Annotated in this window: 37 protein-coding genes and 1 pseudogene; 11 read left to right on the forward strand and 27 right to left on the reverse strand. The window is 44.5% G+C overall.

Annotated features, from left to right (window positions below; genetic code table 11):
• The first annotated feature begins 162 nt into the window (after positions 1-162).
• On the forward strand, positions 163-2,415 hold the full coding sequence (locus BJP37_RS31185) for a GumC family protein (protein ID WP_143727881.1): 2,253 nt from the start codon (positions 163-165) through the stop codon (positions 2,413-2,415).
• On the opposite strand, the gene BJP37_RS37875 is transcribed toward BJP37_RS31185, so the two are convergent.
• Entirely contained in the window at positions 2,315-2,563 is a 249-nt protein-coding gene (locus BJP37_RS37875) for a hypothetical protein (protein WP_143727882.1), read from the reverse strand. The two genes, BJP37_RS31185 and BJP37_RS37875, sit on opposite strands and share 101 nt — an antisense overlap.
• A 77-nt stretch (positions 2,564-2,640) precedes the next feature.
• Here BJP37_RS37875 and BJP37_RS40365 point away from each other — a divergent pair, with 77 nt between their 5' ends.
• The 6 genes from BJP37_RS40365 (at position 2,641) to BJP37_RS31205 (ending at position 6,735) form a co-directional block, all read left to right on the forward strand.
• Entirely contained in the window at positions 2,641-2,850 is a 210-nt protein-coding gene (locus tag BJP37_RS40365; RefSeq protein ID WP_158069840.1) for a hypothetical protein, read from the forward strand.
• Entirely contained in the window at positions 2,840-4,207 is a 1,368-nt protein-coding gene (locus tag BJP37_RS31190; protein WP_075904763.1) for a metallophosphoesterase family protein, read from the forward strand. Before BJP37_RS40365 ends, BJP37_RS31190 begins: the two co-directional genes overlap by 11 nt.
• Positions 4,208-4,502: 295 nt before the next feature.
• Positions 4,503-5,015, forward strand: a complete 513-nt coding sequence (locus BJP37_RS31195; protein ID WP_075904765.1) for a hypothetical protein — start codon at positions 4,503-4,505, stop codon at positions 5,013-5,015.
• Between the two features lie 81 nt (positions 5,016-5,096).
• Positions 5,097-5,261: a hypothetical protein gene (locus BJP37_RS40370; protein WP_158069841.1), complete on the forward strand. Its 165-nt coding sequence runs from the start codon at positions 5,097-5,099 to the stop codon at positions 5,259-5,261.
• Between the two features lie 42 nt (positions 5,262-5,303).
• Entirely contained in the window at positions 5,304-5,822 is a 519-nt protein-coding gene (locus BJP37_RS31200) for a DUF4365 domain-containing protein (RefSeq protein ID WP_075904767.1), read from the forward strand.
• Positions 5,823-6,180: 358 nt separating this feature from the next.
• A complete protein-coding gene (locus tag BJP37_RS31205) occupies positions 6,181-6,735 on the forward strand; it encodes a CAP domain-containing protein (protein WP_143727883.1) in 555 nt (184 codons plus the stop codon).
• Positions 6,736-6,990: 255 nt separating this feature from the next.
• Here the strand turns inward: BJP37_RS31205 and gcvP are convergent, their stop codons facing one another.
• From gcvP to BJP37_RS31230, 5 genes are all read right to left on the reverse strand, one after another.
• Positions 6,991-9,960: an aminomethyl-transferring glycine dehydrogenase gene (gcvP, locus tag BJP37_RS31210; RefSeq protein WP_075904769.1), complete on the reverse strand. Its 2,970-nt coding sequence runs from the start codon at positions 9,958-9,960 to the stop codon at positions 6,991-6,993.
• A 631-nt stretch (positions 9,961-10,591) separates the two neighbouring features.
• Positions 10,592-10,999: a glycine cleavage system protein GcvH gene (gene gcvH / locus BJP37_RS31215; RefSeq protein WP_070395886.1), complete on the reverse strand. Its 408-nt coding sequence runs from the start codon at positions 10,997-10,999 to the stop codon at positions 10,592-10,594.
• A 330-nt stretch (positions 11,000-11,329) separates the two neighbouring features.
• Positions 11,330-11,533, reverse strand: a complete 204-nt coding sequence (locus BJP37_RS31220) for a hypothetical protein (protein WP_075904771.1) — start codon at positions 11,531-11,533, stop codon at positions 11,330-11,332.
• 309 nt (positions 11,534-11,842) lie between these two features.
• The gene (infB, locus tag BJP37_RS31225; RefSeq protein ID WP_075904773.1) at positions 11,843-14,995 is read right to left on the reverse strand and encodes a translation initiation factor IF-2; all 3,153 of its coding nucleotides are present in this window, start codon (positions 14,993-14,995) and stop codon (positions 11,843-11,845) included.
• Positions 14,996-15,416: 421 nt separating this feature from the next.
• Complete coding sequence (locus tag BJP37_RS31230; RefSeq protein WP_075904775.1) at positions 15,417-15,692, reverse strand: YlxR family protein; 276 nt, start codon at positions 15,690-15,692, stop codon at positions 15,417-15,419.
• Positions 15,693-15,977: 285 nt separating this feature from the next.
• Here BJP37_RS31230 and BJP37_RS31235 point away from each other — a divergent pair, with 285 nt between their 5' ends.
• Positions 15,978-16,205, forward strand: a complete 228-nt coding sequence (locus BJP37_RS31235; RefSeq protein WP_075904777.1) for a hypothetical protein — start codon at positions 15,978-15,980, stop codon at positions 16,203-16,205.
• A 76-nt stretch (positions 16,206-16,281) separates the two neighbouring features.
• On the opposite strand, the gene nusA is transcribed toward BJP37_RS31235, so the two are convergent.
• From nusA to BJP37_RS31280, 8 genes are all read right to left on the reverse strand, one after another.
• Positions 16,282-17,568, reverse strand: a complete 1,287-nt coding sequence (gene nusA / locus BJP37_RS31240; RefSeq protein ID WP_075904779.1) for a transcription termination factor NusA — start codon at positions 17,566-17,568, stop codon at positions 16,282-16,284.
• Between the two features lie 171 nt (positions 17,569-17,739).
• The gene (gene rimP / locus BJP37_RS31245; RefSeq protein ID WP_075904781.1) at positions 17,740-18,201 is read right to left on the reverse strand and encodes a ribosome maturation factor RimP; all 462 of its coding nucleotides are present in this window, start codon (positions 18,199-18,201) and stop codon (positions 17,740-17,742) included.
• 728 nt (positions 18,202-18,929) lie between these two features.
• Complete coding sequence (locus BJP37_RS31255; RefSeq protein WP_075904785.1) at positions 18,930-20,432, reverse strand: hypothetical protein; 1,503 nt, start codon at positions 20,430-20,432, stop codon at positions 18,930-18,932.
• A gap of 300 nt (positions 20,433-20,732) precedes the next feature.
• Positions 20,733-22,079, reverse strand: coding sequence for a glutathione-disulfide reductase (gor, locus tag BJP37_RS31260; protein WP_075904787.1), 1,347 nt, complete (start codon positions 22,077-22,079; stop codon positions 20,733-20,735).
• Between the two features lie 230 nt (positions 22,080-22,309).
• Positions 22,310-22,843, reverse strand: coding sequence for a peroxiredoxin (locus BJP37_RS31265; protein ID WP_075904789.1), 534 nt, complete (start codon positions 22,841-22,843; stop codon positions 22,310-22,312).
• Positions 22,844-22,972: 129 nt separating this feature from the next.
• A complete protein-coding gene (locus tag BJP37_RS31270) occupies positions 22,973-23,302 on the reverse strand; it encodes a YbjQ family protein (protein WP_070395895.1) in 330 nt (109 codons plus the stop codon).
• A gap of 85 nt (positions 23,303-23,387) precedes the next feature.
• Positions 23,388-24,779: an NAD-dependent malic enzyme gene (locus tag BJP37_RS31275; RefSeq protein WP_075904791.1), complete on the reverse strand. Its 1,392-nt coding sequence runs from the start codon at positions 24,777-24,779 to the stop codon at positions 23,388-23,390.
• 144 nt (positions 24,780-24,923) lie between these two features.
• Positions 24,924-27,722: a tetratricopeptide repeat protein gene (locus tag BJP37_RS31280; protein ID WP_081431395.1), complete on the reverse strand. Its 2,799-nt coding sequence runs from the start codon at positions 27,720-27,722 to the stop codon at positions 24,924-24,926.
• A 277-nt stretch (positions 27,723-27,999) separates the two neighbouring features.
• On the opposite strand from BJP37_RS31280, the gene BJP37_RS44090 reads away from it, so the two are divergent.
• Positions 28,000-28,131 (forward strand): hypothetical protein, encoded by a 132-nt coding sequence (locus tag BJP37_RS44090; protein WP_269087095.1) that lies wholly within the window; start codon positions 28,000-28,002, stop codon positions 28,129-28,131.
• Between the two features lie 118 nt (positions 28,132-28,249).
• Here the strand turns inward: BJP37_RS44090 and BJP37_RS31285 are convergent, their stop codons facing one another.
• The 10 genes from BJP37_RS31285 to BJP37_RS41765 all read right to left on the reverse strand — a co-directional run bounded on the left by BJP37_RS31285 (position 28,250) and on the right by BJP37_RS41765 (position 39,050).
• Complete coding sequence (locus tag BJP37_RS31285) at positions 28,250-28,519, reverse strand: hypothetical protein (RefSeq protein WP_075904793.1); 270 nt, start codon at positions 28,517-28,519, stop codon at positions 28,250-28,252.
• 81 nt (positions 28,520-28,600) lie between these two features.
• Complete coding sequence (locus BJP37_RS31290; protein ID WP_075904795.1) at positions 28,601-28,858, reverse strand: hypothetical protein; 258 nt, start codon at positions 28,856-28,858, stop codon at positions 28,601-28,603.
• An 11-nt stretch (positions 28,859-28,869) separates the two neighbouring features.
• On the reverse strand, positions 28,870-29,067 hold the full coding sequence (locus tag BJP37_RS31295) for a hypothetical protein (RefSeq protein ID WP_075904797.1): 198 nt from the start codon (positions 29,065-29,067) through the stop codon (positions 28,870-28,872).
• A gap of 618 nt (positions 29,068-29,685) precedes the next feature.
• Positions 29,686-32,217, reverse strand: coding sequence for a phosphoenolpyruvate synthase (gene ppsA, locus BJP37_RS31305; RefSeq protein ID WP_075904801.1), 2,532 nt, complete (start codon positions 32,215-32,217; stop codon positions 29,686-29,688).
• 1,097 nt (positions 32,218-33,314) lie between these two features.
• Positions 33,315-33,524, reverse strand: a complete 210-nt coding sequence (locus BJP37_RS37880) for a hypothetical protein (RefSeq protein WP_143727884.1) — start codon at positions 33,522-33,524, stop codon at positions 33,315-33,317.
• Positions 33,525-33,887: 363 nt separating this feature from the next.
• The gene (locus BJP37_RS44765; RefSeq protein ID WP_229415505.1) at positions 33,888-34,010 is read right to left on the reverse strand and encodes an adenosine-specific kinase; all 123 of its coding nucleotides are present in this window, start codon (positions 34,008-34,010) and stop codon (positions 33,888-33,890) included.
• A 627-nt stretch (positions 34,011-34,637) separates the two neighbouring features.
• On the reverse strand, positions 34,638-35,177 hold the full coding sequence (locus tag BJP37_RS31315; RefSeq protein WP_075904803.1) for a universal stress protein: 540 nt from the start codon (positions 35,175-35,177) through the stop codon (positions 34,638-34,640).
• Between the two features lie 380 nt (positions 35,178-35,557).
• Complete coding sequence (locus BJP37_RS31320) at positions 35,558-38,302, reverse strand: beta strand repeat-containing protein (protein WP_075904805.1); 2,745 nt, start codon at positions 38,300-38,302, stop codon at positions 35,558-35,560.
• Positions 38,293-38,673: a two-partner secretion domain-containing protein gene (locus BJP37_RS41760; protein ID WP_075904807.1), complete on the reverse strand. Its 381-nt coding sequence runs from the start codon at positions 38,671-38,673 to the stop codon at positions 38,293-38,295. The genes BJP37_RS31320 and BJP37_RS41760 overlap by 10 nt, the downstream gene beginning before the upstream one ends.
• Positions 38,670-39,050, reverse strand: coding sequence for a hypothetical protein (locus BJP37_RS41765; protein WP_075904809.1), 381 nt, complete (start codon positions 39,048-39,050; stop codon positions 38,670-38,672). The genes BJP37_RS41760 and BJP37_RS41765 overlap by 4 nt, the downstream gene beginning before the upstream one ends.
• A 456-nt stretch (positions 39,051-39,506) precedes the next feature.
• Here BJP37_RS41765 and BJP37_RS31335 point away from each other — a divergent pair, with 456 nt between their 5' ends.
• On the forward strand, positions 39,507-39,815 hold the full coding sequence (locus BJP37_RS31335; protein WP_081431396.1) for a DUF3288 family protein: 309 nt from the start codon (positions 39,507-39,509) through the stop codon (positions 39,813-39,815).
• 219 nt (positions 39,816-40,034) lie between these two features.
• Here the strand turns inward: BJP37_RS31335 and BJP37_RS31340 are convergent, their stop codons facing one another.
• From BJP37_RS31340 to BJP37_RS31350, 3 genes are read right to left on the reverse strand one after another with little or no spacing between them, the layout of a single operon-like run.
• Positions 40,035-41,432, reverse strand: a complete 1,398-nt coding sequence (locus BJP37_RS31340; RefSeq protein WP_075904811.1) for an MlaD family protein — start codon at positions 41,430-41,432, stop codon at positions 40,035-40,037.
• Between the two features lie 45 nt (positions 41,433-41,477).
• A complete protein-coding gene (bioD, locus tag BJP37_RS31345; protein WP_075904813.1) occupies positions 41,478-42,149 on the reverse strand; it encodes a dethiobiotin synthase in 672 nt (223 codons plus the stop codon).
• Positions 42,150-42,162: 13 nt separating this feature from the next.
• A complete protein-coding gene (locus tag BJP37_RS31350; protein WP_075904815.1) occupies positions 42,163-44,052 on the reverse strand; it encodes a serine/threonine-protein kinase in 1,890 nt (629 codons plus the stop codon).
• 381 nt (positions 44,053-44,433) lie between these two features.
• Between BJP37_RS31350 and BJP37_RS31355 the strand changes: the two are divergent.
• Positions 44,434-45,342: pseudogene (locus tag BJP37_RS31355) on the forward strand (RNA-guided endonuclease InsQ/TnpB family protein); the annotation flags it as partial.
• Positions 45,343-45,394 lie beyond the last annotated feature (52 nt).

Raw genomic sequence — 45,394 nt, forward strand, 5'->3', positions numbered from 1 at the left:
CCCCCTACTCCCTACTCCCTACTCCCTACTCACTACTCCCTACTCCCTACTCCCTACTCCCTACTCCCTACTCCCTAAAATCTAATCTATAACCGGTACCAACTAACTCTTATCTAGTCAAATTTTATAGCATCTCCTTAATTAAATTTAAAACAAAACGCAATGATTAATAATTTTTCTCCCTCTCCTCTGCCAGTTGCCAGTAATAACGGTAACTTTCCCCCTTTACCCCAAGGATCACCATGGTTAGAACCAGACGATAGTGAATGGGATTTAGCCCGCTGGTTTGTAGTGGTGCAACGGCGAGGACTAGTCATTGTCGGGGTAACAGTTGCAGGGATGTCCTACGTCTACCCCACAACTTTGAATGAAGAGCCAATTTACCAAAGCAAATTTCGGATTTTAGTAGAGCCTGTTAATGCAGCAAATGACTTAGACAATTTAACGTCTGTTTTAGGACCACAAAACCTTAAATCTGGTTTAGACTACGAAACCCAAATTCAAGTCCTGCGTAGTCCTGAACTAATGAAACTAGTGGTCGCAGAACTCCAAAAAACCCATCCCGAAATAAGTTATAATTCCCTAATTAAGGATTTAAGCATAACTCGCTTAGGGAAAACTAAGATCTTGGAAATCAGCTACCAAGGCAAAGATCCGGATCTTATTCTGACTATTTTAAACCAATTAGCCAACGTATACCTAGAGTACTCCCTGGCGGAACGCCAGACTAATTTAAAGCTAGGGATTCAATTCATTGAAAACCAGTTACCATCTCGACAAGCCAGGGTAAATCAACTGCAAAACCAATTACAAGTCTTTAGAGAGCGATATCAGTTTACTGACCCCGAAAGCCAAGCTCAACTAATTGCTTCTCAAATGACCACCTTGAAACAGCAAAACTTAGCTCTTGAACAAGAATTAGTTCAAGCCCGTTCTTATCTTGGTTCTCTACAAGAAGAAACGGGAGCCCTGGCGGCTCTTGGTGAGGCTCCACTCTATCAGCAAATCATTGGTCAGTTAAGAAGTGTCGAAACCCAAATCGCTGGGGAATTAACTCGCTTCCAACCCCAAAGCACGGCCATTCAACTTCTCCAAACTCAACGGCAAAACCTCCTCCCGGTTCTAGAGCAAGAAGCAGAGCGAGTGTTAAACTCCAAATTCGCAGAAGGTGTAACTGAGGTACAAAGGCTTGAAACCCAACGTCAAACCTTATTTGTGGCTCAACAACAACTAAACCAACAGGCTCAACAAATACCTGCTTTAGCCAGACGATATACCGACTTACAGCTAGAAATACAAATTGCTACGGAGGGGTTAAACCGTTTTCGGTCTACCCAAGAAACCTTGCAAATCCAAGCTGCCCAAACCGAGATTCCTTGGGAAGTCATTGAAGACCCAGTTCGGCCAGTGCTTCCCATTTCTCCTAATATCCCACGTAGTCTAACCTTGGGAGCTGTAGCTAGTATTGCTGTAGGCATTGGTTTGGCATTGGTTTGGGAAAGATTAGATAACGTTAATCACACTCTCGACGAACTAAAACAACAAACCAAACTCCCTGTGTTAGGGACTATCCCCGTTAATAAAAAACTACCAGGAGCCCCAAGTACTAACTCCTTAGAAACAGCAGGACGTTTCTTATTTAAACCGTTTACCTGGGTAATACCAGGTTTGAAGAAAAAATCAACTGCTTACAGCTATGGTAACGACACGGAATTCTCACACTTTTTGGAATCCATACGAGTACTCAATACCAATATTAAATTACTCAGTTCAGACCGCCCAATGCATTCTGTGGCCATCAGTTCATCTACGCCTGGAGATGGTAAGTCAACCATTTCGCTTTTCCTGGCTCAAACCGCCGCAGCCATGGGAAAAAAGGTCTTATTAGTGGATGCGGATATGCGTAAACCCCAAGTTCATCGCAGATTGAACTTATCCAACCAGTCTGGATTAAGCAATTTAATTGCCCAAAGCCTATCCCCTGAAGAGGTTTTTAATAATGAGTTACCTATACCTCGCTTATCAGTCCTAACCGCAGGTAAAATTCCTCCAGATCCTACCAAACTCCTTTCTTCCGAGAAAATGAAACAATTAATTAAATATTTCGAGGAAATATTCGACCTGGTGATTTATGATACCCCCCCAGTTTTGGGATTAGCGGACGCTAGCTTGCTTGCTCCTAGCACCAATGGTTTGATTCTGGTAACTCGCATTGGCAAAACAGACCGCTCTGCTCTGACCCAAGCTCTTGATAATCTGAAACTGTCTCGAGTTAACGTTTTAGGCATTGTTGCTAATGGTGTTCAAGGTGACGCTAATAGCCCTTACGGTTACTACAAATCTGCGTACGGAAACAATCACAAAGAAGAGGCTTGGGAGGAGGAAGAGAACCTGACATCGACATTTTCCAAGTAAAAGGGAATCGGGAATCGGGAATCGGGAATCGGGAATCGGGAATCGGGAATCGGGAATCGGGAATCGGGAATCGGGAATCGGGAGCAGTAGGAAAAAACTTGGAGGAGTTTTTGGTGTTATGAAAAAGCGATGCAGCAATATTGTTCATCACCTATTTATAAATGCTATAGTTTGCGACTTATGAAATAAGTCTATAGTAATTAACTACACAAAATTATTTGGCTTTTGCCTTTTGCCTTTTCCCTTTTGGCTATTCCCTTTTGGCTATTCCCTTTTGGCTATTCCCTTTTGGCTATTCCCGACTCCCGACTCCCGACTCCCTGTTCCCTGTTCCCTGTTCCCTGTTCCCTGTTTCCAAATCCCTATTCCCTATTCCCTACTCCCTACTCCCTAAAAAAACAAATCTACCTCACCTATTTTAAACATGCTATATGACCCACCTATTGCTACTAAAATTGCCACCATCAACCATTGCTTATGCTGGGGTAATCCTAGAATTATCAACGAGGGAATTGACCAAACTCAGTTAGTCCTTGATGATGGTGACAATGAACGTCCAGACTTTTCCTTTCTAGTCCTTGGGGATACGGATTCAGATACGAAATATGGAGAGAAGCTGCAAGCACAAATTGCTCAACAATTAGGTGAGCACATCGATACTTGTCGCTTTACCTTACACACAGGGGATCTGGTTTATCCCTTTGGGTCGGGTGAGTTTTATCTGGAGAAATTTTTGAAATTCTACCGAGAGGTTTTCGGTATTAGGAGTCCTGTCAAGAAAACTGACGCTACTCGACTAGTTTTTAATCATCCGATTTTCCCTGTACCAGGAAATCATGATTACTATGACCTGACGTTTCTGCCCAGATTATTTGCTCAGTTAAGTTTACCTCTACGCCGTTGGTTAAAATCTCAGTTAGGGTTGACCCTAGGTTGGGATAGTTCTTACCAAGGCAAAGCCTATGCTCACGCTTTTCTTGATTGCTTGAGTCAGCCTCACAAGCGCCGTAATTTAGCTGAGTACCTCAACCAACACTATACCGCCAAGACCAAAACGGGAAGATGCCTGCGCTACCAACCTGGTCACTTTACCCGCCTACCCAATCGCTACTATACCTTTAGATATGGCGGCATTGACTTTTTTGCCCTTGATTCCAATACCTTTTGTAGTTCTGACTCTTCGTCTAAACCTAAGGCTGGTTCTGACCGAGAGCAACTAGACTGGTTAAAGCAACGGTTAATTGATTCTTGGCATGATCCTCAGGTAAGGGGACGAGTGATCTATCTTCATCACTCTCCTTATTCAACGGAAACAAGTCGATGGGAGCAGCCAGATGCGATCGCAGTTCGTGGCCATTTACGCCAAGTATTGGATCAGGTGGCTGCTGCTATTGGTTCCCTACCCGAAAAACGCCCACTGGTAGATTTAATCTTAAGTGGACACGCCCATTGCTTTGAGCATTTGCGTACCTTTGATACTAAACATGCTGACTCCCATTTAAATTGGCTGGTCTGTGGCGGAAGTGGTGCTAGTTTGCGGCATCAGCGCAAAGATGGGGTTGAAGTGATGGAAATTAGTGGGGGAGGTTATGTTCAAATGGTGGCGCGATCGCTTTTATTTATCGGGCGCAAAGGTAAAGGTAGAACAGCCCGCTCTCCTCATACGTTCCTACGGATTGATGTACATAACGGTGTGCCCCCTAAGTTTGTAATTCGGCCATTTATAGTTGAGAAACTCAAGAATAAGTGGAGTAGTAGTGCTATCAAACCGTTTGTGATCCAGAATCTATAGTAATTCTTAATTAGGTGAGGTAGAAAGTTTTGGTTTTTTTTAGGGAACAGCGGATCTGGGAACAGCGGATCTCGGATCTCGGAGCAGGGAGCAGGGAGCAGGGAGCAGGGATGCAGCGCGGTCAAAGGTAGTCAGTGCCGCCAAAGGTTCTTCCCATAAGGCTTACAAGGTGCTTCCGCAGGTGACCCACATAGCCCTTACCCATCTCCCCATCTCCCCATCTCCCCATCTCCCTATCTCTTTATCCTATAGTGTTACTATTTAAATCGTTGATAGTCATAGGCCATAACAACAAATGAGTAAACTGCGCAACATACTAATGGGTGCTGGTATAGCAGCAGTCGGTGCGGTCGGAACTAAAATGGCTGTGGATTATTTCCGCAACCGTGATCAAGAAGAAGAGAGGGACGAAAGTGAAGGTGACGCAGAAGCTACCTCTCCCCAAGAAGTTGCCTACGCTATCGTACAAGACAGTTCTGTGCAAAACTTCTTGGATGTTAGCTTTGGAGCTCCTGGTCGTTATGTCCCCACTCGTGCGCCTAAAGTATTCGACTATCAAGACCAACAATATATGGTCATTTGGGCTTACGACAATCAGAAAGAAAAAAACCAAATGTTGGCATTCATCTATACCGATGAGGGTCGTAAGATGGTGGCTAGCGTGGGATATACTGCTGACGCAACGGATTACAATATCAATTTAGACAGCACACCTTTCGCTGTTGAAGTGAATGGGGAACAAATTACCTCCGGTCAAGATCAAACTGACGGAGCTGATGAAGTGGATTTTGTCCTAGCTGGTGCTTAAATCGGATTTTTCATTGGATAATCTCTGAATAATAAAAGCGATCGCGTATCTCCATAGATAAGCGATCGCTTTTATTTAGCGATGCAGGTACACAGTACACAGGTAAACAGGATTTTTTACCACTCCCGACTCCCTCGGTGCGCTTTCCGTAGGCGAATTAAATTCGCCACGGGTCGCACCGCTCCCGACTGCCGACTCCCGACTCCCGACTCCCTAAAAGCCAGAGAAAACTGCTATATAGTTTAAACTTAAGCTATAGAGTAAACCATTTCTATTGCTTCCGGTCTAATGAAGAAAACTAAACGACCGAGAGAACAAATTATTGCTGATCTCAGTATCAATTATGTGGAAAGATATGTATTATTATGTGGTTACTCCGTAGAACGAGTTGAGCTTGGGTATACCTATGGTTTTGACTTGATTATCTTTACCTATGATGCCAATGGTGAACTTGAAAATGGTAAAATTTACGTCAAGCTAAAAGCAACCGATTTTCTGAGCATGCTAGCCGCTGACCAAGAAACCATAGGCTTTCCCCTAGGACGCTCAGACATAGAGCCATGGTTAAAAGAACCAATGCCATGTATCCTGATTGTATACGATGCTCAGCTCGATCTAGCCTATTGGCTGTACTTGCAAGCCTACTTTGAAAACTGGGAAAACTTTGATCCATGGCAAATGGAAGAAACGATTACTGTTAATCTTCCTAAAAAGAATATTGTCAATCAAGATGCCATTAAAAAATTCGCTCGATCTAAAAATGATGTGCTGCGGCAGTTACCGGGAGTAATTCGTCATCGTTCCTAGAAACGTTATTTTTACTAGAAACGTTATTTTTAAAGAGTTTAAGCATTAAGCTCTCAGCGGTCAGCGGTCAGCGGTCAGCAGTTAGCTTATGCGCTACGCGCACGCGTGCGCGTTCAGCGGTTAGGTCTCAAAGAAATGAAAATGCGATGCCCTTTCGGCCACGCTAAGCGAAGGCAAAAAAACCTCCCCTGGTAATTTCCCATAAAAGAATTAGGGAACCTTTTCAGGGGACGGTTAGTCAATATACATAGCAATCCCCTTCAAAAGTTGAATAGGATTGCTCTATCTATCTAGCGCCATTTTAATGGCTACCGGGTGCCATCAGATCTGTTGCAGATATTAACCCATGAGGTAATTTATGCATAGAATCCATTTTTTGGCAATTGCTCCGCTTACTTTGCTCGGATTATCTGAAATAGCGCTTCAGTCTAGCTCAGTTGTGGCTAACACTTATTCCAATAACACCCTCCAGAGAGGTTCTCAGGAGCAGATAACTGTGCTAACCAGTAGCTCATCCTTAGCTAAATTCAATACTGAGTTGCTTGGACTAACCAATGCTGAACGGCGAAAAGCTGGCTTACCACCATTACAGCTTTCTGCTGAGCTAAGTCAAGCCGCACAGCTACACGCTGAAGATATGGTGCGCAATGGTTTTTTCAGTCATACTGGTTCGGATGGTTCTAAAATAAGCGATCGCGCTAAAGCAGCAGGATATCTATATTCCTATGTTGGTGAAAACATTGCCGCAGGTTACTCGACTCCTGCTCAAACCATTAGGCAATGGATGGGAAGCACTGGTCATCGCCGTAATATACTCAAGCCTCAGTATCAAGAAATTGGCTTTGGCTATGTCAGCGATCCTTCTAGTCCCTATCGCCACTACTGGGTGCAGGTGTTTGGTTCACCACGTTAATACTCAGTAGGGAGTAGGGAGTCGGGAATCGGGAGTCGGGAGTCGGGAGTTGGGAGTCGGGAGTCGGGAGTCGGGAGTCGGAATCCCGGTAACCTCCCTTAATAAGTAACGGAGTTATATCATATCAGGATAATTACCCTGTCTTGATGCAGTCGCTCATGGGGGAAACCCCCAAGACCGCGCTGCATCGCTTAATAAAAATCTCCCCATCTCCCCATCTCCCCATCTCCCCAGACTCGACCATTGACTCTGGAGTTAGATGTACGCCTCCATCCCTTCACAAGAACAAACCAAATTCCTATCCCCAAAGGCATTATCAATGCGCCCTGCCACAGGCCAAAACTTGTGTTCCCTTAACCAAGGTGCAGGGTATGCTGCTTCCTCACGGGTATAGGGATGAGTCCATTCACTGACCATCAAGGCTTCTGCAGTATGGGGAGCATTCTTGAGCTGATTGTCCCTTTGGTCTACCTGACCCGATTCAATCGCTTTAATTTCCTGGCGGATGGCAATCATCGCATCACAGAAACGGTCGAGTTCCTCTTTCGACTCACTTTCAGTAGGTTCCACCATCATTGTCCCCGCTACAGGCCAGGATACCGTTGGAGCATGGAAACCATAATCCATCAGGCGTTTGGCAATATCATCCACTTCGATGCCCGCAGACTTTTTAAGCGATCGCAAATCCACAATACACTCATGAGCTACTAATCCATTGTTCCCCTTGTACAGAACAGGATAGTAAGGGTCTAACCGCTTAGCCATGTAATTAGCATTAAGAATAGCCACTTTAGTCGCCTCAGTTAACCCCGCACTACCCATCATGGCAATATACATCCAGGAAATCGGTAGAATGCTGGCACTTCCCCAGGGTGCCGCAGAAATTGCACCAATAGATAAAGTGGAAGGTTGAGGCTGTAAGGTTTTGGGCAGGAATGGTACTAAGTGAGGCATCACCCCAATTGGTCCCATACCAGGTCCACCCCCACCGTGGGGAATACAGAAGGTTTTGTGCAGGTTCAGGTGACACACATCTGCCCCAAAGTCCCCTGGACGGCACAGCCCCACTTGGGCATTCATATTTGCCCCATCCATATAAACCTGCCCCCCATGGTTGTGGACAATGGCACAGATATCTTTAATCTCTTGTTCAAACACACCATGGGTAGAGGGATAAGTCACCATCAGAGCAGCTAGGTTTTGGCTATGGTGCTCGGCCTTCTTCCTCAAATCATCTAAATCAATGTTGCCCATTTCATCACAAGCAACAGCCACCACTTTTAAACCAGCCATCACTGCACTGGCGGGATTGGTGCCATGAGCAGAAGTAGGAATTAAACAGATATTGCGATCGCTTTCTCCCCGGTTTTGATGGTACTTACAAATAGTGAGTAATCCTGCATATTCCCCTTGGGAACCAGCATTAGGTTGAAGAGAAATGCCAGCAAAGCCAGTAATTTCTGCTAACCATTCTTCCAGCTGCTGGAATAGAATTTGATATCCCTGAGTTTGGGAGAGGGGAGCAAACGGATGAATCTTGCCAAATTCCGGCCATGTCACTGGCATCATCTCAGCAGTGGCATTCAGCTTCATGGTACACGAGCCCAAAGGAATCATGGACGTGTTTAGAGCCAAATCCTTACTTTCCAGACGGTGCAAATAGCGCAGTAACTCAGTTTCTGAGTGATAGCGGTTGAATACTGGGTTGGTTAAGTAGGTACTACGGCGAGCAAACGGTTCATTAAAATCATCTGCCACCTTACGTGTTACCTCAGCCGCCAAATCTTCCACAGTAAAGAGTAGGGATGCACTGCTTGGTTCCCCTAAACTTGCAAAAATTTCCCACAAGTCTACTAAATCCCTAGCCGTCGTTGTCTCATCCAGGGAAATCCCGATAGTAGTTGAATCAATAATACGTAGATTAATTTGACCTGCTTCAGCTGCTTCTATAATTCCTGACACAGAGCGATCGCTTAATTCTACGCGCAAGGTATCAAAAAACGGTTCTGAGCTAATACTGTAACCTAAGCGTTTCAGTCCCTCCGCTAGGATAACCGTTAATTGATGAATTCTCTCGGCAATACCTTTGATTCCCTCTCGCCCATGATAAACTGCATACATTGAAGCTATCACCGCCAAGAGCACTTGGGCAGTACAAATATTGCTCGTGGCTTTGTCACGACGGATATGTTGCTCACGGGTTTGCAGTGCCAAGCGCAGTGCTGCTTTACCATTAGCATCTTTTGATACACCAACGATACGTCCTGGTACTTGCCGTTTATAAGCTGCCCGAGTAGCAAAATAAGCTGCATGAGGTCCCCCATATCCTAGGGGAACACCGAAGCGCTGGGTGCAGCCTATGGCAATATCAGCCCCAAATTCTCCAGGGGGTGTAAGCAGGGCAAGGCTTAGAATATCAGCTGCCACAGTTACTAAAGCTTTAGCACCATGAGCCTTATCAATAAATTCCCGATAATCGTATATGGTGCCATCCGTTGCTGGGTACTGAAGCAGAGCTCCAAAAATCTCTTGGTCAAATTCAAAGGTGCGGTGGTCACCAACAATCACCTCAATTCCCAAAGGTCTAGCCCTGGTTTGTACCACTGCGATAGTTTGGGGATGACAGGTTTGGGAAACAAAGAAGTGTTTGGCTTTCGTCTTACACAGACCATAGCTCATGCTCATAGCTTCCGCTGCTGCTGTTCCTTCATCCAGCAAGGAAGCATTAGCAATTTCCAGACCAGTCAAGTCTATGATCATAGTCTGGAAGTTGAGTAGTGCTTCGAGTCGTCCCTGAGCAATCTCTGCTTGGTAAGGGGTGTAAGCCGTGTACCAACCAGGATTTTCTAGAATATTCCGTTGAATTACAGGTGGGGTAATGCAGTCGTAATATCCCATGCCAATGAAAGACCGGAATACTTGATTCTTAGAGGCAATTTCTTTTAGCTGAGCCAGGGCAGCATACTCGCTTTGTGCCGCTGGTAACTGCAGAGGTTGATTAAGCCAAATAGCGGCGGGTACAGTTTGCTCAATCAGGCTATCTATAGTGGATATACCCAGGACGTTGAGCATTTGCTCTATTGCATCTGGATTTGGACCTATATGTCGATTGACAAAAGCATCGGTAGATGGTAATGTTTTTGATGCGGAAAGAATAGGGTCAGATTTCAGCAACGACTGAGTATTTGCTCTATTTTTTTGATCCTGGATATCCAAATTCTGCATAGTAAACCAATTTTTGAATTAAGCAGCGAAGGTGGGGGTCACTTTTGAGGGCTGTGACCCCCTAAGTTGGTAAATCTATAGATACACAAAGCCCGGATGTATAACTAAAGCGATTTAGAACTAAAGTAATTTAGTTCTAAATATACACTATGAAAACCTAGCATATGACAAGCTAGACGTATTGCTAGATTGGTTCTAGATACACAACTTTATACAGCTGGGTTCAGTTATGACAACCCTACTGATCAGATTTTTACCAAAAAATTTGGGTAATCGCGCCCCGTCCTTCCAGGACGGCTTTGTGCTAAGATAAAGACATAACAAAAAAATAGTATTCTAGATGAACATGATCTTAAATAAGTAGACAGTGTAAAAAACCTGTTTTGAGATAATCAGGTTGCACAATCAAGTCTAACGATTTGGAAGTCTATGAAAGTCTAAGATCCCTAAAAAAATGTTTATCTTAATTTGTTGATTAGTTTAGGTACGGTGGGGCACACCGAAACCTAGGTTATAAACCAAATACGCTTGTGGAGAGGCGACCTCTATTTTTCCTGGCTCCGGCCTGGTTAAACAAGTCACCCCATTGAAGCAAGAATCCCCGTCCTTCCAGGGCGGGGAGTGTCATAGTCTACTCTGCCTCGACTTGGGCACGGTACTCCTCAGCAGAAAGGACACCCTCCAGTGGGTTGTCAGGGTCATTCAGCCGCACTTTAATTAACCAGCCTTCACCATAGGGGTCTTCTGCAATCTGTTCAGGAGCCTCGATCATATCCTCATTTCGTTCTACCACCGTACCCGATACCGGGGAATATAGATCCGAAACGGCCTTGACCGATTCAATGGTACCAAAGCTTTGGTCATTTTCTTTGTTACCCTTCTCGATGGTGTCGTCAATGTCTGGGAGTTCGAGAAGAACTAAGTCACCCAGTTGGTCAATGGCAAAGGCGGTAATACCAATAGTGGCAATTTCTCCATCAAGCCGTACATATTCGTGGCTATCAAGGTATTTCAGGTCATCAGGATATTCAAAGGCCATGTCAAGTCCAAAATCAGCAGCAATGCTAATTATCCTTCCTCATTTGTCTTTCGTCCAGCCGCCTTTGACCATTGACCGCTGACTATTGACAGGAAACGTTCAGAGGTAGTAACTGAGTAATGGTTGACTTCTAGCTACCTATATCTTTAAAATGCCACCAGTGAAATAGCACTACTAATTTGCACTTTATGATAGTCTTGCTTAGTGAAGGAATAAAAGGAATAATTTTAAGCAAGCTTATCTAATGCTTTGCCCGTTTCTGCCACAAAGCACTCATAAATTAAAATCACAATACATCAGGCCAGATAGGAGCAACTCCTATCTGGGAGTTCAGTAGGCAAGCATTTCTAGAGTTTCACGTAAGTAACGACGCACTCGGCTATCAAGACTGTAATCCTGAAATTGTTCACCCAAGGGATGTTCCATTTGCCAGCGTTGAAATCCTGAACTAGCGGCTATGGCTTGTTTAAGACTGTTCCAAACTTGAGTGTCGTGATGTAATTGTCCGGATTCGGATGTAACGAAGCTTGCCATATGCACACACGCGAAGATTTAATACAGATGAATCTAGTTGAGTAATGCTTAAGTGCTAAACTATTAAGCTTACCTGTACACTATCCTATCTGCTTTTTTAGGATTGTGCTTTTAGCGACATTGAATGGTTAAAATTTGGCAGGGTTAGGGTTAGAGGTTATCGGTTAACAGGTTAAAAGTTGCTTTGGATGGAACCTTGACAATTGCAAGCTTGCCACAGAGCAACTCGTATCAATAACCTTTAACCTTCAACCTTAAACAAAACAACCTACCCGGCAATGGATGCCTGGGTAAGAACACCCCTCAGGGCTACTTCAGGGAGAGAGTCCGTCGCTTGGTTACCATCTGATAGGTTTCAATGATATCTTTTTCTGCCCAGTCGTTGAATTTATCAACACCCATACCACATTCGTAGCCAGCATTGACTTCCTTGACATCATCCTTAACACGCTTGAGGGAATCCAAAACTCCTTCGTAGATAACTTTGCCACCACGCCGCACTCGTAAACGGCAATTGCGCACGGCTTTGCCTGAGAGTACATAGCAACCCGCAACGGCACCACGACCCACTGGGAAGACAGCTCGAACTTCTACTTCACCCAATGGTTCTTCTACCTCTTCTGGCTCTAACAGACCTTCCATAGCACCTTGAACATCATCCAGGAGTTTGTAGATGATGTTGTATTCCCGCACATCTACCCCTTCCTGTTCAGCTGCTGGTCGAGCACCAGGAGCTAAGGTAGTGTTAAAGCCAACAATAACTGCACCACTAGCAGCCGCTAAGTCCACATCCGTTTCGGTGACTTCCCCAGGGGCAGCCAGTAGAACTCGAATTTGCACTTCATTTTGGGGCAGCTGTTCGAGGGATCCCAGAATAGCTTCCACCGAGCCTTGAACGTCTGCCTTCAAAATCAAGTTGAGTTCTTTGAGTTCACCTTCTTGAGCCTGGGCTGATAATTCAGTGAGGGTAACTCGCCGTGATTTCATGCGAGTTTGCAGGCGAGATTGACGTTGCTGTTGAGCTCTTTCACCAGCAACTGCCCGGGCTTCTTTTTCACTCTCAAAGACTTCAAACTCATCACCAGCAGCTGGAACATCACTCAAGCCAAGGACTTCCACAGCAAACGAGGGACTAGCTTGTTCGACTCGCTGTCCTCGGTCATCAAGCATGGCTCTGACCTTACCGAAAACTGAACCAACAACCAAGCTATCACCGATCCGCAAAGTACCGTTTTGCACTAAGAAGGTGGCAACAGGACCTCTGGCTTTATCTAGGTGAGCTTCAATCACCGTACCTTTTGCTGGTCGATCCGGATTAGCAGAGAGTTCTTCTAGCTCTGAGACCAATATAATCATCTCCAGCAGTGAATCCAAGTTTTCCCTTTGGATAGCACTCACTGGTACCATGATCGTTTCACCACCCCATTCTTCTGGGACCAAGCCCCGTTCTGATAATTCCTGCTTAACCCGATCAGGTTGAGCTCCGGCTTTATCAATTTTGTTAATAGCAACCACGAGTGGAACTTCAGCAGCTCTAGCATGACTAATGGCTTCAAGAGTCTGAGGTTGCACCCCATCATCAGCCGCTACTACTAGCACAGCGATATCAGTTACTTTTGTTCCCCTTGCCCGCATGGCTGTAAAGGCTTCGTGACCGGGGGTGTCTAAGAAGACAACCTGCTGAATTTTATCCTCATGCTCAACATCTACGTGGTATGCGCCAATATGCTGAGTAATTCCACCGGCTTCTCCTTGAGCCACTTTTGCTTCACGAATAGCATCGAGTAGAGTCGTTTTACCATGGTCAACATGACCCATAATTGTCACCACAGGTGGACGCCGCTCGAGGTTTTCCAGGTCTTGGACATCCAGCATTTCCACCTTAGTCGCAGCAGAGGCTTCTTCTTCCATCTCGACCTTTACCCCCACTTCCTCAGCTACCATTGTGGCGGTAGGAACATCCAAAGTTTGGGTAACACTCACAGCTATGCCTTTGAAGAAGAGCATTTTAACAATGTCAGTTTCTGCAATAGCCAGTTCATTAGCCAGGTCTCTAATGGTGAGTGAGTCTCTCAAAACAATTTGTTCTGGGCGTTTGGGCTGAGTTTTCTGTGTACGACGGCGATCGCGATGATCCGACTTGTTGCTACTACTGCTTTTAGAAGGCTTCTTCCTGTGGCTAACACTCGCAGTAGTTGGTTGGGTTTGCTGTTTTTGTAGAGACTTTGGTTTGGGAGGACGAGCCAGTGAAAGACTAACTGAAAATGAACCATCGATTTTGTTATCGTTTTGATCTGATCCTGTTTCGAGATCATCTTCATCATCCAGAATCATTTTAGGTCGCCGCTTGAGTTTGGCGGATTTCCCCTTCTGGACTTTGTCTTCTTCTTCCCCATTTTCTGCCTGCCACTCTTTCTTCTTAGCAGGTCGGGGGACAGATGGTCGCCAGAGCTTGACCTCCTTGAGCATTTCCTCAGATTCATTGACTAAGGTGTTGGTGTCTTGATCAGATTCTGTCAGACCCGTTGAGTCAGCATCCATTGCTGCTACTTGAGAATTGTCCTTGTCAAGACCTGGCTTAGTTCTTTTTGGAGGTCGCTGGAGTTCAGGAATGCTCGGCCTTGGTGAACTAGAACGTTTTGGTGGTGATGTTTCCGAAGGGGTTGACTGCTTATTGATAACAGGGGATTTGTTAGGAGTTGGACTCTTTACTGACTTTGAACCCGAAGAACCCTTTTGGTTTGATTTGATCGGTCGCTCAACCTTAGAAGGCTGAGTTTTTGGTTGTGATAGTCTTACAGGCGGTCCAGTTAATTTTGGTTTTTCTGTAACCTTAGGTGAGGCAGTACTATCCTGTGACACCTTCTGGACTGGTTTAGCGGCTAGTTCGGGTTTAGCCTCTGGTTTGGGTTTAGCCTCTGGTTCGGGTTTAGCCTCTGGTTCGGGTTTAGCCTCTGGTTTGGGTTTAGCGGCTAGTTCGGGTTTAGCCTCTGGTTTGGGTTTACTATCCTGCTTAATCTTGGTGTCCTCTTCAGTGACCTGCTTAGGTCGATTGAGAGTGCTAGGCTGACGGGGGGGTATAGCAGTCGGCTTGATGGGAGGTTGGGGTGGGATTGCCATTTGATTAGTTCTCTGGCTAGAAGTATTCCCAGAACTGCGTTTGTGCTTACGGAGCTCGACAATTTGCTGCTTCCGCTCCCCTTTGGGCGGTCGAATTAATTTACCAGAGCTTAACTTAGAACCTTTATTTGCCGATGACTCACCTTCGGTATTGCTTACAGCTGCTAGTTGGTCAGAATATTTTTCGGCTGTCGTGCGAATCCGTTGGGCATCCGATTCTGTAATCGTGCTACTGTGACTTTTAACTGCAATATTGAGTCCTTCACAGATGCTCAAAATTTCCTTGTTGTCCAAATTCAATTCCCGTGATAATTCGTAAATTCTGACTTTGCCGCTGTTCATGCACTATTCCCCTGTCGTACCTACTTGTTGTTAAACCATACTCAACTACTCGAATGACTTTTTACTTGATCAAGCTTTATTGGAAAGCTTAAACGATAAGATAAGCGATGCTCAACAGATAATCAACCATCCATGCTTTTTCGTTGGTGTGTTCACCTCAACGGTAGTTTGATAAGTTTATCTATTATCGCGTGCTTCTTTCCTGTGAAAAAAGCCAAGCAGCATTATACATTGACGATTCGGTTAAACCGCCTAATCAGCACGTATGCCTTTAAAGGTAGCTAGCGTATAATCGAAGTAAATTCACCTCCCTTTTGAAACCAGAGCATCAATAGAACTAATGACTTCCTTTGTATACTAACGATTACTTATGTTCACCGGACAAACATACATGGAAGCAATTGCCGCGCTTATTCACCCTTTAATTACCTAAATTGGGTTGGCTTGGCATGGTAGCTAAACGCTGCCATAAAGTTTCGTACAGATTTTTTGGCACCGATGCGCGCAGTGATCGCCCCAGTCGGTTTTTCTTTTGAGCCGCCGCTAGGCAACTCAGTTGAGGACATAAGTAAGCTGAACGACCCATACCCTGATCTAATTGTACCTTTCGTGACGGATAGACTCGGACAATACGCCAAAACTCTTGTTTTGGTCCTACTTTCCGGCAGCTAAGACAACGTCGATAGTTGGGTTTCATAAGGGTTTTCGGTTTGGAAAATCTCAAAAGTCCTCCTTCTTTAAAGGGTAAGGTAGATGGAGGCTTGTAGGGCGTTTGCGATTGGGCAAACGCCCTGTTTACCTGATTGAGTTACCCAATGAAACCAAAAATCAATCTTGATGCAAAGCGCGAGTGGGGGAAACCACGGCAAAGCGCGGTCTTGGGGAACCCCCGCGTGAAGGCGCTGCCTCCCCAAGACCGCGCTGCATCGCTGCCAGAGGGCGGTAAAACGGGTGTGGGCGTGCCCGGTGGTGTGAGCAGAAGATGAAAAACTATAGTAGAGATACTCACACCCTTGAGACTCGGATGATTAACACAAGAATAAAATTACCACACCCACCGGCAGTAGGAGGAACGGGGGTAGGCGGTAGAGTAACGAGCGCAGAAGTGGAAGGATTGAATAAGTCATTGGTTTGGAAGAAAACTGTCAAAGAATTCTTGACCACAGCGGATACCGCGCACCCCACTACCATTCTAAACCGACAAGCTTAGGGCTATCATTGTATACCATTACCATTCTCAACCTTGGCCAAACTTTCCTCACCTCAGGGTGAACCCCTAAAACTTCTTATTCTTCTTCTTGAGCACTCAAATCAAGCACTGGCTCAGGATCCAGTACATTTTCTGGCATTTCTACTCCTTCTTCGTAATCTTCCTTTAACTCATTGCTATCGACATCTTCTTCTAGGGTATCCTGTTTAGAGATGTCTGTAGTCTCTTTTTTGTATTGCGCAGCATCTTTAATGTCAATCTTCCAGCCTGTAAGGCGGGCGGCAAGGCGAACATTTTGTCCCTCTTTGCCTATAGCTAAACTGAGCTGGTCTTCTGCTACTAAAACATGGGCTTGACGTTCTTCTGGATTAACTAGTAGCACCTGATCCACTTGGGCTGGGCTAAGAGCGTTAGCAATATAGGTAGATGGGTCAGGAGACCAACGAATTACGTCGATTTTTTCACCTCGTAGTTCATTCACCACCACTTGAATGCGGGAACCTCTAGCACCAATGCAAGCTCCCACCGGATCTACATCTCGCTCCAGGGTATCTACAGCAATTTTAGTCCTTGGTCCGACATGACGAGAAGGAGGATTAGCTTCCCGTGCCACTGCAACAATCCTTACCACCTCATCTTCTATTTCTGGGACTTCGTTGGCAAACAGATAGACAACTAAACCAGCCGCCGCTCTGGATACCACCAGCTGGGGACCACGGTGAGGGCCTTCCCGGACTTTTTTGAGATAAACCTTAAAGGTGGAGTTAATGCGATAGTTATCATTGGGGAGCTGTTCCCGTTTGGGCAGTTCGGCTTCTACCTCTGGCCGACCAAAACCACTGCTGAGTGCCATAATAACAGACTGCTGCTCAAACCGTAGTGATCGAGATTGCAGAACAGTTCCTTCTAGGTCTTGAAACTCTTCCTTAATCAGCTTACGCTGTTGGTCTCGGAGTTTTTGAGAGAGCACCTGCTTGGTTTGAATCGCTGCCATGCGACCAAACTCTCCTTGGTCTGGAGTCACATCCAAAACCACTGAATCTCCCAATTGTGCTTCAGAGGCAACTTCCTGGACTTCTTTGAGAGAAATTTGATGGTCACTATTTTGTACCTCTTCGACAATGGTTTTGGTAGACAAAACGCGGAAGCCTTCTTCTTCAATATCAAGATCGACTTCAAAGTTGTCAAAATATTCTTCGTCAAAATGAAATCTTTGGTCTAGCCGTTGAGAACGGCGATAGCGCTCATAGCCTTTTAGCAGTGCTTCTCTTAATGCCTGTTGAACTGCAGACCTAGGTATATTGTGGCTTTGACTAATTTCTTCTATCATTGCCTTAAGTCCAGGCAAACTAACTATTGACATCAGCAAATCTCCGTCTTAAATCTATCCATGGCAATTATGTTGGGATTTAAAGTAAATCAAGTTAAACTTCAATCCTCAACCTTGAAGCTTGTAGGGCAGAAGCACTTGTAGATCTATAGTCGAGCCATTGTCTTTACAAGTACTGCCCCCCTACCAACCTTCAAGCAAAATTTAACCCCCATCATCGAGTTTTACTCTGGACACAAGCTGACGGGGAATGGCAAACTCGCGACCCTTGAGATTGAGATAAACTCCGCTCTCATCCCGGCGAATTAACTGCCCACGCCACTCTTGCTGTCCCTGATAAGGTTCAGATGTCTGAACAATCACACCAAACCCTTTGAAAGAAATGAATTCTCGGTCTGTGCTTAAGTCCTGTGTGATCCCAGGACTGGAAATTTCCAAAACGTAGGTGTCTAAAATGATGTCCTTAGCATCTAACTGAGCTTCTAAAGCACGACTCATGCGTTCACAGTCATCCAAGCTAGTGTCACGAATGGGATTGCGGATATAGACACGCAGCACGGGTGGGCGTCTGTTGGTCTGGAAGAGAGCCTCTACAATCTCTAATCCTAAATCTTGAGCCAATGGCGTGGCTAAATCGATTAGTTGTGGAATCAGGGGATGAGTCATGGCACCAATCCAATAAAAAAAGTGGGGTCAACCCACTTCATGGCAAATTCTTTTCCAAGAAGTCTAACCGCCCAAAAGCTTATGGACATCTACATAGCACAAGCCCAATGTCTAGTGCTATGTTTGAGTCTAACGCAATTAGCAACTCAAATGCTGGCCTGATCAAAACTTGAACATGGGTAGTTTTGAAGTCTAATCCCTGCTTGGTGTCTGGTGGGTTGGCACTTTCCCACTTCACAGCCTTTTTCCTCAGGTGCGACCCGTGGCGAATTAAATTCGCCGTTCGCATAGCGTCTCCGTAGGAGAAACGCGCCCCGCGTCTCCTACGAAGAACGGAAAGCGCACCTTAGAGCAAGCTGACCCTAGAAATCAACTTATTTTTTGTTTATAAATAATTATTTTAACTTATGGTCATTATTCTGTCAAACTTTGATGAGTTGATTTCAATATTTACAATAATATTTTTTTTGATGTTTTTTATCCTGCATATGTTATCCTAAATTAAAGCATTCAGTTATCATCAATTCTCTGTTAATAAATATGATTCATTAAGTGAGAGTTTACTATGAAAATTTTTATTTAAATGTTTTTAATAGCTATAATCTACAAATTCTTCTTATATTAATTATTCCCTATTCTCTTTTACCTGTTCCGATGAGCCGCTGTTGCCTGTTCCATAAAACCTAGTACGAAAGTCCCTAACCCAATTAAAAAACTCTATAGTACTCTTACTGAAATCTTTGACGAATTGCTCTGGTTTCATCTAAAATTTTATCTAAGTCTTCTTCAGATAAGCGCCGGACATAATTTATTTTGAATTCCTCTAACCAAGCTGTGATCAAATACTGAATCTCCTGTAATCTATCCTTGGTCTTAATTTCTGCCCCTAAGACTTCCCTTAAATTTTTGAGTAGGTGTTCCAGGAGTTCGTCGGCAACTGGGTCTTCTTGTATCAGAGTATTAATCCCATCATAGAGTGCCTGAAAAATGTTTTTAACCAATTCCTCTGTTAGCTGCTTCTGCAATTCTCCCACTCCTGGTACATTCTGAAGTCCTTGATAAAGTGTGGACTGTTTAAGGCTCATGTCCAGATAGTGTTTCATGAGAGCCTCTAGATCAGGGCGGATTTTGGGTAACACTTGATCAACTGTCATCTTTACCATCATGCTGGTGAGTTCTGAGACTTCATCAGTGTCATTAAGGTCAATGTAGGGGCGGACTTCCTGTTGAGACAACCATTTGGTAATTTCACCCTGGCTAATGGAGTCCTGAACTTCGTTAATAAATTGAATCACGACCACTTCCGTCATCTCTTGAGCAATACTGGCAACAAATCCGGAGCGGATTTCTTTGCTAATGGCACTCAGGTCTATTAATTTAGCTTGATCTAAACGAATGGTAATGGGAATAATTCGTAACCACCGCCATAAGGGTATTATAAAAAATATGTCATACCAGCGCCACAGCATCGCATTTTGCCACTTGAGTCCAGTGTGACGGCGACTGATAAACCAGGTACGAGCCAAAAACTCCGTACCAAATAAGATAAAAAATGGGAAATCAATCAGTCCGAATAGGTCTATGAATTCGCCATTTTCTCCAATTGGACGGTAATAGTTAGTGTCGATTAAGGGTTTAATCTCGGTGTTAAAAAATCCCAAACCTTCCTCTTGACTATGGCTTGCTAAGTACTTTTGAGTCCAGAACTCCTCAAATGACTCTTTTGCTGACTTATCAGGATTTGGTATGTGCTTACGCATCTTATTTTTAATCTTTTCCAAGTTTCCGGTTTTATTGGCTACTTGGAAAGGATTCGTGTCAATCATTTCTGAGCTAATTTCGCGCAGATACTTGAGTTTTTTTTCTACTTCTATAGACGATAATCCTATGTTTTTAATCTGGTTTTCCAGTTGCTCAACTTTGTCCAAATATTTTTTAGTATCTAGGTTGTCTTCAATACCTTTAACTGGGTCGTATAACGGAGTGATATCAGGAATGGGAATCGAGAGAGGAAAGCCTTTGGATTTGATCGGACCAATGGTAAAGCTAAATACCTGAATTTTTTGATTTAGCCAGAAATCCCTTAAGGGAATATAGCTGAGGTCAAACAACACCAAGAGCAGGTTAATCAAGGCGATGATCGCCATTAATCGTTCAAACCAAAGAATGCGGCGGCTGGGAACTTTATTAGGTATTTTGACGAATTTTTCTAATTTTTGTAAAGATGACATGGGGAAACTTGGGCTTTCTACCACTAGATGCTGATGTTTAACTCAGATGTATTGAGTTTCTTGGCGCAGCTATTCCTTCCTGATAATACAGTTCTAGGGGCTTTTTTAGGATTTATTGCGATTCAGTAGTGTTGATATTGAGAACTTAAAGTATTTAAGCACTTAAGTAGAATACCTGGTTTACCGCATTAATGAATTGAATTGCTATAAATTTTCACATCTGATTTTAAAGCGCTATAGTACGAAACTAGGGCGTGAACACACGCCCTAGTTTCAACTGTATTGAACTTTTTGAGTCCCTTAGCGCATTGTGACAAACTCTTCTGCAGAACTGGGATGAATTCCAACAGTAGCATCAAAGTTAGCTTTGGTAGCTCCGGTTTTCAATGCGATCGCAATTCCTTGAATAATCTCTGCTGCATGGTCCCCTACCATATGAGCACCCAAGACTTTGTCAGTGTTTTGGTCAACCACTAACTTCATCAGGGTTTTTTCATCCCGACCGGGTAGGGTGTAATACATAGGTCTGAACCGAGAACGATAGACTTTGACCGCATCCCCATATTTCTCCCGTGCTTCGGCCTCACTTAGACCAACAGTAGCTGCTTCGGGTGTGGTAAAAATTGCGGTTGGGACATTCTCATAGCTCATGATCCGGGATTTGCCACCAAATACGGTATCGGCAAAGGCACGACCTTCATTAATCGCAACGGGAGTTAAGTTCATGCGGTTAGTACAATCCCCTACGGCAAAGATATGGTCTTCTGTGGTAAGACTATACTTATCGACTGCGATCGCACCGTTTTCAATTGCTACTCCAGTATTCTCTAAACCTAGATTCTGGATATTGGGTATACGACCTGTGGCAGCTAAACTGACTGCATCAGCAATTATAGTTGTTTGTGATTCTCCTTGTACCGTTACATTCAGACCGGCTGATGTGTTTTCAATAGCGATGATATTACTGTTATTTAGCACGCGAATCCCATGGTTTTCCATGGCTTTTTGAATCTCGGAACCGATTTCCGCATCAAATCCCCGTAAAATCTGATCACGACGAATAACCACCGTGACTTCAGAGCCTAAGCCATTGAGAATACAGGCAAACTCGACACCAATATAGCCACCCCCAAGAATCACGATCCGCTTCGGTTGTTCCTTGAGGTGGAAGATATCATCAGAGGTAATCGCGTGTTCAATTCCGGGAATATCGGGCTTGACGGGATATCCTCCTACTGCAATCAAGATTTTCTGTGCAGTTACTTTGCGTCCGCCAATGTCTATGGTGTGGGAATCCGCGAACTTAGCATAACCCTGAAACAGTTCTACTTTGGACTTATCCAACATACGTTGGTAAATGCCATTGAGGCGTTCTGTTTCCTGATTCACTGCTGTGATCATGGTTGTCCAGTCCAGGGTACTGTGTACCTTACTCCAGCCATATCCCTGTGCCTCTTCAAATTGATCAGGAAAATGGGAGGCATAAACCATCAGCTTCTTAGGAACGCAGCCACGATTTACGCAAGTTCCACCTAAACGGTCAAATTCTGCAATGCCTACTTTTGCCCCATATTCTGCGGCTCGTCTAGCTGTAGCAATTCCTCCGGAACCTGCACCAATAACGAATAAATCAAAATCGTAGCTCATAACTCTCCCAAACTTCTGAATTACTATTCCGTGGAAAGATTACTTATATTATCTAGATAAACGCAATAGGCGTTCGGAGGGAAAATTTTACTGATCCCCCAAAATAATAATTTTTGTTTAACTCTCAAGTAAATCCACGATGATCAGGACTTATGCACCAAACTGAAAACAGTAGAGGCATTGCAGGTAACGCCTCTACTGATAAAGCCTTAACTAAGCTGGGAAGTATCTCAACTTTTAGCTGACTTCAAGTATGCCAGCATGGTATCTGCATCTGAGACCTCGAAGGGATCGGTAGGGCAGTTATCTTCATAGCCGGGTTCTACAAACATTTTTTCAATCTTACCGTCATCTACCACCATGGAGTAGCGCCAAGAACGCATACCAAAACCGAGATTATCTTTTTCTACCAACATCCCCATTTTGCGGGTGAATTCCCCATTACCATCGGGTAGCAAGAAGATATTCTGAACCCCTTGCTGTTTGCCCCACTGGAACATCACGAAGGCATCGTTGACCGATAAGCAGATCACTTGATCAACCCCTTGTGCTTTGATCTCATCAAAGAGTTCTTCATAGCGGGGTAAGTGGGTTGATGAACAGGTGGGTGTGAAGGCACCAGGAAGGGAAAATAGCACGATACGCTTACCGCCAAAAATTTCCTGTGTAGTGCGGTCTTGCCAGCGGAAGGGATTGGGTCCAGCAACTGACTCATCTCTGACTCTGGTCTTAAATACTACGTCGGGTACTTGATTGATAACCATCTTGTCTTACTGATTCCTTTATGATTGTCACTCTTTAATCGTAGTCGTAACGAGTATGAGTTGTCAAGGAAATTGAGCAGATTTAATTAAACAACAGTTGACGGGTAACCGTCAACTGTCAAGCAACCCTTAATTCTTGATTTTGATGGCTGTGCCAGTTGCAGTAATCAGTAGCAGCACCCCCTTTTCATCAACGTTAATTGTGCCAGTATCCATAGCAATGCCAATCACAGCATCTGCTCCTAGTTGTGAGGCACGTTGTTTTAATTCTTGGAGGGCTTCTTGGTGTCCTTTTTCAAAGACTTTTTCATAACTGCCAGTACGTCCCCCAATTAAATCTCGAATACCGGCAAAGAAATCCCGCAGTGCATTGGTGCCGTAAACCACCTCAGCAGTGACAATGCCCAAATACTCTTCAACAATCGCACCTTGAATAACATCAGTAGTAGTTACAATCATCAGTCCTGCCTCAAAAAATGGATCAAATGCGACCAGAATAGCTAATTTCTATGGCTTAATTATGAAATTATCCAAATACAACGACTTAATGGCATGCTACACCATCCTGACGTGCTGCCCTTTGCACCGCAGCAGCAACGGCAGGAGCAACTCGCTCATCAAATGCTGAGGGAATGATATGTTCTCGATCTAAATCACTGGGATTAATCAGGGATGCGATCGCAAAAGCTGCTTCGAGACACATATTCACGGTAATGCTTGACGCCCGACAATCTATAGCGCCACGAAAAACCCCTGGAAAAGCCAGAACATTATTAATCTGATTCGGATAGTCACTACGACCTGTAGCCATTACTGCTACATCATCTACTACCAATTCTGGCTGAATTTCCGGGATAGGATTAGCCATAGCCATGACAATGGGCTTATTTGCCATCGACCTAACCATGTCTGGGGTTAGAACCCCAGGTACACTCACCCCAATAAATACATCGGCATTACCAATGGCACCAGCGAGAGTACCAGAAGCATCCACAGCAAATTCTTGCTTTTGCTCAGTCAAGTTAGGGCGTTTAGTGGAAATAATGCCTTGGGAGTCGCATATCCAAATTGCACCTGCACCAGCTTTACGGAGTAACCGGGCAACTGCCATACCGGCAGCGCCAGCTCCATTAATAACAATTCTTACATCTTCTAGGGATTTCTTGACTAGCTTCAGGGCATTGGTCAAGGCAGCAAGGGTGACAATAGCCGTACCGTTCTGGTCATCGTGAAAGACTGGAATATCTAACTCCTGCCGGAGTCTGGCTTCAATATCAAAGCAACGGGGAGCACTGATATCTTCTAAGTTAATACCACCAAAAACCGGCGCGATAGTTTTAACGGTTTCCACGATCTGATCCGTATCTTGGGTAGCTAGGCAGATAGGAAAAGCATCAATACCAGCAAACTCTTTGAACAGCATTGCTTTACCTTCCATCACTGGCAAAGCGGCTTCTGGCCCTAAGTTACCCAACCCCAACACTGCACTGCCATCGGTGACCACAGCAACCATGTTGCTTTTAATGGTAAAGGAGTAGACCTGTTCTGGGTCAGATGCGATCGCTTTACAAATCCGACCTACACCAGGAGTGTAAGCCATAGCCAATTCAGATTGATGCTTGAGGGGGATTTTGCTGTTGACACTGATTTTGCCACCGCGATGGAGGTTGAAGGTGCGGTCATAGACATTTAGGATTTGGACATCGGGAACTTCTGACACCGCTTGTACAATCTGTTCAGCGTGTTCAGTGCTAGCTGCATCTACGGTAATCTCGCGAGTAGCAATTTTCCGAGTTTTCTCCACCACCATAATTTCTCCCAATTGACCGCCAACAGATGCGATCGCTTGAGTTACGCTGGCTAACATCCCGGCACGGTTGGGGTATGTTAAGCAAATAGTCAAACTGAAACTAGGATTTGGGGTCAGGTCTACCATGCTGTATGATCTGGGATTATAGAAATATGTTGGCGCAAGCTCATTTCCTGCTATATCAATCTAGACTAAACTAGACTTTAGTTCATAGTTGATAGCAAGCATGGAATAGGAATTATTTGCCGGACCCAGGAGATCAAGAGGATTCTAGCCTCCAATCAACTGCCAGAACCGATCATCTTCTGAAATAGCCTCAAAATCCGGGTCATTACTCGCCTCTTCCCGATACCTTGGATTTAGCTCAATCGCCTGCTCTAGGTTTTCCACAGCTAAGGTGACTTGACCCTGGGAAGAATAAACGATTGCTTTGTTATAATAACCAGCAGCATACTCAGGTTGAATCTCCAAAGCCCGATTAATGCTTTCCAATGCCTGATCATTCTGTTCTAGCTTGACTAAGGTAGAACCTCTGTAATTCCAGGCTTTGTGGGAGTCGGGATTTAATTCAATAGCCTTGTCAAAAGAAGCAACAGCTTCTTGGTATCTTTCTAATACATCCAGAGCCATGCCTCGATTCAACCAGGCTACTGTATTATCTGGCTGAACTTGGACAGCTTGGTCGAAGGATTCAAACGCCTCTTCATGCTTTTGTAGCATGCCTAGTGCGACTCCTCGGTCAACCCAAGCTTGATGATAGTTTGGCTGAATTTCTAGGGCCTTGTCATAGGAAGCGATCGCATCTTCGTAGCGTCTCAACCGTCTTAGGGTCATGCCCCGGTTTAACCAGGCTTTGTAGTGGTCTTGCTTGAGTTTAACCACCTTATTAAAAGCAACCACTGCTCCTTCATACCGCCGGAGTTCCATCAAAGCCAGACCTCTTTGATACCAGCTATCTGGGTCATCTGGCTTAAGCTCAATTACTTTGTCATAGGACGCGATCGCATCTTGATACTGCTGTAATTCCCATAATGCCATACCTCGCTGATACCAAATATCAGGGTTATTCGGTTGAAGGTCAAGAGCTTGATCATAGGAAGCGATCGCATCTTGATACTGCCCTTGAGAGAATAGAGTATTGCCCTGATTCACATAGTCATCTGGATTCAAGAACAATTTAGGATGGTTCGATTTGAGGCGTTCTAATTGTTCCGTCAGAGTTTGAGTGTTTTGCAGCACTTCAGACAGAGCAGCTTCTGCAATGGATGTTGGGGAAATCTCTGCTAGTTGTTGTAGAATTTTATCCTTCTCGGTTTGAGCCTCAGATTCCACCTCAGACAGCTGAGCAGCCAAGGTGGTTTCCAATTTGTCCAGATTTTGAATGATTATATCTTTTCGCTTTTGAATGTCCGACTGTAAATCAGAAAGTTGAGTTTTAGCCTCTGTTTCTAATTTTTCCAGACTCTGAATGGTCTGAGCATTCTGGGTTTGAATTCCTGACTGAGAGTCAGAAACCTGAGTTGTTAAATTAGCCTCTAGCTCTTTCAGATGCTGGAGAGTCTTATCGATTTGCACTTCAATCTTCGACTGGGATTTTGAAAGTTGTTCAGTAATGTCAGTTCCTAATTGCTCTAGCTTCTGAAGAGCTAAATCGATTTTATGTTGAGCTTTTTGTTCAGCCTCCACCTTAATGTCAGATAGCTGAGGAGTAAACTCTGTCTCTACCTGTTTTATATTTTCTAGTATTAAATCCCGTTGCTGTTGAGCCTTGGCTTCAAGTTCAGACAATTTTGAGGCAAACTCTGTCTCTGATTGGTTCAGTTTATCCAATACTTTATCTTGATGCCCTTGGACATTGGCTTTGAGTAAAGATAGTTGAGGAGCAAAATCAGAGGTTAGTTTTTCTATATTCTTGAGGTAACTGTTCCTTTCTTTATCAGCCTTTGCCTTAAGCTCAGACAGTTCAACAGCAAAATCAGACTCTGATTGATTTAGTTGCTGCAGGACTTTATCCTTATGTTCTTGTACATTACCCTGAAGTTCAGATAGTTGAGGAGCAAAGTCAGCACTTGATTTTTCTATGGTTTGCAGGTAATCTTCGCTTTGTTTTTGAGCCTTGGCTTTCAAGTCAGACAGTTCGGAGCCAAACTCAGTCTCTGATTGGTTCAGTTTCTTCAGTATTATCTCTTTCTGGGCTTGTACATCCGCCTGGATTTTCGATAATTCTGGAGTAAATTCAGCCCCTAATTTTTCGAAATCTTTTAAAGTTAAGTCCTTTTGGTTTACCGCAGTTTCTTTCAGGTCATACAGTTCGGAGCCAAACTCTGTCTCTAATTGCTTCAGTTTCTTCAGTATTGTCTCTTTCTGGGCTTGCACATCCCCCTTGAGTTCAGATAATTGGGGGGCAAACTCAGCGCTTAAGTTTTCTAGATACTTTAGAAAACTATCCCGTTGCTTTTTAGCGTCTTGCTCGAGTTTAGACAGTCTTGAGGCAAAGTCAGTCTCTAATTGTTCTAGCTCTTGTTGAGTATCGGTTTTTTGCGTCTTGATTGTCGTTAATGCCTGTTGCTGGGACTGAGACAATTTGGATAGCAGCTTAGATAGATTTTCTCGTTTAACACTTAGGTCTTGTTTAAACTCTGCCGCCTGCTGATCTAGCTCCAAGGCAATGTCTTCAGTTTTTTCTAGGATACTTTGAACATTTTTATTGGCACTGACAATCCTATCTTCCAAGTCAGTCAGTTCATTGAGGTGAGCTCTCACGATTTGGGCAACCTCACGAATCACAGACCTTCTTAGCAGCCACAACGCTGCGATCGCAGCCACCAGTAGCAGTACCAGAGTGACCAACACAACCAGCAAAACATTAGACAGGAGCGTCACCCGCTGAAAGCTAAGATTCGCATCAGTTTGAACTTGCTTTTGACTTGAGCTCTGAGCCACTATCTGTTTTGGAGGGTCAGGTTCGATGGATTGGGCACTGCCAAGGCCAACAGGCAACAGGAAGAATGACAAAACAATAGTGCTTCGCCACACCAGTGCTAACATGTGTTGATTTTTACGCTTCATCAGAACGTCCTTTCTCTGTTGGTCATCTTGTACTGCCCATAGAGGCTCTATCTTACGTGCCAAGATCAACTCCCCTACTTAAATCCATTTCTTCTAGTTTGCCACCTCCATGACTGAAAGGGTGAATGCCCTTTGATCCCAGTTTGCCAATCAGTAGACCAATCAGTAGACCACAGTTAACACACTTTTGGTTACACCAACAGCTCCTTCTCAGCTTACCCCCTAATCAGCTATGGGGCTATCCAAGCTATAGCAAGTCTTCAAAGTAGCACTACAGATGCAGATGGCCAGAGGTCGGGATGACCAGATCGGGAGATGGCCAGATGAAATTGATGTGCAATTAATCCAGGAATTAACGAGAATCCCTACCTTCAGAAGGCAGGGATTCTCGTTAATTGGTATAATGTAGTATACTGTCAAGGAAACTTAGTACTAGTGCAGGGGAAACCGAAATAAGTGAAATGACCAGCTCCGACCTCTGTAGATGAAAGTGGTGACTTATTTCTGCGAGCCTGGACTAGGTGGAATCAGTAAAGTTTACGTTCTTCCCACAAGAAGCAGTAGTACGGTACACTGCCCAAGCCAGCATTAGTCAAAATTGATACCTTTATGACTGGGTTGGGTTCACAATTGTCTTCCTCAGATATCAAATCTAGGTTGGCCTGGTTAAAGAAGATGCCTGAAACCCGGCTTTTGATAGCTTGGAAATTATGGGCAATCCCAAGGAGCACAGATGACAGCTTTTGCCAGACTACAGCAAAGGTTGGTTTGATGGTTTCGTTAATTGTTGTTAGCATGTCAACACCCTTTATAGTATGGATTGAAAAAAAATTGTCTTAAAATGCACCCTTTTATACCCATGGCCTACTTGCACTGCTTCAACCTTTCCAAAAGAAGCAGTAGTACGGCACAGTGCCCAAGCCAGCATTAGTCAACATTGACACCTTTATGACTGGGTTGGGTTCACAATTGTCTTCCTCAGATATCAAATCTAGGTTGACCTCGTTAAAGAAGATTCCTGAAAACCTGGTTTTGATAGCTTGGAAATTATGGGCAATCCCAAGCAGCACAGATGATAGCGTTTGCCAGACTACGGCAAAGGTTGGTTTGATGGTTTCGTTAATTGTTGTTAGCATGTCAACACCCTTTATAGTATGGATTGAAAAAAAATTGTCTTAAAATGCACCCTTTTATAGGCTTGTGAAGCTTTCACTTGTTCCACTGCTATCTGTGAATCCTGTTTAACCTTGAGATATGCCATTGAAGACAGCCTCATTAGCCATACCACAACCCCTAAGACATCAAGGCTATCAAGGGTGGTTTCTCCCATAGTTGTGGCTAGCATGGTTTTCTCCTTGAGCTGACAGCAATAAAACTAGTGATTTCAGCTGATCTACGTTTGATAAATTTGGAAAAATCAAAAATGGTGGAATTTGTTCTATTTAATTACTCATTCTTGATTTATTTTCTAATCTTTATATTTTATTTATATTTCTCTGGAGCTATCATCCCCAATTCCTCCTATTTTATATTTCTTAAACAAACAAGCCTTGATGGAACGTCAAATTTATGGTTAGCCAAGGGTTTTCTATGGTTTCGGACCAGTTAATCACCCTCGCCCCTGGCGTATCTTAAAGTTTTGTAATGTAATTTTTGATTTGAAATTACATGAGAATTTATTGCTATTAACTCATCCTTCCTCCAAGATGATATGGGATTGTTGATCAAGAACTCGGCGACATCAAGCACCAAAATCGGCATCCTTGCGGTGCGACCCATGGCGAATTTATTTCTTAATGGGTCAAGGGCACCGGAGACGTTTTGAACCTAGAAGCTAGCTGCAACTTGCCCCTAAATGCGACGAGATTTCAGTCATCTCTATGGGGGAAAAGATTGAGGTATTTGGTTAGGTGTAATCTAGATTTCTTAATACCTAAGACTCTTAACACCTAACACCACGACACTAATTCACTTCTTCTACCTTGGCGATATCTAGAAGTGTCTTGAGTACCGAGTCAGGATTCAAGCTGATGGAATCAATTCCTAACTCCACTAGGAAGCAGGCAAATTCTGGATAGTCACTTGGTGCTTGACCACAGATACCAATCTTGCGGCCATTTTTCTTGGCTTTTTCTATCACCATCCGCACCATCTGTTTCACTGCTTCGTTGCGTTCGTCAAAGATATGGGCAACTAACGCAGAGTCACGGTCTAAGCCTAGGGTTAATTGAGTCAGGTCATTAGAACCGATGGAGAAGCCGTCAAAGATTTGGCTATACTCGTCGGCTAAGATGACGTTACTGGGGATTTCACACATCACATAGACTTGTAACCCATTCTCCCCTCGCTTCAAGCCATGCTTTTCCATTTCCGCCAGCACCAGACGACCTTCATCAGGGGTGCGACAGAAGGGAATCATGGGGATAACGTTTGTCAGTCCCATCTCATCCCGTACCCGTTTGAGTGCCTTACATTCCAAACCATAGGCTTCCCGGTAGATTTCATCACAGTAACGAGACGCCCCTCGCCATCCTAGCATCGGGTTCTCTTCCCTGGGTTCAAACTGTTGACCCCCTAAGAGATTGGCGTATTCGTTACTCTTGAAATCTGACATCCTGACGATAACTGGTTTGGGATAGAAAGCAGCAGCGATGATGCTAATCCCGTTGGCTAGTTTATCCACAAAGAAGTCAGGTTTATGGTCATACAATGCTGTCAGCTGAGCAATTTCTTCCTTGACCGATGGATCTTCGAGTTTATCGAAGTGAATTAAGGCCATCGGGTGTGCCTTAATGTGATTGGCAATGATGAACTCAAACCGAGCTAACCCCACCCCATCGCAGGGAAGAGAAGACAAACTAAAAGCTTTCTCTGGGTTACCCACATTCATCATGATTTTGGTGCGGGTGCGCGGTAGGTTGTCAAGGAGGGTTTCTTGCACCTCAAAGGGCAGCAACCCTTGATAAACCTTGCCTTCATCTCCTTCTGCACAGGAAACGGTCACCAGTTGGCCTGTCTTCAATTGGTTAGTGGCATTGCCACAACCCACAATCGCGGGGATACCCATCTCACGGGCAATTATGGCAGCGTGACAAGTGCGACCTCCTTGATTAGTGACGATAGCACTCGCTCTCTTCATGATAGGTTCCCAATCCGGATCTGTCTTGTCCGTGACCAACACCTCTTTGGCTTGGAAACGGTCAATCTTGTTCACATCCAGAATTACCCTTGCTTTGCCTTGACCAATCATTTCCCCGACAGCGCGACCGGTGGCTAGCACAGATGTTGCTGCTTGCAATGTCTCTACATCGCCTTTGAGTTGATAATGACAAATAACATTGGCAGATTTCTGGGATTGTACAGTTTCCGGACGGGCTTGAACAATAAAGAGTTCACCGGTTTTCCCGTCTTTCGCCCACTCAATGTCCATGGGGGTGTAGCTACCCCGCACCTGGGAATAGTGCTCTTCAATGATGCTAGCCCACTTGGCTAGGGTCAGAATTTCCTCATCATTGATCGCGTATTTTCCCCGTTCTGATGGCGGTACTGATATATTTTTCGTCAGTTTCCCGCCGTCATCATAGACCATTTTGACTTCTTTGCTACCTAGACGTTTGTCTAGGATAGGGCTATACCCCTGTTGGAGAGTCGGCTTGAACACCAGGTATTCATCAGGGTTGACTGCTCCTTGGACAACGTTTTCACCTAAACCGTAAGCCGCCGTTACTAAAGCGGCATTTTTAAATCCGGTTTCGGTGTCGATGGAGAACATCACACCAGAGGACGCTAGGTCTGAACGCACCATTTTCTGGACACCGACAGAGAGAGCGACATCAAAGTGGTCAAAGCCTTTAACAGTTCGATAGGAGATGGCGCGGTTGGTAAAAAGGGACGCAAAGCATTTGTGACACGCTTGCTCAACCGCTTTTACTCCGTGGACGTTGAGATAGGTTTCCTGTTGACCAGCAAAGCTAGCATCAGGTAAGTCCTCAGCGGTGGCACTGGAACGAACTGCTACATCTATATTGTAATTTGACTGTAGGTAAGTGTCCCGATCATCTGGCTCAAACTGCTCACAGAATTCCTGGGGATCATTGCCATAACGTTGGCATAGTTGTTGGTAGGCTTGCGCGATCGCATTGGCTAGTTCTTCTGGGAATGGCGTATTGAGAATTAAGCTTCTCGCTTGCATCCCCCGTTGCCGCAAGTTATTGACATCTTCCACATCCAGATCCAAGAATGCCTGGCGCAGCTTGGCTTCTAACCCAGCTTTATCAATAAAGTATCGATAGGCATAGGCTGTAGTAGCGAAGCCAGTCGGTACTCTCACTCCTACTGGTGTAAGTTGTCGGATCATTTCTCCCAAAGAGGCATTCTTTCCCCCGACTATGGCGATATCGGCAATACCAACTTCCTCAAACCAGAGGACGAAGGCTTTGTCTTGGGCATAGTCTTTGGCAGATGGTAGGGTTTTTTCTGGATTAGTGGTGACCATATGAGCTTCTCCTGAAGTTTACTTCCAAGGGGAGTACAGATGGTTTTCTGCCTCAATGGGATTGTTCAATGGGATTGTGAAAAGTCCGATGAAGCACCTGAAGTTCTTGCAGTTGCTGAACTAGGATTAACTCAAGGCTTAGCCTGTTCGCCACTATGACAAGCTCAAGGAAGATGCCATTGTCTTAACTCTAGCCTAGCAATTCGTTTCTCCCCTTCATTGAGCTATCAACTCTATCGGGGCTGATACTACTAGTTTAGATACTAGTTTAGAAAATTTTCCTCTTAGGAGGTCATCCTTCTTAACTTTATTCTATAACAGATATTTTTTAGTAGAAATCAAAAATGTTTAATTAGAAATCAAAAATGATTTAAATTTTTTATAGATATAATCAAGGAGATGAGTTTTAGTGAATTTCCAGGCTTTGGCTTATATCCCCAAAATTTTGTAGTTGATTTTACATAATTTGTTCGGCAATTGTAGTTTAGTTGACATAACTTTCCTGGCCTTTACTATATGATTAAAAATCTGAATAAAATAGTCATAAATTTATCAATACCATTATTTTCCGTCTATGGTGCAACAGGTACTGAAGTAGCTGACCGCGAAAAATCCCCCCCTCACCCCCTTACCCCTTCATCTTCAAAGGAACTAGTCACCAATCTCTGCCTAGGTGTACTAATAATTACGGGTAATGTAAGGGGTCGTTATCGTTTCTAATCTAGTTGAGAATCATCCTTTCTTGATGCAAAGCGCGAGTGGGGGAAACCACGGCAAAGCGCGAGTGGGGGAGACCACGGCAAAGCGCGAGTGGTTTTGGGTCTGTGTGCGGAACCTGCGTCCGCACCGCGGTTTGCCCCNTAGTTTAGTTGACATAACTTTCCTGGCCTTTACTATATGATTAAAAATCTGAATAAAATAGTCATAAATTTATCAATACCATTATTTTCCGTCTATGGTGCAACAGGTACTGAAGTAGCTGACCGCGAAAAATCCCCCCCTCACCCCCTTACCCCTTCATCTTCAAAGGAACTAGTCACCAATCTCTGCCTAGGTGTACTAATAATTACGGGTAATGTAAGGGGTCGTTATCGTTTCTAATCTAGTTGAGAATCATCCTTTCTTGATGCAAAGCGCGAGTGGGGGAAACCACGGCAAAGCGCGAGTGGGGGAGACCACGGCAAAGCGCGAGTGGTTTTGGGTCTGTGTGCGGAACCTGCGTCCGCACCGCTGTTTGCCCCGTGGGAACCCCCTTTGGCGGCGCTGCCTCCCCAAGACCGCGCTGCCTCCCCAAGACCGCGCTGCATCGCTCACTCATTCCCTATTACCCATATTATCCATTCCCAACAATATAGGAACTATTTTGGCACTAATTAATTTGACAGTAATTAATTGCACTTGGTACTAGAGCTTGTCGCCGTACTGGCTCAGGAAATCCTTGGGTGTCTTGACCTGATCAGTACCTTTTACTCCTTGTGGTTAAAACCTATCCACAACCCTTTTGATGCTACGCCCTTCGTTTCACCTACAATCTCCTGTACCGGATTGGCGGTGGAACAATGGATAGGGCAGACTTCTGAGCACTCCTGAATCCCTTGAGGATTCTGACTTGGATTAGATTTAAGCGTTGAATCATTTGCTGTAGCTCGAATCAAGTATGATCCAGATGCTTAACAGAAGACGATGCCAAATTTTAGCTGGGTCGAAGTTCCGATCATGACCTGATATAAGTCAACGACCGTTTTAATAAAGTGGGCGTTACCAATAATGATGATGTTACTCCCCCTGATCAACTTTCTATCCTAACCACTTTGAGTTCGATTGTCACCGACCTCTGAGCCTCAGTGAAACAGTAAAAACACTAAACTAAACGTAAAATTTATATATTATCTCCAGTCAAAGTAAAATTACTGCCAAAATGCCAAATACCTACCGGCATCATAGATACTTCTTCTGATGGCAGGTGGTAACCTGTAGATCTAATTATCACCTCAGCATTGACAAAAATGCATAAGTATGAATACAACTAAACTCACATCAACAAACCACAGTTGTTGAGAAAATCCTGGAGAAATAACTCCCACAACTTAAACAAAACTGGACTCCAAAACCTATCACCAAAACCTATAAGTAGTAGGGTGCGTTATTAACGCACCCTACAAGTAGATTTATTGTGAAATTCCTGCTCTCAAAAAGAGACTAGACTTCTGGTGGAAGTAAGAAGGATTAGTGAAATGATTAGTGATGAATCAGTATATTTGATCCATCTATGTAAAAAATGCATAATCCTTCAAGCCTTCTTGATGCAGCGCGGTCTTGGGGGAAACCCCCATGACCGCGCTGCATCGCTAGAATCTCAAGGCTGTCCCTCGCAAAGCGTGAGCAAACCTCAATCGCAAAGCGTGAGCAAACCTCAATCTCTACTTTGTATCTGTAGTTACTGGAGTGGCTGTAGTGCTTAACTCAATGGTTGGGGTTGCTACCCCTTGAACTACCAACACTGAGCAAGGAGCATGGTGAACAACATAGTTACTGACACTGCCGAGTACTATTTCTTTTAAACCCCCAAGCCCTCGACGACCTAGAACAATTAAATCCGCACCCCACTTTTGGGCTAGCTCACAAATTCCTACACTCGGATCTGCCAATTGACAAGATACTTCGGCAGCGATACCATGATTATTGGCCTGTCGAGCATAACTCCTAAGCCACTCTTTGTTTTCCTCAACGTGTATTTGCAGATTTTCTTGGTGAACCTTTCGCAGGCTACCATATAGGTCTACATCAGCTATGGTGCCAAGACCTACGTAAGGACTCATCATTTCCTGAGGTTCCCAGTTAAGGAAGTGTACTAGCATCAGAGTACTCTGTTCTTTTTCGGCTAGGTCTAAAGCCTGTTCAAACACTGCTTCTGCTTGGGATGAGCGGTCGATTGCTACCAGAATCTTTTTGTAAGCCATGATTAGTTTTTCCTCGTATCTTCAAATGGCATATCGAAGACATGGAATTTAGGGACTTCCAGAAAATAAATCAGGGGTTGCCCTTGTAGCGGAAAGATAGGAAAGATGGGGACGTTCACGCTTTGCGAGGAGTACCGACATTGGAGACGTTGATTGAATAGTTTCCTGTAGTCAGTGTTTTAGTCAGTACCGTAGTCAGATGTTACTCGATGTGATAGAGTTCTATAACTTAATTCTAGAAAAACTTCTGAGAGATATTAAGTACTGGTTAACTATTTGTAACACTTTAGCAAAGGGAGTAGGGAGTAGGGAGTAGGGAGTAGGGAGTAGGGAGTAGGGAATATGGCATCAAAAATTATCACAATTCCTACACCGATTAGCTATGATTGGCTTAATGATAGATAATTAGTAGGGTCAGAGTATGGTGCATTAATTTCGACGGTACCGCTAAAGGAAGCTCCCAGTTGGGAAGAGGCGGTAATATCACTATCGGGGGTTTGTTGTTCCCGAAATTCAGTGCCAAAAATGCCTAAGGCATTGATAATCACTTGCCCCCCAAAGTCCTGTTCAGCATTGGCAGTGATATCGCTATTTTCTAGGGCAACTAGCAAGTCAGTATCAATAGTAATATTACCGCCAGTGGCAGCACCTGTAGCATTGGTAGTGATGTTACTGCCATCACGCATTAGGATAACCTGGGAATCCAGATTAATATTGCCGTTATCCCCAGCATTGACTTCAGCAGAAAGGGTAGCTTGATCTAATACAATCGAGGAGGCCGTAATGTCGAGATTACCGGCCTTGGCATTATCCCCATTACCACGAGCACTGACGGAAATTTCGGCACGATCACGAACTCTCAAGTTGTTGCTGGTAATGGTCACCGAACCGGCAGCTGAGTTTTCCTCAGAGAAGGCCGCAATCTGACTAGGAAACTGACCATCTTCTGAAATACCAGTGACCTCAATGTCATGAACATTGAGGATGATATCCCCAGCTTGACCATCCCCTGAGCTAGAAGCAATCACCTCTCCACCATCACTGACCTCTAGCTCAGTTGCCCGAATGGTAATATTGCCAGCATCCCCAGCTCCACGGGTACGAGAGGACAATGTTCCTTCATCACTGACAAGCAAACGCTCGGTTTCAATGGTTAAATTGCCGCCAGGGCCGGTGCCGACGAGTGTAGCTGTAACCAAAGCGCTGGGAAATATACCATCAGGTGAGGTACCAATGGCTGAGACTTCCTTAGCTCTAACGGTTACACTGCCCCCATCCATATTATTCCCCCGATTAATCGAGCGGATTTGAGCGCCATCACGCAACTGCAAAACTCGAGTTTCAACAACCACTCTCCCTGCATTTCCAATTGCTCCAGGTCTGGCGTTGCTATCGATGCGCCCACGCTCTTCAACGGTTGTACCTGAGAGCATCACAGATTCTGTGGCGGTAATGGTAATCTCACCAGCATTACCGGAGCTAAAGGTGTCGGTACTTACAATACCCCCGTTCAGCTGTAATTGTTTGGTATCAATTACTAGGTTACCGGCATTTCCACTATCCCGGGCAATGCTTGAGATTAACGTTGATGCATTATTCACTTCCAGCAATGAGCCCACATTTAAGGTAATGTTGCCACCACCACCCCAATCAAAGGTATCAGTGGAAATTCTGCCACCATTGTTGAGTATCAATGTTTGGGTATTAATTGTTAAGCTGCCACCATGGCCTTTACCTGTCGATTCCGAGAATAAGCCGCTCCTGGCTTCCACATTAAGATTAAAGTTAGCCCGATTGAAGGGGTCTTCCGGTAACGAGACTCCCTCCGTGCCCAGGTTTTCTAGAGACACTTGCAGGGTGTAAGTGTCCCCCACTTCTGGGGTTGCACCCTCGATCAATTCATTATTACTAGCATCAGAGGGGAAGGCACCAACTCCGAGTAAGTAAACCCCTGGCTCAGTGATGGTGGTCTCAATTAAGGAGTCTGTGCTGAAACTGCCAAAGACTTCTCTACTGCCACCAGCACCATCAGCAGCTTGAGAATCGTCATTGACTTCTAATAATTCTCCTGTACCTTGATTAAACAGGAAAATCTTGGTATCTACGTTGCCGTCTTCCCCTGTAAAGCCATTGTCAATGTCGAAAATAGCTCGACTGTTGCCATTCGTGATACTGAAGGAAAAGTAATCAACTTGATTTTCCGCTGCACCCAATACGGTGGTGCCATTAATAATCTGTTCTGGAGTCCGTTCAATGGAAACATAGGGAATTCCCAATGGTCCGGATTCAGCTACGTTGGGATTCGGTTCAGTAATAAACTCTAGAGGATTTAAGTCAAAGGTGTCTAAGTCTAAGAAAGGATTAGGGACAAAATCCCGACTTTCCCCAGATATGGTGACGCTTTCGCTAGCGTTAATGGTGATATCTCCAGCATTTCCGATGTTGGTGGTAGCAGTGATAATTTGTCCACCAGTTTCCAAGACTAAGTTATTGAGATTGAGTGCGATCGCACCGCCATTACTACTAGTCCGCGTAACTGTACCGATAAATCCCCGATTAGCTAGATTCAGTGACCCTTGGGCATTGTTAATGGTAATGTTGCCTCCAAAGCCACTAGTGTCAGCAGCGGAACGAGTCAGAATCCCGCTAAATAACCCATCCTCAGTAAAACCGGAGATATCAATGGCACCATTGGCATTAATCTCAATATCTCCTGATGCCCCATTGCTATTGGTAACGGTTTGAATTCTTGAGCCACCAGTGATGGTAAGAGCGCTAGTGGTTAGCTGAATGTTTCCGCCATTGCCGATGGCTGAGGTTAGTAAATCATTAGCAATCAAACTCTTGTCAATAAGATTGGTATTGCCAAGAGCGTTAATGGTAATGTTGCCAGCTACTGCATCTGGTATCGATGTCCCTGAAGTCAATCCAGCTTGTAAAGTGGATTGAGACATGTCGAAATTCGCACCATTGATGGCAATAGTTCCGCCATTTACTGAGGTCACATCTACCAAGCTACCGTTAGTCAACGAAACATCAGCTCGTTGGACTCCATCGGGAAAACTAACGGATGTCGCACCATTGAGCGTAACGGTTCCTGGATTAGATAATCCTCCTAATTCCACTTCCCTGGCACTTCAACGGTGGCACCATTGAGGTTAACTTCACCCCCAAGTAAAGCCATGGTTTGCCCAGTGTCGATGCCTAAAGTAGCTCCTATCACGTTGACTGAGCCAGGATTGCTACCATATTGCAAACCAGTGGGAATATTGATGGTTAACAATGGTGGGGCATTTGGATCACTAGCGCTAAAGTTGAAACCATTGTCAAATACCGCACTATCGGCAGTGCTAGCCACAAAGGAGCCTGCTACATCTAAGCGAGAAGAAGATCCAAATGCAATACCATTGGGATTAAGCAAGAATAAATTAGCGCTACCGTTTACTCCTAAGGTGCCCAGAATTTGAGACAGGGTGCTGCCAGTGACACGAGTCAAAATATTGGTAATGCCATCGGGATTAGCAATATTTTGACTCGTTGACCATTACCAACATTAAATTCGAGAAAACTGTGGAAGAGGTTACTATCTCGTATTGCTCCCCCTTCGATTAAATCAGCTACTGCACCACGGATAGTCTGATTGGGAGTAACCTGAGAATTTTCATTCCCCAAGGTACTATCTGGGGTAATTTGAGCGATAGTGGGTAAGGCGAGTAATAACCATAGACTACTAACTTCGAGCAATGCCACTAAGCCTAATTGCATTAGTGAAATGGTATCTCTGGTTCGACTTGCGATGAGGTAATTAGTGTTGTAGTGCTTGCTAGATAAGGGATTAGTTTTGTGGGCAAAGGGGAAGCGTACGCATTTCATAGATAGACCTGACCGATTAGTCTCAGTCTTAGAGTTCCCAGCACTTTTGCTCAGAGTAACAACTGTGATAAACTCAGAGCTTGCAGCTTTAGCAAAGGCAACAGGAACCCACCCCTAACCCCTCCCAGGAGGGGAAAAGAAGGAACAGGGAACAGTAATAATATTTGATTTTTTCAGTACTTAAATTGATTTTTATGACTTACGATATTAAGTCTATTTGTACTGCAGCAATATTTAAGATCAACAAAAAGTTAAGTCTCAAAAACAACTATAAATTATTAATTAAAAGCATAGTTTTACGATTTTTAAGTAGTTGTATAATCGTGCAAAATATCAGTATTAATTCTCCCCTATATCCCCACACTCTTACCCCGATTCCCGATTCCCGATTCCCGATTCCCGATTCCCGATTCCCGATTCCCTTTGCTATAACTAATTATTGATGTTCAAGCAAGCATGGAAGCCTTGACTGAGATGGAAGGAAATCAAGACCAGCAACATCCTCAGGAAAAACGCGATCGCGAAATAGTTAACCGTCTTTTACAACAACAACCCAATGAATACAACTTGGCGGAATTAGCCCGACTGCGGATTCGCTATGACAGCTTTCCCGGTGCTAGAGCCATTCAAAGGGACTTGGATGTACTGCTCCAGCGATGGCAACTGACAGAACAACAGCTTTTTGAGAAAACCCTTCAGATTCATCAAGAGGGTCTTGCGTATAGACGAGACAACAGTTCTGGCAACCAAGATGACTGGACTTAAGACTTCTTTGCTGAAGTCGCGAATAGGGAGTAGGGAGTAGGGAGTAGGGAGTAGGGAGTAGGGAGTAGGGAGTAGCAGTATCAAAAAGCTTCTTTTGCAAGAGGGTCTTTAGTTCTTTATAGAGTTTTTCATGGCTATGAGGTGAACAGGATTTTTTCCCTGTTCCGAGATCCACTGTTCCGAGATCCGCTGTTCCCTTTTCCCTTTACTAAATTCATTTCATTTAACCGATTTCCTAGGGGCTGGGGGTAAAAGCTTAAACATCTGTTTTTCTTGATTCGGTTGAAGCTTCTGATCAGCTGGAGCTATTGGATCGATCTGAGGTGGATCGATCTTAGGGGGGGACTTAGGGATGGAAACGGTTTTAGCAGGATCATTAGACGAGGCGGTGTCTATAGCAGTATTGAGAGCTTCCAGTTGTTGAGATATCAAAGCCTGCTGTTGCAGCTGCTCGGTAGAAGACACTAAGCCGCTGAGTCCATTAACTAAATCCTTGACATTGCGGCGAAAAGCTGGATCCCCAGTCAGATCATCTAGGTCAGCGGTAATCTTTTGGGCATTTTCAAAGGTAACTCGTGCTGAGTCTAGGGTTTGTTGTAATACCAGTAAATTAGTAGGACTGTTGAGAGTATTGGAAACATTACGTAAGTTAGCAGATGCTTGGGCAGCATTAGCCGATAGGTTTTCTAAGTTCCGCAGCATCTGTGATACATCCGTTTGATAAACCGCTGAGTTAACCTGATTCGCGGTAATAGTTAAGTTGCTGGTCAATACACGCAGATCTTGACTGGCCTGAGAGATGCTATCCAAGGTGGTCACCAAATTTCCCCGATTGCTGACCAATAGTTGATTGGCAGAGGTAATCAACTGATTTAGTTCCCTTGCCGTTTGGCTGTATTGCTCAGACGTACTAGAAATGCTACTGGTTGCCAACCCAATTAGACTAGATGTTTGATTGGCAGCACTGGTCACAGCATTCGTTGCGTTGGACAAGCCTGCTACCTCTTGCCGCACTATCCGGGACAACTGGGTCATCTCTTTGCTAAGTTCTGACACGTCTCTGGCGGCATTGGAGGCATTTTCCGCAAGACTATTGATTTTGTCAAAAAAGGCTGGATCACCGAAGAGTTCAGCAATGCGATTTCCGTTCCGTAGGAGGTCAGCAAAGGTGGAACCCACATCACCATTAATCTGATCTTCTTCACAAATAACTAGGGAAGAATTACATTGTGCTCCGAAGGGTGTAAGACTTTGAGCAGTGGCAGGTAATTGTCCTATAGGCAGGATATCCACATTGGTAGCACCAATTAAACCCGATTGATTAGCTTCAACCTGGACTTTGCGGGGGATTAACAATCCAGGGTCATCAATTTCAACGGTGACATTGACCCCATTAGTACCGGGTTCAATCTTAGTGATTCTCCCAACTTGGACACCGCGATAGCTGACCGATGCCCCCACTTGCATCCCAGCAGCGTTGCCAAAATTGACAATGAATTTATAGCTCTTTCGACCGAAGCTAATCCCACTAATCCATACAACAAGTCCACCGAAAACAGCAAGTCCTGCTACTATCAATAAGCCAACGGAGCCTTCTCGAATCGTCCGCGATCGCATAGTTTAACCTTTTTTACCCTTTCCCCTCACATTTACCATCATGCCTCACCAACCACTGACATCCAAATTTGAACCGACTTGAGCAAGTTTCGAGTAGTCCATTGGGTCAGATAGATGAGGTAAAATCCCCAAAACCTTAACATTGGTTAGAGTCTCGATTAAGCTAATCGGAGCCAACTGAGTTATTTCTTCGGAGGTACGAGGTTGGACGCAATTGAGGACAATGCCTTTGAGGTCAACTCGTGATGAGCGTGCCAGGGCAACATTAGCAACCACTTGTGCGATCGCTCCTAATTCTACCGGCGCAACCAATACCGTTGGCAATCGCCAATCCCTTGCCAAATCTGCCACAATCAGTTCATGAGTCACCGGTGAACCTAGTCCTCCCAAAGCTTCCACCAAGACCACATCCCGCTGACTGCGCAGATTAACGAAGCCTTGCCAGACCTTTTCGAGGTCAACCTCTCGTCCTTCTAGATCTGCAGCAACTGGTGGTGCTGCAGGGGTTTTAAACTCCACGGGTGTGATCTCCTCCAGGGTTTGACCCAAGTCAAATAGTTGGTGGTAAATTTCGCGATCGCCAATTCCGGTTTGAATCGGCTTGAATATCCCCAGACTCTCTTGAGGACGGTAAGTCTGCCAATAAGCAGCGATCACAGAAGTCAAAACCGTTTTTCCGATCTCTGTATTGGTACCAGTAATTAGTAATACGTTCAAGATTGAGTCACTCTCAGTCAGTAAGGCTAATATCTACAGCAAAGTTTCTTTCCTGTTTAGCAATTACATCTACTATATACTCACCAGCAATAGGCAGCTTACCTTGCCACCGTTGCACCCCTGAAGCCTTGTCCACTAACTTCCCATTGGGATAGCGGATAGTTAAAGCCACATCACTTTCAATAACCTCTAGCTTCAATTGCTGACCCTGTTTAGCCTTCACCAAGTAGCGCTGAATCTTCTGGGGGCTAGTGCGACCCAGTAGCCGCAAACGCTTGGTTCCCTGTAACAAATTGACCGGTTTTATCTTATACTCAGCAGTTGGTTTAGGTTCTGGTTTCGGCTTCGGTGCTTCTGTTAACTTTAATCCTAGCTGATAATCGCTATCCGGTAGACCCTTAACTGGACTCAGTTGAATCGTGTAGTTGCCGGTGAACAGAAATTTCCCTTGCCATTGCCGCACCCGCTGAGCTCGATTGTCCACTGGTTTTCCGTCCGGGCCAAGCACAGTCATCAAAACCCCTTCATCACTGAGATATGCCTTGAGGGTTTGGTCTTGTTTACCCTGGATAATGTAGTTAATCGTGTGATTAGCCTTTAAATTGCTGGATTTAGAAAGGGTTTTACCAGCAGAAAGCCCTAGACGCTGACTGTAGATTTGAGGCTTACTCGGAGTTGGACTAGCACTAGGGCTAGGACTAGGACTAGGACTAGGACTAGGACTTACAGACACTTTAGGACTTGGGGATTTCGCAGTGTCCTGCTGATTAACATTGCCCACCCAGACCCAAGAGCCTATCCCTGCCAGCACTGCTAGTCCTGTAGCTATCCCAAGCAGCGGCCAAGGACTATTCCAAATAGAGTTACCCCTGGCTTGAGACATTACCGGTTCACTCGGTTCTCCACCTCTAGCACCCCTGGGTGTTCTAGCTTGAGCCGATGCCACCGTTGTGCCTCGTAAATGCTTGGGCTTTGGCAGTTGCGGAGTTAACCCAGAAGCTTGAAAGGCATACAAGACTTCCCTAGCGGATTGGTAGCGATCGCTTGGTTGATCACTAAGCATCCGATTTAATATCTCAGCTAACTCATCGCTAACCCTAGCCCAGGGACGCCAGTTCCAAGTCAGATTAGCATCATCGACAAGTTCTTCTGGTTCTTTCCCAGTCAGGAGCACTATCGCAGTCACTGCTAGGGAATAGAGGTCACTACTCGGATACACCTGACCGGTCTGAATTTGCTCCCTGGGAGCGTAACCGCTTTTGCCAATACTAGTTGTTGGTGTGGGAGTATCTGGCAATTGAAGACGAGTTGCCAGTTCCTGTACCACACCCAAATTAATCAAAACGGGTATACTGTCTGTTTCCCCCATGATGATGTTATCGGGTGTGATATCTCGGTGGATAATCCCTTGGCTGTGGATGTAGTCCAAAACTGGCAAGGATTGCTGCAATAGCTGACGCACTTCCGTTTCTGATAAAACTCCCAAGTTGGTCGGGCTAGCCATTGGCGGTGATTGCACTTCCCGATCCGGATTAGAAGATAGAGGTTCACTTTGATTAAGAAGGGCTTTGCGTTGTTCTAGGAGGTCACCATAGGTTTTTCCCTCTACGTAGTCTCGCACCAGAAACAGCCGTCCTTCCTCTTCAAAGGTAGCTCGGAACTGAGGAATTTGCGGGTGTTCAATTTTATACAGGATACCTGCTTCTTGTTGAAACAGTTGCCTTGACTTATCTAGATTATTAGTTTCTGTCTGAGGGGGAATAAATTCTTTCAGGACACAAGGTTCATTGAAACGCCCTTGATCCTCTACCAGGTAAGTCCGATTGAATTCTCCTTGGTCAAGGACACGGAGCAAATGGTAGCGATTTTGCAGAATAGTTCCAGAAGCAATCGGTGGTTCCATCGGTGGTAGATCACTTGTTACGGACAATGAGGCCGGAGCAATATTCTTGAAGTTTAGACTTTATTCTGTTGCTTTGGAACTCCATCGATGGATTCCAACCCTTCCGTTGAGCCACAGAGTTGAGCCAAAGATAAGTTGATCAGCATATATATCAGGGTTTAGCCAACACTAGACTCCAAACACCCTTATGGTGTACAATCCGCAACCAGACCTTACAAATATCGTTATTAGAAAGCCTAACACTGAAAACTCCGCCACAAAGCGAGCGGAGATGAAAGTGTAAGCGCGACTTTAGTCGCCTTGAAGAAAATAAAAACAAATACTTGCTAATTTGTGCTAGGCATGTTAGCATAATAATAGAACATAAGAGGTCGAGTTCTGATGATTATACTTGAGTTCAAGGCATACGGAAACAAAACACAGTATCAAGCCATAGACAAAGCTATTCGGACTGTTCAGTTTATACGGAATAGCTGTCTTCGTTTGTGGATGGATAATAAAGGGTTAAGCAAATACGACTTAAATAAATATTGCAAAACCTTGGCCAAGAATTTCCCTTTTGCCAACGAATTGAACTCAACAGCTCGACAAGCTGCGGCTGAAAGGGCATGGTCATCAATCGCTCGTTTCTTTGAAAATTGTAAAAAGAAAGTACCTGGAAAGAAAGGTTTTCCTAAATTCCAGAAGCATTGTAGATCGGTCGAGTATAAACAGTCAGGATGGAAGTTGTCTCCTGAGAAAAAATCGATCAATTTTAGCGACAAGAAAGGAATCGGAAAACTGAAACTCAAGGGTACATGGGACTTGTGGCGCTTTGATAAGAAGTTAATCAAACGAATTCGCATAGTCAAGAGGGCTGATGGTTACTACGTTCAGTTTTGCATCTCTGTCGATGTAAAAGAGCAATTAAATCCTGCTGATGCGACTGTGGGACTGGATGTAGGATTGAAAGAGTTTTACACTGATTCCAGGGGCAAAACCGAACCTAACCCTCGTTTTTACAGGGCTGGGGAAAAGAAGCTAAAATTATATCAACGTCAAGTTTCTCGAAAGAAGAAAGGCTCATCCAATCGTAAAAAAGCGATTAATAGACTAGGCAGACAGCATCTTAAAATAAGTAGGCAACGTCAAGAACACGCCAAGAGACTGGCTCGTTGCGTAATCCGGTCTAACGACCTGGTCGCCTATGAAGATTTAAGAGTCAATAATCTAGTAAAAAATCACTGTCTTGCTAAATCTATTAATGACGCAGGTTGGTATCAATTTAGGAGATGGTTGGAGCATTTTGGCTGGGGGGGCGACATGAGAGCTAAAAAGTAGACTGTATAAGCTTCATAGCTCT

The organism is Moorena bouillonii PNG, assembly GCF_001942495.1.
GTDB lineage: Bacteria > Cyanobacteriota > Cyanobacteriia > Cyanobacteriales > Coleofasciculaceae > Moorena > Moorena bouillonii.

Excerpts from the sequence above, each read along its gene's own strand:
- BJP37_RS31185 (WP_143727881.1), top strand. The coding sequence starts at position 163 with ATGATTAATAATTTTTCTCCCTCTCCTCTGCCAGTTGCCAGTAATAAC.
- BJP37_RS37875 (WP_143727882.1), bottom strand. The coding sequence starts at position 2,563 with ATGAACAATATTGCTGCATCGCTTTTTCATAACACCAAAAACTCCTCC.
- BJP37_RS31190 (WP_075904763.1), top strand. The coding sequence starts at position 2,840 with ATGCTATATGACCCACCTATTGCTACTAAAATTGCCACCATCAACCAT.
- BJP37_RS31195 (WP_075904765.1), top strand. The coding sequence starts at position 4,503 with ATGAGTAAACTGCGCAACATACTAATGGGTGCTGGTATAGCAGCAGTC.
- BJP37_RS40370 (WP_158069841.1), top strand. The coding sequence starts at position 5,097 with ATGCAGGTACACAGTACACAGGTAAACAGGATTTTTTACCACTCCCGA.
- BJP37_RS31200 (WP_075904767.1), top strand. The coding sequence starts at position 5,304 with ATGAAGAAAACTAAACGACCGAGAGAACAAATTATTGCTGATCTCAGT.
- BJP37_RS31205 (WP_143727883.1), top strand. The coding sequence starts at position 6,181 with ATGCATAGAATCCATTTTTTGGCAATTGCTCCGCTTACTTTGCTCGGA.
- gcvP (WP_075904769.1), bottom strand. The coding sequence starts at position 9,960 with ATGCAGAATTTGGATATCCAGGATCAAAAAAATAGAGCAAATACTCAG.
- gcvH (WP_070395886.1), bottom strand. The coding sequence starts at position 10,999 with ATGGCCTTTGAATATCCTGATGACCTGAAATACCTTGATAGCCACGAA.
- BJP37_RS31220 (WP_075904771.1), bottom strand. The coding sequence starts at position 11,533 with ATGGCAAGCTTCGTTACATCCGAATCCGGACAATTACATCACGACACT.
- infB (WP_075904773.1), bottom strand. The coding sequence starts at position 14,995 with ATGAACAGCGGCAAAGTCAGAATTTACGAATTATCACGGGAATTGAAT.
- BJP37_RS31230 (WP_075904775.1), bottom strand. The coding sequence starts at position 15,692 with ATGAAACCCAACTATCGACGTTGTCTTAGCTGCCGGAAAGTAGGACCA.
- BJP37_RS31235 (WP_075904777.1), top strand. The coding sequence starts at position 15,978 with ATGAAAAACTATAGTAGAGATACTCACACCCTTGAGACTCGGATGATT.
- nusA (WP_075904779.1), bottom strand. The coding sequence starts at position 17,568 with ATGTCAATAGTTAGTTTGCCTGGACTTAAGGCAATGATAGAAGAAATT.
- rimP (WP_075904781.1), bottom strand. The coding sequence starts at position 18,201 with ATGACTCATCCCCTGATTCCACAACTAATCGATTTAGCCACGCCATTG.
- BJP37_RS31255 (WP_075904785.1), bottom strand. The coding sequence starts at position 20,432 with ATGTCATCTTTACAAAAATTAGAAAAATTCGTCAAAATACCTAATAAA.
- gor (WP_075904787.1), bottom strand. The coding sequence starts at position 22,079 with ATGAGCTACGATTTTGATTTATTCGTTATTGGTGCAGGTTCCGGAGGA.
- BJP37_RS31265 (WP_075904789.1), bottom strand. The coding sequence starts at position 22,843 with ATGGTTATCAATCAAGTACCCGACGTAGTATTTAAGACCAGAGTCAGA.
- BJP37_RS31270 (WP_070395895.1), bottom strand. The coding sequence starts at position 23,302 with ATGATTGTAACTACTACTGATGTTATTCAAGGTGCGATTGTTGAAGAG.
- BJP37_RS31275 (WP_075904791.1), bottom strand. The coding sequence starts at position 24,779 with ATGGTAGACCTGACCCCAAATCCTAGTTTCAGTTTGACTATTTGCTTA.
- BJP37_RS31280 (WP_081431395.1), bottom strand. The coding sequence starts at position 27,722 with ATGAAGCGTAAAAATCAACACATGTTAGCACTGGTGTGGCGAAGCACT.
- BJP37_RS44090 (WP_269087095.1), top strand. The coding sequence starts at position 28,000 with ATGCAGATGGCCAGAGGTCGGGATGACCAGATCGGGAGATGGCCAGAT.
- BJP37_RS31285 (WP_075904793.1), bottom strand. The coding sequence starts at position 28,519 with ATGCTAACAACAATTAACGAAACCATCAAACCAACCTTTGCTGTAGTC.
- BJP37_RS31290 (WP_075904795.1), bottom strand. The coding sequence starts at position 28,858 with ATGCTAACAACAATTAACGAAACCATCAAACCAACCTTTGCCGTAGTC.
- BJP37_RS31295 (WP_075904797.1), bottom strand. The coding sequence starts at position 29,067 with ATGCTAGCCACAACTATGGGAGAAACCACCCTTGATAGCCTTGATGTC.
- ppsA (WP_075904801.1), bottom strand. The coding sequence starts at position 32,217 with ATGGTCACCACTAATCCAGAAAAAACCCTACCATCTGCCAAAGACTAT.
- BJP37_RS37880 (WP_143727884.1), bottom strand. The coding sequence starts at position 33,524 with ATGCAGCGCGGTCTTGGGGAGGCAGCGCGGTCTTGGGGAGGCAGCGCC.
- BJP37_RS31315 (WP_075904803.1), bottom strand. The coding sequence starts at position 35,177 with ATGGCTTACAAAAAGATTCTGGTAGCAATCGACCGCTCATCCCAAGCA.
- BJP37_RS41765 (WP_075904809.1), bottom strand. The coding sequence starts at position 39,050 with ATGAAATGCGTACGCTTCCCCTTTGCCCACAAAACTAATCCCTTATCT.
- BJP37_RS31335 (WP_081431396.1), top strand. The coding sequence starts at position 39,507 with ATGGAAGCCTTGACTGAGATGGAAGGAAATCAAGACCAGCAACATCCT.
- BJP37_RS31340 (WP_075904811.1), bottom strand. The coding sequence starts at position 41,432 with ATGCGATCGCGGACGATTCGAGAAGGCTCCGTTGGCTTATTGATAGTA.
- BJP37_RS31350 (WP_075904815.1), bottom strand. The coding sequence starts at position 44,052 with ATGGAACCACCGATTGCTTCTGGAACTATTCTGCAAAATCGCTACCAT.